At 46.2% G+C, this 57,671-nt stretch carries 51 protein-coding genes, 1 tRNA gene, 1 rRNA gene and 1 other annotated feature (1 of these 54 running past the window's edge); of the genes, 49 read left to right on the top strand and 4 right to left on the bottom strand.

Features of this window, described 5'->3' with window-relative positions; translation table 11 throughout:
* Positions 1 to 721: the start of a PTS transporter subunit EIIC gene (locus FKV70_RS15065; RefSeq protein ID WP_142613349.1), read on the bottom strand. The gene continues 761 nt to the left of window position 1, outside the view; 721 of the gene's 1,482 nt are visible here — the first part of the coding sequence; it begins with the start codon at positions 719 to 721; its stop codon lies beyond the left edge, outside the window.
* A gap of 316 nt (positions 722 to 1,037) precedes the next feature.
* Between FKV70_RS15065 and FKV70_RS15060 the strand changes: the two genes are divergently transcribed.
* Together FKV70_RS15060 and glpK are read left to right on the top strand one after the other, a co-directional pair.
* Positions 1,038 to 1,862, top strand: a complete 825-nt coding sequence (locus tag FKV70_RS15060; protein ID WP_064797466.1) for an MIP/aquaporin family protein — start codon at positions 1,038 to 1,040, stop codon at positions 1,860 to 1,862.
* Positions 1,863 to 1,893: 31 nt separating this feature from the next.
* Entirely contained in the window at positions 1,894 to 3,387 is a 1,494-nt protein-coding gene (gene glpK, locus FKV70_RS15055; RefSeq protein WP_142613348.1) for a glycerol kinase GlpK, read from the top strand.
* 91 nt (positions 3,388 to 3,478) lie between these two features.
* Here glpK and FKV70_RS15050 read toward each other — a convergent pair whose 3' ends face one another.
* The gene (locus FKV70_RS15050) at positions 3,479 to 4,519 is read right to left on the bottom strand and encodes a LacI family DNA-binding transcriptional regulator (protein WP_063212203.1); all 1,041 of its coding nucleotides are present in this window, start codon (positions 4,517 to 4,519) and stop codon (positions 3,479 to 3,481) included.
* A 495-nt stretch (positions 4,520 to 5,014) separates the two neighbouring features.
* On the opposite strand from FKV70_RS15050, the gene FKV70_RS15040 reads away from it, so the two are divergent.
* Positions 5,015 to 6,361: a GH1 family beta-glucosidase gene (locus FKV70_RS15040; RefSeq protein ID WP_142613347.1), complete on the top strand. Its 1,347-nt coding sequence runs from the start codon at positions 5,015 to 5,017 to the stop codon at positions 6,359 to 6,361.
* A gap of 112 nt (positions 6,362 to 6,473) precedes the next feature.
* On the opposite strand, the gene FKV70_RS15035 is transcribed toward FKV70_RS15040, so the two are convergent.
* Both FKV70_RS15035 and FKV70_RS15030 read right to left on the bottom strand, forming a co-directional pair.
* Positions 6,474 to 7,238 carry an exodeoxyribonuclease III gene (locus FKV70_RS15035; RefSeq protein ID WP_142613346.1) on the bottom strand — a complete coding sequence of 255 codons (765 nt, stop codon included), beginning with the start codon at positions 7,236 to 7,238 and terminating at the stop codon, positions 6,474 to 6,476.
* 214 nt (positions 7,239 to 7,452) lie between these two features.
* Positions 7,453 to 7,526, bottom strand: a tRNA-Arg gene (locus FKV70_RS15030).
* A 258-nt stretch (positions 7,527 to 7,784) separates the two neighbouring features.
* Between FKV70_RS15030 and FKV70_RS15025 the strand changes: the two genes are divergently transcribed.
* The 46 genes from FKV70_RS15025 to FKV70_RS14800 form a co-directional block, all read left to right on the top strand.
* Positions 7,785 to 8,696 carry a hypothetical protein gene (locus tag FKV70_RS15025; RefSeq protein ID WP_208738412.1) on the top strand — a complete coding sequence of 304 codons (912 nt, stop codon included), beginning with the start codon at positions 7,785 to 7,787 and terminating at the stop codon, positions 8,694 to 8,696.
* A 143-nt stretch (positions 8,697 to 8,839) separates the two neighbouring features.
* The gene (tig, locus tag FKV70_RS15020) at positions 8,840 to 10,153 is read left to right on the top strand and encodes a trigger factor (RefSeq protein WP_064797469.1); all 1,314 of its coding nucleotides are present in this window, start codon (positions 8,840 to 8,842) and stop codon (positions 10,151 to 10,153) included.
* A gap of 408 nt (positions 10,154 to 10,561) precedes the next feature.
* The gene (gene clpP, locus FKV70_RS15015; protein WP_063212211.1) at positions 10,562 to 11,152 is read left to right on the top strand and encodes an ATP-dependent Clp endopeptidase proteolytic subunit ClpP; all 591 of its coding nucleotides are present in this window, start codon (positions 10,562 to 10,564) and stop codon (positions 11,150 to 11,152) included.
* A 12-nt stretch (positions 11,153 to 11,164) separates the two neighbouring features.
* The gene (gene clpX, locus FKV70_RS15010; RefSeq protein ID WP_063212212.1) at positions 11,165 to 12,421 is read left to right on the top strand and encodes an ATP-dependent protease ATP-binding subunit ClpX; all 1,257 of its coding nucleotides are present in this window, start codon (positions 11,165 to 11,167) and stop codon (positions 12,419 to 12,421) included.
* A 110-nt stretch (positions 12,422 to 12,531) separates the two neighbouring features.
* Positions 12,532 to 13,650, top strand: coding sequence for a flavodoxin-dependent (E)-4-hydroxy-3-methylbut-2-enyl-diphosphate synthase (ispG, locus tag FKV70_RS15005; protein ID WP_142613344.1), 1,119 nt, complete (start codon positions 12,532 to 12,534; stop codon positions 13,648 to 13,650).
* A 214-nt stretch (positions 13,651 to 13,864) separates the two neighbouring features.
* A complete protein-coding gene (gene lonB, locus FKV70_RS15000; protein ID WP_064797470.1) occupies positions 13,865 to 15,592 on the top strand; it encodes an ATP-dependent protease LonB in 1,728 nt (575 codons plus the stop codon).
* A 110-nt stretch (positions 15,593 to 15,702) separates the two neighbouring features.
* Positions 15,703 to 18,039, top strand: coding sequence for an endopeptidase La (gene lon / locus FKV70_RS14995; RefSeq protein WP_142613343.1), 2,337 nt, complete (start codon positions 15,703 to 15,705; stop codon positions 18,037 to 18,039).
* A gap of 18 nt (positions 18,040 to 18,057) precedes the next feature.
* Entirely contained in the window at positions 18,058 to 18,669 is a 612-nt protein-coding gene (gene yihA / locus FKV70_RS14990) for a ribosome biogenesis GTP-binding protein YihA/YsxC (protein WP_142613342.1), read from the top strand.
* Positions 18,670 to 18,955: 286 nt separating this feature from the next.
* On the top strand, positions 18,956 to 19,543 hold the full coding sequence (locus tag FKV70_RS14985; protein WP_063212221.1) for a hypothetical protein: 588 nt from the start codon (positions 18,956 to 18,958) through the stop codon (positions 19,541 to 19,543).
* 272 nt (positions 19,544 to 19,815) lie between these two features.
* Positions 19,816 to 20,214 (top strand): adenosylmethionine decarboxylase, encoded by a 399-nt coding sequence (gene speD / locus FKV70_RS14980; RefSeq protein WP_063212800.1) that lies wholly within the window; start codon positions 19,816 to 19,818, stop codon positions 20,212 to 20,214.
* Positions 20,215 to 20,464: 250 nt separating this feature from the next.
* Positions 20,465 to 21,859, top strand: a complete 1,395-nt coding sequence (hemA, locus tag FKV70_RS14975; RefSeq protein ID WP_142613341.1) for a glutamyl-tRNA reductase — start codon at positions 20,465 to 20,467, stop codon at positions 21,857 to 21,859.
* Positions 21,860 to 21,874: 15 nt separating this feature from the next.
* Positions 21,875 to 22,702: a cytochrome c biogenesis protein CcsA gene (ccsA, locus tag FKV70_RS14970; protein ID WP_063212772.1), complete on the top strand. Its 828-nt coding sequence runs from the start codon at positions 21,875 to 21,877 to the stop codon at positions 22,700 to 22,702.
* A gap of 8 nt (positions 22,703 to 22,710) precedes the next feature.
* Positions 22,711 to 23,358 carry a precorrin-2 dehydrogenase/sirohydrochlorin ferrochelatase family protein gene (locus tag FKV70_RS14965; protein WP_142613340.1) on the top strand — a complete coding sequence of 216 codons (648 nt, stop codon included), beginning with the start codon at positions 22,711 to 22,713 and terminating at the stop codon, positions 23,356 to 23,358.
* A gap of 1 nt (position 23,359) precedes the next feature.
* Positions 23,360 to 24,286, top strand: coding sequence for a hydroxymethylbilane synthase (gene hemC, locus FKV70_RS14960; RefSeq protein WP_142613339.1), 927 nt, complete (start codon positions 23,360 to 23,362; stop codon positions 24,284 to 24,286).
* A gap of 4 nt (positions 24,287 to 24,290) precedes the next feature.
* Positions 24,291 to 25,847 (top strand): uroporphyrinogen-III C-methyltransferase, encoded by a 1,557-nt coding sequence (cobA, locus tag FKV70_RS14955; protein WP_142613338.1) that lies wholly within the window; start codon positions 24,291 to 24,293, stop codon positions 25,845 to 25,847.
* A gap of 48 nt (positions 25,848 to 25,895) precedes the next feature.
* Positions 25,896 to 26,894: a porphobilinogen synthase gene (gene hemB / locus FKV70_RS14950; RefSeq protein ID WP_142613337.1), complete on the top strand. Its 999-nt coding sequence runs from the start codon at positions 25,896 to 25,898 to the stop codon at positions 26,892 to 26,894.
* Between the two features lie 31 nt (positions 26,895 to 26,925).
* Entirely contained in the window at positions 26,926 to 28,230 is a 1,305-nt protein-coding gene (hemL, locus tag FKV70_RS14945) for a glutamate-1-semialdehyde 2,1-aminomutase (protein ID WP_142613336.1), read from the top strand.
* Complete coding sequence (locus tag FKV70_RS14940) at positions 28,227 to 29,156, top strand: RluA family pseudouridine synthase (protein ID WP_142613335.1); 930 nt, start codon at positions 28,227 to 28,229, stop codon at positions 29,154 to 29,156. Before hemL ends, FKV70_RS14940 begins: the two co-directional genes overlap by 4 nt.
* 125 nt (positions 29,157 to 29,281) lie before the next feature.
* The gene (locus FKV70_RS14935) at positions 29,282 to 30,613 is read left to right on the top strand and encodes a LysM peptidoglycan-binding domain-containing protein (RefSeq protein WP_142613334.1); all 1,332 of its coding nucleotides are present in this window, start codon (positions 29,282 to 29,284) and stop codon (positions 30,611 to 30,613) included.
* Between the two features lie 435 nt (positions 30,614 to 31,048).
* Complete coding sequence (locus FKV70_RS14930; protein ID WP_142613333.1) at positions 31,049 to 33,715, top strand: valine--tRNA ligase; 2,667 nt, start codon at positions 31,049 to 31,051, stop codon at positions 33,713 to 33,715.
* 36 nt (positions 33,716 to 33,751) lie between these two features.
* A complete protein-coding gene (locus tag FKV70_RS14925; RefSeq protein ID WP_142613332.1) occupies positions 33,752 to 35,128 on the top strand; it encodes a bifunctional folylpolyglutamate synthase/dihydrofolate synthase in 1,377 nt (458 codons plus the stop codon).
* A gap of 6 nt (positions 35,129 to 35,134) precedes the next feature.
* Positions 35,135 to 36,514, top strand: a complete 1,380-nt coding sequence (murC, locus tag FKV70_RS14920; RefSeq protein WP_142613509.1) for a UDP-N-acetylmuramate--L-alanine ligase — start codon at positions 35,135 to 35,137, stop codon at positions 36,512 to 36,514.
* 165 nt (positions 36,515 to 36,679) lie between these two features.
* The gene (locus tag FKV70_RS14915) at positions 36,680 to 37,957 is read left to right on the top strand and encodes an SPOR domain-containing protein (protein ID WP_142613331.1); all 1,278 of its coding nucleotides are present in this window, start codon (positions 36,680 to 36,682) and stop codon (positions 37,955 to 37,957) included.
* 121 nt (positions 37,958 to 38,078) lie between these two features.
* A complete protein-coding gene (locus FKV70_RS14910; RefSeq protein ID WP_007431701.1) occupies positions 38,079 to 38,321 on the top strand; it encodes a DUF4321 domain-containing protein in 243 nt (80 codons plus the stop codon).
* Between the two features lie 22 nt (positions 38,322 to 38,343).
* Complete coding sequence (locus FKV70_RS14905) at positions 38,344 to 38,952, top strand: Maf family protein (protein ID WP_142613330.1); 609 nt, start codon at positions 38,344 to 38,346, stop codon at positions 38,950 to 38,952.
* Positions 38,953 to 38,967: 15 nt separating this feature from the next.
* Positions 38,968 to 39,660 carry a RadC family protein gene (radC, locus tag FKV70_RS14900; RefSeq protein WP_142613329.1) on the top strand — a complete coding sequence of 231 codons (693 nt, stop codon included), beginning with the start codon at positions 38,968 to 38,970 and terminating at the stop codon, positions 39,658 to 39,660.
* 106 nt (positions 39,661 to 39,766) lie between these two features.
* Positions 39,767 to 40,801, top strand: a complete 1,035-nt coding sequence (locus FKV70_RS14895) for a rod shape-determining protein (protein WP_063212784.1) — start codon at positions 39,767 to 39,769, stop codon at positions 40,799 to 40,801.
* A 25-nt stretch (positions 40,802 to 40,826) separates the two neighbouring features.
* The gene (gene mreC, locus FKV70_RS14890) at positions 40,827 to 41,678 is read left to right on the top strand and encodes a rod shape-determining protein MreC (RefSeq protein WP_326403391.1); all 852 of its coding nucleotides are present in this window, start codon (positions 40,827 to 40,829) and stop codon (positions 41,676 to 41,678) included.
* On the top strand, positions 41,678 to 42,208 hold the full coding sequence (gene mreD / locus FKV70_RS14885) for a rod shape-determining protein MreD (RefSeq protein WP_142613328.1): 531 nt from the start codon (positions 41,678 to 41,680) through the stop codon (positions 42,206 to 42,208). Before mreC ends, mreD begins: the two co-directional genes overlap by 1 nt.
* Positions 42,209 to 42,290: 82 nt before the next feature.
* On the top strand, positions 42,291 to 42,953 hold the full coding sequence (gene minC / locus FKV70_RS14880; protein WP_063212786.1) for a septum site-determining protein MinC: 663 nt from the start codon (positions 42,291 to 42,293) through the stop codon (positions 42,951 to 42,953).
* Between the two features lie 3 nt (positions 42,954 to 42,956).
* On the top strand, positions 42,957 to 43,754 hold the full coding sequence (minD, locus tag FKV70_RS14875; protein WP_063212787.1) for a septum site-determining protein MinD: 798 nt from the start codon (positions 42,957 to 42,959) through the stop codon (positions 43,752 to 43,754).
* Between the two features lie 344 nt (positions 43,755 to 44,098).
* Positions 44,099 to 44,944 (top strand): peptidoglycan DD-metalloendopeptidase family protein, encoded by an 846-nt coding sequence (locus tag FKV70_RS14870; RefSeq protein ID WP_142613327.1) that lies wholly within the window; start codon positions 44,099 to 44,101, stop codon positions 44,942 to 44,944.
* Positions 44,937 to 45,815, top strand: coding sequence for a M50 family metallopeptidase (locus FKV70_RS14865; protein ID WP_142613326.1), 879 nt, complete (start codon positions 44,937 to 44,939; stop codon positions 45,813 to 45,815). Before FKV70_RS14870 ends, FKV70_RS14865 begins: the two co-directional genes overlap by 8 nt.
* A 48-nt stretch (positions 45,816 to 45,863) precedes the next feature.
* Positions 45,864 to 47,048 carry an Rne/Rng family ribonuclease gene (locus FKV70_RS14860; RefSeq protein ID WP_142613325.1) on the top strand — a complete coding sequence of 395 codons (1,185 nt, stop codon included), beginning with the start codon at positions 45,864 to 45,866 and terminating at the stop codon, positions 47,046 to 47,048.
* A 98-nt stretch (positions 47,049 to 47,146) separates the two neighbouring features.
* Positions 47,147 to 47,233, top strand: a sequence feature (ribosomal protein L21 leader region).
* Positions 47,234 to 47,246: 13 nt separating this feature from the next.
* Positions 47,247 to 47,558 (top strand): 50S ribosomal protein L21, encoded by a 312-nt coding sequence (gene rplU / locus FKV70_RS14855; RefSeq protein WP_013311592.1) that lies wholly within the window; start codon positions 47,247 to 47,249, stop codon positions 47,556 to 47,558.
* 13 nt (positions 47,559 to 47,571) lie between these two features.
* A complete protein-coding gene (locus FKV70_RS14850; protein ID WP_063212791.1) occupies positions 47,572 to 47,910 on the top strand; it encodes a ribosomal-processing cysteine protease Prp in 339 nt (112 codons plus the stop codon).
* A gap of 5 nt (positions 47,911 to 47,915) precedes the next feature.
* The gene (gene rpmA, locus FKV70_RS14845) at positions 47,916 to 48,233 is read left to right on the top strand and encodes a 50S ribosomal protein L27 (RefSeq protein ID WP_013311590.1); all 318 of its coding nucleotides are present in this window, start codon (positions 47,916 to 47,918) and stop codon (positions 48,231 to 48,233) included.
* Positions 48,234 to 48,379: 146 nt separating this feature from the next.
* Positions 48,380 to 49,117, top strand: coding sequence for a Spo0B domain-containing protein (locus FKV70_RS14840; protein ID WP_142613324.1), 738 nt, complete (start codon positions 48,380 to 48,382; stop codon positions 49,115 to 49,117).
* Positions 49,118 to 49,130: 13 nt separating this feature from the next.
* Positions 49,131 to 50,441 (top strand): GTPase ObgE, encoded by a 1,311-nt coding sequence (gene obgE / locus FKV70_RS14835; protein ID WP_063212793.1) that lies wholly within the window; start codon positions 49,131 to 49,133, stop codon positions 50,439 to 50,441.
* Between the two features lie 157 nt (positions 50,442 to 50,598).
* Positions 50,599 to 51,036: an ACT domain-containing protein gene (locus tag FKV70_RS14830; RefSeq protein ID WP_063212794.1), complete on the top strand. Its 438-nt coding sequence runs from the start codon at positions 50,599 to 50,601 to the stop codon at positions 51,034 to 51,036.
* Positions 51,037 to 51,079: 43 nt separating this feature from the next.
* Entirely contained in the window at positions 51,080 to 52,366 is a 1,287-nt protein-coding gene (locus FKV70_RS14825) for a homoserine dehydrogenase (protein WP_063212795.1), read from the top strand.
* A 27-nt stretch (positions 52,367 to 52,393) separates the two neighbouring features.
* Positions 52,394 to 53,362: a homoserine kinase gene (gene thrB / locus FKV70_RS14820; RefSeq protein WP_142613323.1), complete on the top strand. Its 969-nt coding sequence runs from the start codon at positions 52,394 to 52,396 to the stop codon at positions 53,360 to 53,362.
* Positions 53,359 to 54,258, top strand: a complete 900-nt coding sequence (gene pheA / locus FKV70_RS14815) for a prephenate dehydratase (RefSeq protein ID WP_142613322.1) — start codon at positions 53,359 to 53,361, stop codon at positions 54,256 to 54,258. Before thrB ends, pheA begins: the two co-directional genes overlap by 4 nt.
* Positions 54,259 to 54,275: 17 nt before the next feature.
* Complete coding sequence (ilvE, locus tag FKV70_RS14810; protein ID WP_063212798.1) at positions 54,276 to 55,160, top strand: branched-chain-amino-acid transaminase; 885 nt, start codon at positions 54,276 to 54,278, stop codon at positions 55,158 to 55,160.
* Between the two features lie 159 nt (positions 55,161 to 55,319).
* Entirely contained in the window at positions 55,320 to 57,083 is a 1,764-nt protein-coding gene (locus tag FKV70_RS27105) for a LysM peptidoglycan-binding domain-containing protein (protein ID WP_142613321.1), read from the top strand.
* Positions 57,084 to 57,612: 529 nt separating this feature from the next.
* A 16S ribosomal RNA gene (locus tag FKV70_RS14800) occupies positions 57,613 to 57,671 on the top strand; the annotation flags it as partial.

Below are 57,671 nucleotides of genomic sequence, written 5' to 3'. Positions count from 1 at the left end.
AAAAACGCGTCAGGTCACCGTGAACGACTTCACCTGCTGCATTGGTATAGTTGCCAATTTGAAACCATGCGATTGAGTTCAACACGTGGTGCAGACCGAGCGGGATCAGTAGTCGATTGGCAATCATGAACACCATGGATCCGACTCCGCCAAAGCCGACAATCCAGTTGCCGAAGGCTGCAATTCCATCTTGTATCGGACTCCAGATCATGCCGAGCAGAATGGCCAGAATCATGGTCGTAAAGGCTGTAATCATGGGTACAAAACGTTTGCCTGAAAAAAATCCAAGCCAGTCTGGAAGTTGAATATTGTGATATTTTTTGAATAAAAAAGCAGACCATCCGCCGATAAAAATACCGCCCAATACGCCCATATCCAGTTTGACATCGTCGGGAATATACGCGAATATACCCGGTACGGCTGCCAAAATACGGGTTAGCACCATATAGGCGATGACCGCAGATAGTGCGGCAACCGCATCTCCTGCCAAGCCGATCGCAACACCGATGGCAAAAATTAATGCCAGGTTGCCGAAGATGGCCCCCGCGCCTTCGTTCAAAAAAGGAGTGACATAATGATTTAAAAAACGACCTACCGCAGAGCCAAGCGGAATATCCTTCTCATAGTTGATCAGAGCCAGCCCCTGCAAAATTCCCGCCGCGGGTAGCGTGGCTACCGGGAGCATTAACGACTTTCCGATTTTTTGCAGAAATTTCAGCATAACATTCTTCCCTTCTTCATCAAGTATGGGAGTGTCGTATTCATCCTGAAATCTTTACATTCAGCCATTTTTTCACATCATAAATCGGGCAGTCTAACATGGTCAACGATTATTTTAGAATATGAGAAGACGTAAATCCGTAGTTGACATCGCTTACATGCTTATATAATATCAAATTTAAGTTAATAATCGTGACGGAGACAAGAGAGCCACGCAGACATCCCATGGTACAGCACAGGGTTGGTTTGTGATGGCTTTCCTTTTTTGCGCGATGAAAACGATCAGAATCGGATGATCTATTGAGGAGGTTGGTTGTATGTCGCCATACGCAGCCGAATTCATAGGGACAATGATTCTCATTGCCCTAGGTGGCGGAGTGTGCGCAGGGGTGTCCCTGAAAAAGTCATTTGCTCACGCTTCCGGCTGGATTGTAATTGGAATGGGATGGGGGCTTGCGGTAGCTATTGCAGTGTATGCGGTCGGTCAAATCAGCGGAGCGCATTTGAATCCGGCAGTTACACTCGCGTTGGCATTTCAGGGTAGTTTTCCATGGCAGGATGTTCCCGGCTATATTGTGGCCCAGCTTCTTGGAGCCATGGCAGGTGCAGTGATCGTCGTTTTACACTATTGGCCCCACTGGAAAGAGACAGAGGACACGGCAACCAAGCTCGGTGTATTTGCGACAGGACCAGCTATTGATCATCCGTTTGCCAACGTGCTTAGTGAAATGATAGCTACTTTTATCTTTGTTCTTGCTTTACTGTCGTTTGGTGCCAATTCATTTACAGACGGTTTGAAACCGCTGATTGTTGGTTTTTTGGTTGTCAGTATCGGGTTATCCCTTGGAGGCACAACGGGCTATGCCATCAATCCAGCGAGGGATTTTGGACCGCGTCTGATGCATTATTTGCTACCGATTCCCGGGAAGGGAGCTTCCAACTGGGGATATGCATGGGTGCCTATTGTAGGACCGTTATTGGGGGGATCTTTCGCAGGGCCATTTTATCAGGCCGTTTTTAAGGGGAGTGTAACCCCGGCTTTCTGGATTTTATTAGGGGTCATCGTGGTGGTACTTTTGATTACCTTCCGCATCAGTCGTACTTATAAAAATCATAAAATCGATCACAAGCTTACAGCGTAAAAACGATGGATTTACACAGGGAGAGATGAATATGGAAAAATATATTTTGTCACTAGACCAGGGAACGACAAGTTCAAGAGCGATTTTGTTCAATAGCGCAGGAGATGTGGTGTACTCAGCCCAGCGGGAATTTCCGCAATATTTTCCTCACCCCGGCTGGGTAGAGCAGAATGCGAATGAAATCTGGAGTTCTATTCTGGGCGTTATTGCCTCCTGTCTTTCCGAATCCGGTGTAAAAGCAAATCAAATTGCTGCCATCGGCATTACTAATCAGCGGGAATCGGTGGCCGTGTGGGACAAAAATACAGGATTACCCGTGTATAACGTACTCGTATGGCAGTCACGTCAAACCTCGGATATTTGTGATGAATTGAAGCGACAAGGGCATGAGGAGTTGTTTCACAGCAAAACAGGGCTATTGATCGACCCGTATTTTTCAGGCACTAAAGTAAAGTGGATCCTGGATCATGTAGAAGGCGCGCGGGAAAAGGCGGAACGAGGTGACTTGTTATTCGGCACGATTGACTCGTGGCTAATCTGGAAGCTATCCGGCGGAAAGGCTCATGTAACGGACTACTCCAATGCAGCGAGAACGCTGATGTACAACATTTATGAGCTCAAGTGGGATGAAGAGCTGCTGGACATTCTAGGTGTTCCGAAAATCATGCTACCAGAGGTAAGGCCTTCTTCCGAGGTATATGCGCACACCGTGGATTATCACTTTTTTGGTCAGAATGTACCGATCGCGGGTGCAGCAGGCGACCAGCAGGCAGCTTTGTTCGGTCAGGCTTGTTACGAAAAAGGAATGATCAAAAACACTTATGGCACAGGCTGCTTTATGCTCATGAATACAGGGGATCAGCCTGTTGAATCCAAACACGGTCTGATCACGACCATCGCTTGGGGACTGGAAGAAGGCAAAGTACAATACGCGCTCGAGGGGAGTGTGTTTGTTGCGGGGTCCGCGATCCAGTGGCTGCGAGATGGGCTGCGCATGTTCCGTGAGGCGAAGGACAGTGAGCCTTATGCCGCCCGTGTTTCCTCTACAGAAGGGGTGTATCTTGTACCCGCTTTTGTCGGCTTGGGCAGCCCCTACTGGGATAGCGAGGTACGTGGAGCGATGTTCGGTCTGACGCGGGGGACGACGAAGGAGCATTTTATTCGTGCCACCTTGGAGTCACTCGCTTATCAGACCAAAGATGTGCTTACTGCCATGGAGATAGATTCAGGTATTGCGGTGAAGACATTGCGTGTAGATGGAGGAGCCGTGTTGAACAATTTCCTGATGCAATTCCAGAGTGATATTCTGGATGCGACGGTAGAACGACCAGTTATCCATGAGACAACAGCATTGGGTGCTGCATGCCTAGCAGGTTTGGCTGTTGGATATTGGAAGAGTATGGATGAACTTCGTAAGCGGGTGAGGGTGGAAACCTCCTTTACCCCTACGATGGATGAAGCAGCACGTGAAAGCCTGTACGAAGGCTGGAAAAAGGCTGTGAAGGCAACGATGGCCTACAAGTAGCAGCTTAAACGAAAGGGCTTTAGATAGATATTTAAACTGCAGAAAAGGTGACTTCTGAATTCAACAGGAGTCACCCTTTTTAAGGTATGTGCTATCCCTCGACCCTCGTATGGTTCCAATTTTGCTGGGCTCCGCAGGAGGTGCGAATGACTAGTTCGGGCTCTACTTTAATACATTTCGTATTCATTTGTTTGTTCATTAGGTCAAACAGCACCATAGCGGCTAGACGGCCTATTTTTTGCTTGTCTTGTTTTACAGTCGTCAGTGGAGGATCGGTATAACGACAGGCTTCAATATCATCACATCCTATTACGGCGATATCCTCGGGTACCCTTAAGCCGCTTTCCTTGAAAGCACGGATGGCGCCAAAGGCCAGCAGGTCGGTAGCCGCAAAAATAGCTCTTGGTAAATCTCCTTGCTGTATCCACGCCTTTGCGATCTGGTACCCATCCTCTGCCGCATAGTCCTTACCATATACGATCCATTCTGGTCTTACATCAAGACTAAACCGCTTTAGTGAAGCGATAAACGCTTCCTCTCTCTGTTTGATAACCAAGGAGGGGCGTTCAATGCCTATAAAACCCATCTCGCGGTATCCATTCATGTAAAAGTGCTCAACAACCTTCATGGAGATCTTCTGATTGTCGGACATGATGTAGCAGGAACTGGCCCCAGTCAGCTCAATATCGACGCCAATACAAGGGATGGGGCTGGCGTCGAGATCAAAAACACTTTTCTCCACTTCGTCTCCTGCAATAATAATGCAACCGTCCACCGAAAAATATTTCGAGCGAGCTAAATAGTCCTCTCCATTATCGAGAAATTTCTCATTTGAAAAAAACAGCAGATCGTAACCAAGCAAGCCAATCTGCTTTTTAAAAACATTAATGATGTCCACAAAAAAAGGATGACTAAAATCGACATTCAGCTTGCCAGCGAATATAACGCCTACCAGATTGGATTTTTTGGTAGCAAGCGTTTTAGCCGAGGAGGAGGGTCTATAGCCTGTTTCCTCCATGATTTTAAGGACTCGCTGCCTGGTTTCCTCACTGATATCTGTGTAATTGTTTATGATTTTCGAAACTGTTGCTACTGAAACGCCTGCCATACTAGCTATGGTTTTTATGTTCATGGAATCCTCCGCAACTAAACTGATTTAGTTAAATTGGCTTTGCAGTTCAAACTCAATGATTACTCGTATTCTATGCTACCTCATAGAAAAGAGTCAACAAAGCTATTCAAGGATATATTCAAATATTTTCAGGAGTAAGAACGATAATTTAACGTTGTTTTATGTTTTTATAATAATTTATAAAACGCTATTTACAAATACAGGCTATTCGATACATAATAGTAGCTGTAATTAACTAAACCGCTTTCGTAAAAGTAAATGCATTTATTCCAAGATTACAAGGGGGATTTTGCAATGCTGAAAAGTCATGGCTTTCATCACTCATTGTAATCGCTTCAATTTTAGTGTTAACCACCATCGCTTGCTTGCGGTATCCTGATTGATTGTTACACTACCGCTGGTTATTTTGTACATTATTTTCCTCCAGCACTTTATTGTCGGCGGTGCAATGGCTGGAGCTGTGAAGTCTTGATTCCTGAAAGGAAGGCACCGATTATGAGCGAAAATACCTTTGTATTTCCTGCCACATTTATGTGGGGAACTTCAACCTCTTCTTATCAAATTGAAGGGGGCACAAATGAGGGCGGCAGAACGCCCTCTATTTGGGATACTTTCTGCCAAATACCCGGGAAGGTGATCGAAGGGGATTGTGGAGATGTGGCTTGTGACCATTTCCACCGCTTTAAAGAAGACGTGCAATTAATGAAACAGCTTGGCTTTTTACATTATCGTTTTTCTGTAGCTTGGCCACGCATTATCCCCGCGCCCGGCGTGGTTAGCGAAGAAGGGCTGCTCTTCTATGAGCATCTGCTGGATGAGCTTGAGTCGGCCGGGTTAATTCCAATGCTGACGCTGTATCACTGGGATTTACCACAGTGGATTGAGGACGAAGGTGGATGGACGCAGCGAGAGATTATCCAACATTTTAAAATGTATGCCTCTGTAATTATGGACCGATTTGGCGAGCGAATAAAATGGTGGAATACGATAAATGAGCCTTTTTGCGCCTCTATTTTGGGATATGGTACAGGAGAGCACGCCCCTGGTCATGAAAACTGGAGCGAGGCCTTTACTGCCGCCCATCATATTTTGATGTGTCATGGGATTGCGATCAATTTGCATAAGGAAAAAGGATTAACAGGTAAAATTGGTATTACGCTAAACATGGAACATGTGGATGCCGCTTCCGAGCGACCCGAGGACGTAGCTGCTGCCGCCAGAAGGGATGGCTTTATTAATCGTTGGTTTGCTGAGCCATTGTTTAACGGAAAGTATCCTGAAGATATGGTGGAATGGTACGGAACGTATCTGAATGGATTGGATTTTGTACAGCCTGGTGATCTGGAACTGATTCAGCAACCGGGAGATTTTGTAGGCATTAACTATTATACCCGCAGTATCATTCGAGCAACTAACGACGCCTCATTGCTGCAAGTAGAGCAGGTTCACATGGAGGAGCCAGTAACAGACATGGGATGGGAGATTCACCCTGAATCCTTATATAAGCTGCTGACGCGAATTGAGAAGGATTTTAGCAAGGGCCTACCCATTCTGATTACGGAAAATGGAGCAGCGATGAAGGATGAGCTGGTGAATGGACAGATTGAGGATACCGGGCGTCAGCGCTATATTGAAGAGCATTTAAAGGCATGTCACCGCTTTATCCGGGAGGGAGGTCAGCTCAAGGGTTATTTTGTCTGGTCTTTCTTTGATAACTTTGAATGGGCCTGGGGATACAGCAAGCGTTTTGGTATTGTACATATCAATTACGAGACGCAGGAACGGACCCCCAAACAAAGTGCGCTATGGTTCAAGCAAATGATGGCGGAGAACGGGTTTTAAACAGAAAACCAGATGCAAGTTAGCAATAGCTTCAATTTATGTAGGCCGTCATGCTGTAAAGCAGAGCATGGCGGCTTTTTTGTTTTATAAATCTTTGCGTCAGGCAGGGGATCTATGCAGAAAAATCTTGCAGTTCCAATATGACAGGACAGTGGTCACTGCCTGTAATATGGCAATCGATACTTGCATCTATTAATTGCGGACGAAGCCGCTCCGAGACGAGGAAGTAATCAATCCGCCAGCCGATATTCCGTTCCCTTACCTTTGGCATATAGGACCACCAGGAATAAACATCCGTCCGATCAGGATACCAATATCTGAAGGTATCTATAAATCCGGCGGCAAGCAGCTGTGACATACGGTCTCGTTCCTCGGGCGTGAAGCCGGCATTTCCGTAATTGGCTTTGGCATTCTTGAGATCGATCTCTTGATGAGCCACGTTCAGGTCTCCACAAATGATGACAGGCTTCAGAGTGTCTAGTTGTTGCAGATAGTTGCGAAAACGGTCTTCCCATTCCAGCCTGTATGGCAATCGGGATAAGTCCCGTTTCGTATTCGGTGTGTATACATTGACAAGATAAAATTTTTCGAATTCCAGTGTAATCGTTCGACCCTCTGGCTCTTCATTTTCTTCAAGCCCATAATGCACAGAGAGCGGCTTGATTTTGGTGAAAACAGCCGTGCCGGAATATCCTTTTTTCTCAGCGTAATTCCAGTACTGTGAATATTCCTCCATGTTCTCCATGAGAATTTGCCCTTCTTGAAGTTTCGTTTCCTGTACGCAGAAAATATCAGCATTCGTTTCTTTTATATAAGTATAAAATCCTTTGTTTACACACGCTCTTAAACCATTTACATTCCAAGATATTAATTTCATTTGATTAAACTCCTTACTACTCCACGCGATCAAGCGGTGTAATGGTATATCTTCGATTAAAAAGGCTGTCCCAGACAAGCGCTCGAACAGCACGACGGAAACAGCCTTTTCTACATAAAAATAGGTTGTAATACGATGATAGGTTTCAATGTTATAGGGGGATTATGTTGCTAGAAAATAAAAAAAGCTTCCTTAATAGGAAGCTTCGGCTATACGTCCCAGGAGGGATTCGAACCCCCGACCGACGGCTTAGAAGGCCGTTGCTCTATCCAGCTGAGCTACTGGGACATAAAATTCAAGCGAGGATTAATATAACATATGGATGGAAAAGATTCAAGTGTTATTTTGCATAATTCGCTTATTTAGGATCTACACTACATAAATTCAGGCTACACATCGTTTTTTTTGCCTTATATAAGGGTATGTTAGAATACAGGTGAATATGTTGAAGACGAGAAGTTGAACTTCGGCTGCTGTTTCTCATATAATCTACAAATACTTTAGCTTGCGGAGGAGAGGGGGTGCCTTGAAATAAAGGACTCCAAGGTGACGACAAAAGAAAATAATATCGTATTGTTTCCGAAGACCCTGGACTACTATCAAATCCAGCTTACGGTGATGCTTGAAAACGAACGTTATGGAGAGGCGATGGCAATGCTGCGTTTTTTGATGCAGTGTCAAGGGCAGGAGCAGAAACAATACGATGAATGGAATGCTCTATTACAATGGTTGGAAGCTGCATTTCCACAGTACGCTGATAGCGGGGCAGTAACGGACACTGTGGAAGAAGACGAAGTCAGTGAAGTTGAGCTGGCTCGCCGTCATGCGCGCTTTAAGCAGGAACAGGATGCAGGCTACGGTAACAAGCTCTTACAGATGGCTATGGATCAACCGTTATCCGAACAGACGATACTGGCTTTGGAGCAGCTATCCTATTTGGAGCTGCCGGAGATCGACGATGCCTTGCTTCGCTGGATTACGGAACGGGAAATCCATCCTCTTCTCCAATTTCGTGTTCTGCAGACAATGAGACGTCGCGGAATGGAAGGGACGATAGAAATCAGACGGGGTGATGAAAAGGCGGAAATCGATATTGAAACGGTTCCGTTACAGCCGGATGATTTTCCAGAGGCGATTATGCGTATTTTGGAACGGGTAGCCGACCAGACTGAGGTGCATGAGCCTACACTATTCTATTTTGCACAAGAGCTATGGTCACAGTTTGTGATGGCCGTGTACGGTACGAAAGATTACAGATCGATGTTGATCGAAGAGGACGGATTGCCGGATATTTGGGCAGCAGCCCTCCATCAGACTGTTTCGGAAAGCTTGAACGGGAATAATAGTGAAGAGGAAACTCGTGCTATATATGGCATTACAGATGCACTGCGCTTCCGTTTTGAGCAGGCGTATCGATCGATGCGATTATTCGTAGCGTCGGGAATGAACACACCTTAATGACCGGAAACGTTTACCTGTTAAAGCATTCAAGGGCCGCTCTTGAAAAAGACAGTAATGTTAGATATACTATAATGGTTATTTTGTGTGCGTTGATTGTATTGAAAACTAAGTGAAGATTTTGTTGGAGGGGAAAGCATAAAATGAAAGCAACTTGGGAGAAAATAGAGAAGAACCTTGGGGTTCTTGAAGTTGAGGTAGACGCGGATCGTGTAGCCGCTGCACTCGACAAAGCTTTTAATAAAGTGGTTAAACAAGTAAGCGTACCAGGATTCCGTAAAGGTAAAGTGCCACGTCCTATCTTTGAAAAACGTTATGGCATTGAAAGTCTGTACCAGGATGCGATTGACTTCCTGTTGCCTGAAGCTTACAGCCAAGCTGTAGAGCAAACAGACATCTTCCCGGTAGATAGCCCTGATGTTGAAATTGATCAATTTGCTAAAGGCGAATCTTTCAAATTCAAAGCAAAAGTTACGGTTAAACCTGAAGTAACTTTGGGTGACTACAAAGGCGTAGAAGTGCCTGTAAGCAAAATCGAAGTAAGCGACGAAGAACTGGCTCAAGAGCTGGAGCGCCTGCAACAACGTCATGCTGAATTGGTTGTCGTTGATGAAGATGCTGCTCAATCCGGTGATACAGCTATCATTGACTTCGACGGTTCCGTAGACGGCGTACAGTTCGAAGGTGGACAAGCTGAGAAGTATTCTCTGGAGCTGGGTTCCAACACTTTCATTCCTGGCTTTGAAGATCAAGTGATTGGTTTGCACACAGGTGATTCCAAGGATGTTGAAGTAACGTTCCCTGAGAACTACCATTCTGCTGACCTCGCTGGTAAACAAGCTGTATTTAAAGTGAAAGTTCATGAACTGAAACGCAAAGTTCTTCCTGAATTGGACGATGAATTTGCTAAAGATGTAAGTGAATTTGACACGCTTGCTGAATTCAAGGAAGACTTGAAAAAGCAATTGCTGGAGCGCAAAGAAAACGAAGCGAAAGCAGCTCGTGAAGGCGCTGTAGTGGAGAAAGTTGCTGAAAATGCAACAATCGACATTCCTGAAGCAATGGTTAAGAGTGAAGTGCAAAACATGGTTCGCGATTTCGACAACCGTCTGCGCAGCCAAGGCATGAACCTTGAAATGTTCCTCGGCTTCTCCGGTCAAAGCAAAGAAGACCTGGAAGAGCAAATGAAAGCTGATGCTGAGAAGCGCGTACGCAACAACCTCGTGTTGGAGCAAGTGGCTAAAGCAGAAAACATCGAAGTTTCCGAAGCTGAAATCAACGAAGAGCTGCAAAACATGGCTGATACTTACAAACGCTCTGTTGAAGAGATCCGCAGCATTCTGGAAAGTAACGGCTCGTTCGCTAACTTGAAAGAAGAGATCTCACTGCGCAAAACAATCGCTTTGCTGGTGGAAAATAGCAAAGAAGTTGAAGCGCCAGCTGCAGCTGCTGAGTAATTCAAACGATAAAATATACGTGTAGGCTGTAACAGGCTGCAACGTAGTAAATTAGATAAAGATAAGGCACGTAGTGAAAGTTACGTGCCTTATTTTTACCTTAGACAACCCAAATTTTAGTCGTTTATGGAAAGCGCTGAGAATGGTGTTTTTATGTTTTACATAAGTCACTACCGTATATTTGCACATACATACGAAACATGGTTAAATATGAGAAGGTCTCGGCAGGGCGTCTGTAAATAGCCTGCACTTCATATATGAGCAGGCAAATATGACACGAGACTCTGAACATGTTAAAATATTTTGTAAGGTGTTCACGTTTCATGATTGCCGCTTTCGTTTTAATGGGACATAAGGAAGCGGATGAATACAAGTGTTCATTTTAATAAAGAAAAGAGGTTGGTCGTGATGAGTCTCGTCCCTATGGTTGTGGAACAAACGAATCGAGGAGAACGATCTTACGATATTTACTCAAGGTTGCTTAAGGATCGCATCATTTTCCTAAGTGGCCCGATTGATGACGATGTCGCCAATCTCGTCATTGCACAGCTATTGTTCCTTTCTGCGGAAGACCCGGAGAAGGATATTAATTTGTACATTAACTCGCCAGGCGGTTCTGTAACTGCGGGCATGGGTATATATGATACAATGCAATTCATTAAGCCGGACGTATCGACGATTTGTGTAGGCATGGCTGCTAGTATGGGTTCCCTATTGCTCACAGCCGGTGCGCCAGGCAAGAGATACGCGCTTACCAATAGTGAAGTCATGATTCACCAGCCGCTCGGTGGCGTTCAGGGGCAAGCCTCTGACATGCTGATTCATGCGGACTGGATTATCAAAACACGTGCTAAGCTGAATCAAATCTATGTGGAGCGTACAGGTCAGCCCCTCGAAAAAATCGAACGTGATACTGACCGGGATTTCTTCATGGAAGCGGAAGAGGCAAAAGCATACGGTATCATTGACCAGGTGCTGTCTAAACCGATTAATCTGTAAAGGGGTGGCTCTATGTTTAAATTTAATGATGAAAAAGGACAATTAAAATGTTCTTTCTGCGGTAAATCTCAGGATCAGGTTCGCAAGCTTGTTGCCGGACCGGGCGTATATATATGTGACGAATGCATCGAGCTGTGCACGGAAATTGTGGAGGAAGAATTGGGTCATGAGGAAGAAGTAGACCTTAAAGACATTCCAAAACCAATGCAAATCCGTGAAATTCTGGACCAATACGTTATTGGTCAGGATCAAGCGAAAAAATCATTGTCTGTAGCGGTATATAATCACTACAAACGTATTAATACACAAAACAAAATTGATGATGTGGAACTGCAAAAAAGTAACATATTGATGCTTGGACCTACAGGTTCGGGTAAAACGTTGCTTGCGCAAACGATGGCTAAAATTTTGAACGTCCCATTTGCTATCGCAGATGCTACTTCCCTTACGGAAGCAGGTTATGTGGGTGAAGACGTTGAAAACATTTTGCTGAAACTGATTCAAGCTGCCGATTATGATGTGGAAAAAGCAGAACGCGGCATTATTTACATTGACGAAATTGATAAAGTAGCCCGCAAATCCGAAAACCCGTCCATTACCCGTGACGTATCAGGTGAAGGTGTACAGCAGGCGTTGCTTAAAATCTTGGAAGGTACTGTTGCTTCTGTACCTCCGCAAGGCGGTCGCAAGCATCCGCATCAAGAATTCATTCAAATTGATACCACGAATATCCTGTTCATTTGCGGCGGTGCCTTCGATGGTCTGGAGCAAATGATCAAACGTCGTATCGGTAAGAAGGTCATCGGCTTTAACGCTACTAGCGAACAAAAAGATCTGAAACCAGGCGAATATACCTCCATGGTATTGCCTGAGGATCTGTTGAAATTCGGTCTGATTCCGGAATTCGTAGGACGTTTGCCAGTTATTTCTACGCTGGAGCCGCTTGATGAGAAGACGTTGGTTCGTATTCTGTCTGAACCGAAAAATGCGTTGACCAAGCAATACCAGAAGATGCTGGAACTGGACAATGTGAAGCTGGAGTTCAAGCAAGATGCTCTGGAAGCCATTGCTCGTGAGGCGATTAAGCGTAACACGGGTGCTCGTGGCCTTCGTGCAATCATTGAAGGGATTATGCTCGACGTCATGTACGAAGTTCCTTCCCGTGATGATGTGACGACTTGCGTCATCAACGAGCAGGTAGTGAAAGACAAAATCGCACCGGAACTCGGTGGTACAGATAAGGATAAAAAACAAGAAGAGAGCGCCTAAGGATTGATACTTCGCGATCTCTACAATATGAGAAGCCAGATCTCCACTTCACTAAACCTGTATGAGGTTTTATGGGGTGGAGGTTTGGCGTTAATGGGAGAGAAAAGTACATGTTCTTAAGACAAGACACACGTCCCGTTAAAGTCGGGAATCTGACGATTGGCGGCAGCAATGAAGTCATCATCCAGAGCATGTGTACAACCAAGACGGCAGATGTGGAAGCTACGGTAGCTGAGATTCTCCGTCTGGAAGAAGCAGGATGTCAAATAGTGCGGGTTACCGTCAACAATGAGGAAGCTGCCGCTGCCATTAAGGAAATTAAGAAGCGGATTCATATTCCGCTGGTTGCAGATATTCACTTTAATCATAAGCTGGCTCTACTGGCTATTGAAAATGGGATTGACAAGGTTCGCATTAATCCAGGCAACATTGGACGACGTGAAAAAGTGGAGGCTGTCGTTAAGGCGTGTAAGGAAAAGGGAATTCCGATTCGGATTGGTGTGAATGCCGGATCATTGGAACAGCATTTACTGGATAAGTACGGCTACCCTACGCCGGAAGCAATGGTAGAAAGTGCACTGTACCACATCGGGATACTTGAAGAACTTGATTTCCATGATATTATCGTATCCCTGAAGGCTTCTGACGTTCCGATGGCCATTGCTGCTTACACAAAGGCTGCTGAAATTATTAAATATCCACTTCATCTGGGCATCACCGAAGCCGGTACACTCTTTACTGGAACGGTTAAAAGTGCAGCGGGCATGGGAGCCTTGCTATCAGCTGGTATCGGGTCTACAATGCGTATTTCGCTAAGTGCAGATCCGGTAGAAGAAGTGAAGGTAGCACGGGAGCTGCTCAAAACGTTTGGGTTGATCACGAACGCAGCTACATTGATTTCTTGTCCGACCTGCGGGCGTTTGGATATTGATTTGTTCTCTATTGCGAACGAGGTAGAGGATTACATTGCAAAACTCAAGGTGCCGATTAAAGTATCCGTACTGGGGTGCGCAGTTAACGGCCCGGGTGAAGCGAAGGAAGCTGATATCGGAATTGCCGGAGCACGTGGAGAAGGCCTGTTGTTCCGTTACGGAAAGATGATTCGTAAAGTCCCTGAGGCTGAAATGGTTAACGAATTGAAAAAAGAAATTGATATCATCGTCAAGGCTTATGAAGAAACAGGTAAAATACCAGGACGTGAAGAGCGTCACACTGCCGAGAAAGTGTAGGCAAAGTTTTTTTTAAACGGGTATAATCATAGGCTATTGTCATGATGTAAGCACCGTGGAGAGCAGTTCTGCTACAGAACTGTTCTTCGCGGTGTTTTTGTATTTCTCTCTGATCTTTTGAAAGACTGCCGTTTAGCTCTCGTGGAAAAGGAAATACTGTCTTTCATAGAACAGCTTTTTTCAAATTGCTGAGATGAGAAACGGAGGAAATACGATGGACTTGACTATGATATTGTTATTGGTGCAAATGTTTTTCGGGATTGTCATTGGTCTGTATTTCTGGAACCTCCTGCGGAGCCAGAAAACGAACCGTAGTGCGGTGGATCGGGAATCCCGGAAGGAATTGGATAAGTTGCGCAAATTGCGTTCTATTTCACTTACCAAACCGCTGGCTGAACGCACACGACCTGCTACGTTACAGGATATCGTTGGCCAGAAGGACGGGCTGCGTGCACTCAAGGCGGCTTTATGCAGTGCGAATCCGCAGCACGTCATTATTTATGGCCCCCCTGGTGTAGGGAAAACGGCTGCTGCACGTGTGGTGCTGGAAGAGGCTAAGAAAAATCAGTCCTCCCCGTTCAAGGGAGATGCTAAATTTACGGAAATTGATGCTACGACCGCCCGTTTTGACGAGCGTGGTATCGCGGACCCATTAATTGGTTCCGTGCATGATCCAATCTATCAAGGGGCAGGAGCGATGGGTGTAGCCGGTATTCCCCAACCTAAACCAGGAGCTGTAACGAAGGCGCATGGAGGAATGTTGTTCATTGATGAGATTGGCGAGCTGCATCCAACACAGATGAACAAGCTGCTGAAAGTGCTGGAGGATCGAAAGGTATTTTTGGAAAGTGCGTATTACAATTCGGAAGATTCACATACTCCTGCTTATATTCACGATATTTTCCAAAATGGTTTGCCGGCAGATTTCCGGTTGGTAGGTGCGACGACTCGTTCGCCGCATGAGCTGCCACCAGCTATTCGTTCCCGGTGTATGGAAATTTATTTCCGCGCCCTGCAACCGCAGGAGATTGCTCGTATTGCTGAAGATGCTGTTCACAAGCTGGGTTTTGGTCCTTGTCCAGAGGCAGTGGAGGTTGTACAGCGATACGCAACTAACGGCCGCGAGGCAGTCAATATGATTCAGCTTGCTGCTGGTTTGGCACTTACCGAGAAAAGGGAACGACTTGATGCTTCGGACGTAGAATGGGTAGCGGGTAGCAGCCAGATTCAGCCCCGTCCTGATCGAAAAATACCAGGCTTGCCGCAAATCGGATTCGTTAATGGATTAGCTGTATACGGTCCGAATATGGGCATGCTGCTGGAAATTGAGGTTACCGCGGTTCCCGTTTCCGAAGGAAAGGGAAGCTATAATATTACGGGTGTTGTGGATGAGGAAGAGATTGGAGGCAACTCCCGAACACTGCGTCGTAAGAGCATGGCTAAAGGCTCTGTGGAAAATGTGCTGACTGTTTTGCGTACGCTCGGTTTATCTCCGTCCAATTACGATCTGCATATCAACTTTCCCGGGGGGACGCCGGTAGATGGTCCGTCGGCAGGGATTGCGATGGCAACAGCTATTGCCTCGGCCATGCGGGGAATTCCGGTGGATCATGAAATCGCCATGACTGGCGAGGTCAGCATCCATGGTCGTGTCAAGCCAATTGGCGGCGTATTAGCCAAGGTGGAAGCTGCTTTTCAAGCCGGGGCCAAAAAAGTGATCATTCCACAGGACAACTGGCAAGCTCTTTTTGACAGCATTGAGGGGCTAAAAGTCATCCCGGTTCAGTCGGTGACGGAAGTGTTCCGTCATGTGTTTGGGGAAGAGATGACGACAGATGCGCCTGTACATGCGCCAATTGAGACTTTTCGTCCATCCCAATCCTCCTTGTTACAGGCGGATGGTACGCATAATGGGACGATTTCAGAAACAGGATCTTGCTAATGAACTAGTCTTTCATTGGTTTTTTTATAAAACATTTGATAAAATATGAAAGATAGCAACGTGAGGATTGTAAAATCCGGAACCTGAGAATCACTGGAGGTGCGAAAGCGATGGGACCCACCAAGACAAAAGGTCGTCGTTTTCCTTTGCTGCCTTTAAGAGGACTTCTGGTTTACCCGAGTATGGTTCTGCATCTCGATGTGGGCCGGGAAAAATCGGTCAAGGCTTTGGAAAAAGCGATGGTTGAAGACAATTTGATTCTCCTGTGTTCTCAATCAGAAGTTAATATTGAAGAACCCACACAAGAGGATATTTTTCGAGTCGGCACGGTAGCTAAAGTGCGCCAAATGCTCAAGCTTCCTAACGGAACCATTCGAGTATTGGTGGAAGGGCTGGAACGCGCTGAGATTATTCAATATACGGACAATGAAGAATATTACGAGGTAATGGCAAAGGAACTGCACGAGGCAGAAATTGTCCAGCCTGAAACGGATGCGCTTATGCGCACTGTATTAACTCAGTTCGAGCATTATATCAATTTATCCAAAAAGGTAACGCCGGAGACTCTCGCTGCGGTATCTGATATCGAGGAGCCAGGACGGCTGGCAGATGTGATCACAAGTCATTTGACGCTCAAAATTAAGGAAAAGCAGGATATATTGGAGACAATCGACGTTACTCAGCGTCTGGAGAAGCTTCTAGATATTTTGAACAATGAGCGTGAAGTGCTGGAGCTGGAACGTAAAATCAACCAGCGTGTGAAGAAGCAGATGGAAAAGACGCAGAAGGAGTATTATCTGCGTGAACAAATGAAGGCCATTCAGAAGGAACTTGGCGAGAAGGAAGGGCGCGCAGGAGAAGTTGAAGAACTACGCAACCAGCTAAGTGAACGGGAGCTGCCTGTTCCGGTGAAGGAGAAGGTCGAAAAGGAAATTGACCGTCTGGAAAAGATGCCAGCAAGTTCTGCCGAGGGTGGTGTCATCCGCAATTACGTCGATTGGCTGTTAAGCTTGCCGTGGAATAAGTTTACCGATGATGATCTCGATATCGCCAAAGCGGAGGAGATACTCAATCATGACCACTATGGGCTGGATAAGCCTAAGGAGCGGGTGTTGGAGTATTTGGCTGTACGCAAACTGGTGAAGACCATCAAGGGACCTATTCTGTGCCTCGTAGGTCCGCCAGGAGTCGGCAAGACCTCGCTGGCTCGCTCAATCGCCAAATCCATGGGCCGGGAATTTGTCCGCATCTCTCTCGGAGGTGTACGGGATGAAGCGGAAATCCGTGGTCACCGCCGGACTTATGTTGGCGCGATGCCGGGCCGGATCATTCAAGGAATGAAGACAGCTGGAACCTCTAATCCAGTCTTTTTGTTGGATGAGATTGATAAAATGGCCTCCGATTTCCGCGGCGATCCATCGGCGGCATTGCTCGAAGTGCTTGATCCTGAACAAAACAACACGTTCAGCGATCATTTTGTTGAGTTGCCGTTTGATCTATCCAACGTGATGTTTGTAACGACAGCCAATGCTGCACATAATATCCCGCGTCCGCTGATGGATCGCATGGAGACGCTATATATTCCCGGCTACACCGAACTGGAGAAGCTGGAAATCGCTAACCGGTACTTATTACCCAAGCAGAAGAGAGAGCATGGCTTGGGAGAGGATCAGTTGGTCATTGGGGAGGATACGCTGCTGCGTGTCATTCGTGAATATACTCGTGAATCCGGTGTGCGGAATCTTGAGCAGCAAATGGCTTCTCTATGCCGCAAGGCCGCGAAGTCAGTTGTATCCGGTGGTGAAGGACCGATTGAAATCACACCGGATAATTTGAAAGATTATTTGGGTATTGCCAAATTCCGCTACGGTGTAGCAGAACTGGAAGATCAGATCGGTACGGTTACAGGCTTGGCATGGACAGAGGTTGGTGGTGAAACACTGATGATTGAAGTGACGGTCGTGCCCGGCAGCGGCAAACTGATTCTTACAGGTAAACTTGGAGATGTTATGAAGGAATCCGCACAGGCGGCATTTAGCTACACTCGTTCCAAAGCTGCCGAGCTGGGCATTGAATTGGACTTCTATGAGAAAAATGATATCCACATTCATATTCCTGAGGGAGCAATTCCAAAGGATGGCCCATCGGCCGGGATTACGATTGCTACCGCATTAATTTCGGCTCTGACCAACCGTCATGTATCCAAGGATGTGGCTATGACGGGCGAAATAACGCTGCGCGGTCGCGTACTGCCAATCGGTGGTTTGAAAGAGAAATCGCTGGCTGCCCATCGGGCAGGCTACAAAAAAATTCTGCTTCCCAAAGATAATGAGCGGGATTTGAAGGATATTCCCGACAGTATCCGGCAGGATGTTGAATTTGTTCCCGTTGCCCATATGGATCAGGTGTTAAAGCATGCTTTGGTTGAGCAGGCAAGGGTACATTAGAGAGGAATTAAGGACATAATGAAAGTAACAAAAGCAGATTTTATAATAAGTGCGGTTGGCCCGAGTCAGTTTCCTGTGGACGCTTTGCCAGAGATTGCTCTGGCAGGGCGCTCCAATGTTGGGAAATCATCACTGATTAATCGGATGATTAACCGTAAAAATTTGGCGAGAACCAGTTCTACGCCAGGTAAAACCCAGCAACTTAATTATTACCGGATTAATGATGAACTCTATTTTGTCGATTTTCCCGGTTATGGTTATGCTAAGGTATCCAAAACGTCCCGCAAGGCTTGGGGGCAGATGATTGAGTCTTATTTGCTGGAACGTGAGCCGCTTAAGCTGGTGCTGCAAATGGTAGATTTGCGCCACCCGCCGTCCAAGGATGATATCATGATGTACGACTGGCTGCGCCATAACGGGCTTCCGGTCTGTGTTGTAGGCACAAAAGCAGATAAAATCCCTAAAACTCGGCGAGAAAAGCACTATAAAGTAATCAAGCAGGAACTCGGCATACTTCCCGGGGGGTTGTTTATCCCCTTTTCATCCGAAGAAGGTATGGGCAAGGAAGAGCTGTGGTCGGTCATCTCCAGTTATATAGAGAATGATGACGAAGAGCAGACAGAATTTTAAGGTTAGGGACGTCCTTGAGGGCGTCCTTTTATCGTGAAGTTGGATTCAAAAACATTAAACTTACTAAATCGGTAGGATTAATATATAATACTAAAGGAAATCGCGGAATTTAAGTGTAAAAGTGAGCAAATGGAGGATAATACAGCCACGGCTCTGTTATTTTCTGTTTATTTCCTAGGAACGGCGATATTTATGATTTGGTGCGCAAGAAAAGCGCTTCAGGTCTGATGTATAATAAAGCACAAAGCTTACACTAAAGGTACAGGATAGAATTGAGGAGATTGCTATGGCGCAGCGATTAGCCACAGAGTATGTAAAAACCACTTTGACCTTGTCAGAAAACCAAATGGACGAATTTTTGCAGGCAGTGGATGATCCCCAAGTGCATTATCATATTAAAGTTCTGGATCACGGGAGACAGGAAATCGTTCTGGAGCATATTGCAGGTGAGGAAGTTCATTTGTTTTTTGAAGCCAAAGAGGGAGCGTTTGTCTGTGAATTGACTTGCCGCTTAGTTCATCCCCAGCTGACCCTGTTTATACGCCAACTATTTGTTCGCTTTAAGGGTGAAGGTATTGTTTATCGAATGTATCAAGGATTCACTATGGTGTATTTTTATAATGAAGGTGCAGTTCGCAAAATTATAGAAAAGAATGCGGAAGGCTCCAGACTGGTGTTTGAATATAGAAATACAGTGCAAGAACTGCAACATCTTTTTCAACATCAGGACGTCGAAAATGAAATATCAGATGTATACAATCTCATTAATTCGTTACTTGACGAGCGGAATTTGGCGCGTACTTTCTCTGAACTAGAACAGATTGATCACAAGCTTCGGGAGAGTTGCTCCAAATTATTTGCACTGGAAGCTTAAAAAGGCTTGAATATATGGAGTGAATTGTTATGCAGTGTAGTTCCTTTCCTTACCGAAAGGGGCTTTTTTATTCCAAAAAAATGATTGCATTTGCTGCATATAGATGTTATTTTTAATCTCGTTGAAATTGAATATGAATATAGGAACCAGGATTCACTCAGGACATTGAATGTTGCGAGAGGTTATCCCTCGGGAAGTGAATGACGTAGGTCCTAGCGGATGAAATTTTATCAAACATTTTATTCCTAGGAAGGGGGAACCGAAAGATGGAATTGGAATACTCTACTTTCGGAAGACACGTTGCCGTAGATACTTGGGGTGTAGAGTTTGAATTACTGAATGATGCACAGTTTCTGGAGGCTCAATTAGTAGAAGCTGCTGAAGCTTGCGGAGCAACGGTGATGTCCGTTCAATCTAAGCAATTCGAACCACAGGGAGCTACCGTGCTTGTACTGTTGTCGGAGAGTCACCTCTCTATTCATACGTATCCTGAGAAAGGGTTTGCCGCTATTGATTGCTATACTTGTGGTGAAACTGTTGATCCGCAGCTGGCGATTAATTACCTGGTATCCGTTCTAAAACCGAAAAAAACATATGCGAAGAAGCTGATTCGCGGCTTGGGAGAACTTCAAGTGGAATCTCCGGAGTGCAAGCTGGCTGAGTTAGTGTGAAATTTCTTTCTTTATGGAGTCGTATGTGCATCCTATATCATAACCATGGAACATTTCCATGGTTATTTGTTTTAAAAGTGGTCTACACTAAACCAAGTCATACAGAATGGGCTAACGTTCATGAAAGTCATTCAATTTTCATAAACAATTCATAAAACAGCCGAAGGGGATTCGGACTTCTGTGATATAATTAACATAGTTTATGAGAACAGTGATTATTCTTATTATAGTTTAGGCAGGTGAATTTACAATGCACATCGTCGTTGTTGGGTTGAATTATCGTACGGCGCCTGTGGAAGTCAGAGAACGTTTTACATTTGCAGAACAGGATTTGCCCAAAGCGCTGGAACAACTCAAACTTACCAAAAGTGTGTTGGAGGGCGTAGTTGTCGCAACCTGCAATCGGACTGAAATATATGTTGTGGTGGACCGCCTTCACATGTGCGGTTATTTTATACGCAGTTTTATGGAGCAATGGTTTGGCATTCCTCGTGATGAGTTTACACAACATTTATATATATATGAGGACGAACAGGCAATTCGGCATTTGTTCCGTGTGACTTGTGGTCTGGATTCTATGGTCATCGGAGAAACACAAATTTTGGGACAAGTAAAGAATGCTTTTCTTCAGGCTCAATCCCAGAAAATTACGGCAACGTGGTTTAATATGTTGTTTAAGCAGGCCGTCACATTGGGCAAGCGTGCCCATTCGGAGACGTCTATTGGAGAAAGCGCCGTGTCCGTTAGCTATGCAGCCGTTGAATTGGGCAAACGGATTTTCGGGATGTTTACGGATAAAAAAGTACTGATCCTCGGTGCTGGTAAAATGAGCGAGCTCACCGTTAAGCATTTGTACAGCGGCGGAGCTGCTGAGGTGATTGTAGCAAATCGGACTTTGTCCCGCGCGGAAGACCTAGCCTCCAAGTTTAACGGAACGCCGGTTACGATGGAGGAAGGCATAAATCGGTTGGCGGATGTGGATATTGTGATTAGCTCGACTGGTGCTCAGGGGTATATTCTGGATCGCAGTCGCGTTGAAGCTAGTATGAAACGTCGTCAGTCCCGTCCTTTGTTTATGATTGATATCGCGGTTCCGCGCAATCTGGACCCGGCTATTGGCGAATTACAGAATGTTTTCCTATATGATATTGATGATCTGGAAGGGATCGTGGAGAGCAATCTGGAAATGCGTCGTACTGAAGCTGCTAAAATCGAGCATATGATTGAAGAGGAGCTTAGCGAGTTTTATCAATGGTTGAAAACGATGGGAGTGCGTCCGGTGATTCGTGCATTACAAGAAAAATCGGAGTCTATACATCAGGATACGCTGGAAAGCTTGTTCAACAAGCTTCCCGAGCTGGATGAACGGCAGCGCAAGGTCATAAGCCGCTTGACGAAAAGTATGCTGAATCAGATGATGCATGATCCGATCAATCGTGTCAAAGAAATGGCTGTCCAAAAGCAGGGGAATGAGGCGCTGGATATGTTTAGCCACATTTTTGCTCTGGAGGATCGTTTGGAGGACGCTGCTCAGAAAGTAGATAAAAGCGATGCATCTGCATTAATAAAGTCGGAGGCTGGGGTTCATGGAAAAACCGGTCAGGCGCAGTCTTTGCCAGCGTCGTTTGCGCCGGCCAGCCTGTAAGGTGGGTGAACAGACGTGTCCTCAGGCATGCTTATATATGATTCAATGATTTATGTTTTTGCCCTGAGCCTTCTGTTTGTATTTTCGGATGGAATTCGTCGCAATGCGAATGCAAAACGGACAGGTACAGGGCTTCTTGTTGTCGTTGTAGTGCTCCAGCTTGTTTATATGGGAATGAGAACCTGGAATGAAGGTCATCTTCCTATTTTTGTACCCTACGACTTTCTGTTTCTGTTCTCATTTATTTTGGTACTGATTTCTTTAATTCTGTCACGTTATCAACGATCCGAATTTGCAGTATTGTTGCTTAATATCATTAGCTTTGCTGTTCTTGTGCTCAACAATATATGGATGGTGCCGATCGACAACCCGCTTGGCAATTGGCATACCGTACATGGGCTACTTCTGATTCATATTGCACTGGCTAATCTTGGCTTTGTCGCAATGACGGTAGCGGCTGTGTTTTCGGGGTTATATCTGTTTTTGCATCGTAAATTGAAAGTAAAGAAATGGAATGACACGATTAGGCGCCTGCCAAGCCTGGAAATGATGGATCGGTATACGCATATGGCGCTGTTAATTGGTACTCCTCTGCTAGGAGTTTCTATTGTCGTCGCTGTTATTTCTATTATTGCCGAGGAACGCTGGCGTCTTTTGCTAGATACCAAAGTGCTGATGACCGCAATTGCTTTGTGTGTGTATATTGTATTTTTAGTGAGCAAAAGATTGAATCAGCGTTCAGGTCTTATTATGGCAAAGTGGTCTTTGGTTGGCTACACGCTATTGATTCTTAATTTTTTGCTGAATTCCTGGTCTGTATTTCATCAATGGACGGGAGAGTGAAAAGCCAGTTGCAGCATTTTGTCCCGATTTCGTTGAATTGTAAGAATAAGGTCTGTTGTGTTGTAGGCGGCGGCAGGATTGCGGAACGAAAGGTTAAGAGGATGATGGAAAGTGGGGCGTTCATCACCGTTATTAGCCCGAATATAACGCCGGATTTAAAGATCCTGGCCGATCACAAGCAGCTCCACTGGGTAAATCGCGTATATCGCGAGGGTGACCTCCAGGGAGCCTTTCTTGTATTTGCGGCGACGGACCAGAGAGAAGTGAATAATGAGGTTGCGCATGAGGCCCGGCAAAGGGGTATACTGGTAAATGTGACGGATCGCTCGGAAGAAGGAGATTTTATAACGCCGGGTATTATTCGACGAGGGAGACTGACGATTAGTATTTCCACAGAAGGGGCAGGCCCCGCAGTGACCGCTGATATTACATCAGCCTTGGATACGTTGTTCGGCAGCGAATACGAGCCTTATCTGGATTTTATGCACGATATGCGCCAGATTATCAAACGCAAGGTAAGCTCCCCACAGCAAAGGACCAAACTACTAAGACGCTTGGCGAATAGCGAAATTTTGGATCAAATACGACGTCATGAATTTACGGCTTGGACTGAACAAGAAATAGATCTATGGATTGCGCAAAATCAGGAGGAATAACATGCGAACAATTGTGGTAGGCAGCAGACAGAGTGCCTTGGCGTTAACTCAGACCGGGCATGTCATTGAGGATTTGAATGCACTGTGCGCGGAGCATGGATTGGATTTAAAATTTGTCGTCAAGAAAATCCTGACCAAGGGTGATCGGATATTGGATGTAACCCTGTCCAAAGTGGGTGGCAAAGGACTTTTTGTCAAAGAGATTGAACAGGCCATGCTGGCCGGTGAAATTGATATGGCAGTACATAGTATGAAGGATATGCCGTCCGAATTGCCGGAAGGTCTTGTCAACGGCGCTGTACCGCGCCGTGAGGACCCGCGTGATTGCCTGATCACATTGGGAGCCAAGAGTCTGGAGGATTTGCCTTCAGGAGCCAAGGTGGGCACCAGTAGCTTACGCAGAGCAAGCCAAATCAAGTCCATGCGACCTGATCTACAATTGGAGCCAGTACGCGGTAATATTGATTCCCGTCTGAGAAAGCTAGAGACGGAAGGTTTTGATGCCATCATTCTGGCGGCAGCAGGCTTGCACCGCATGGGCTGGAAAGACCGAATTACGTCCTATATACCAGTGGAAGCATGTTTGCCGGCAGTGGGGCAGGGAGCGCTTGGCATTGAATGTCGCGCGAGCGATGAAGAGCTATTGGCATTGCTGAACCTCTACAGCGACCGAGATACCTCGGCCACGGTTGCAGCAGAACGAACCTTTTTGGGTGTGTTAAATGGGGGATGCCAAGTGCCGATCGGGGCTCATGCGGTCTGGGCTGGTCAAGAAATCAGTCTTACAGGGATGGTAGGCTCGCCAGATGGCGAGGTTATTTTGAAGGAAACGCTCCAGGGGAAAGATCCGCAGAAGTTGGGAGAAGCGGTGGCGGCCAGTTTGATTGCCAAAGGAGCGGAACAGATTCTGGCGCAGGTGAGGGGATAATGGAATGGTGGGAAAGGTATATTTAGTAGGTGCAGGACCCGGAGATGCGAGATTAATTACGGTCAAAGGTTGGGAATGCATTCAACTGGGCGATGTCATTGTATATGACAGACTGGCAAGCCCTCGTCTCTTGGGACTGATGAAGCCAGGGGCCCAAAAAATATATGTCGGCAAGCTGCCAGATCGTCACACCATGAAGCAAGAGGATATTAATCAGCTGCTGGTGGATTTAGCCTTGGAAGGAAAAACAGTCGTCCGGCTCAAAGGGGGAGACCCTACGATTTTTGGACGAGTCGGCGAGGAAGCTGGGCTGCTGCGTAAACACGGTATTTCCTATGAAATCATACCTGGCATTACATCAGCTATCAGCGTGCCTGCCTATGCAGGCATTCCTGTTACACATCGGGATATGGCCTCGTCGCTGTCGATCATTACAGGTCATGAAAGTCCAGATAAACTCGATAAAAGCATTCAGTGGGATAAAGTAACGAACGCAACGGGTACACTGATCTTTATGATGGGAGTAGCGAAGATTGGCTATATCAGTGATCAGCTGATAAAGCACGGTAAGCCGTCTGATACTCCGGTTGCTTTGATTCGTTGGGGGACCCGCGCCGAGCAAGATACGCTAGTAGGTACGCTGGCGGATATTGAAGCCAAGGTGAAGGCAGCGAATTTTCAACCGCCCGCCGTTATCGTTGTCGGAGAAGTGGTCAATCAGCGTGAACAGTTAAAATGGGCAGAGGATATGCCTTTGTTTGGAAAGCGGATTTTGGTTACCCGCGCACGCGCACAGGCCAGCAGCCTGGTCCGCCGGATTGAGGAGCTTGGCGGTGAACCTTATGAATTCCCAGTTATCCAGACGGTTGTCCCTTCGGACGAGCCAACAAAACAGAAAATTAAAGAGGCATTTACGCGACTTCCTGAATATGACTGGGTGTTTTTTACCAGTGTTAACGGAGTGGAATACTTTTTCACTCACTTAAAGGAACAGGGGAAGGATGTACGTTCCTTATACAAAGCTCGTATTGCCGCTGTTGGGCCAGCTACGGCCGATGCGCTTCGGAAGCATGGAATTGTAGCAGAACAGATCGAAGGACCTTTTCAGGCAGAGGGTTTGCTGGAGGCGTTTGAGCAGGATTTGCAGACAGGGCAAAGCGTATTTCTTCCAAGAGGTGATCTTGCTCGCTCCTGGTTGCCAGATCAGCTAAGGGAGATGGGACTTCATGTGACCGAGGCTGATTTGTATCAAACGGTGCTGGCGGCCAATACACAGGATGACGAACTCCTCAAACTGCTTGAGGAACGTGCCATTCATGCGATTACGTTTACCAGTTCCTCAACCGTAACCTTTTTCATGGAAGCCCTCAAACAAATGGGGATCAGTGATCCAGTGTCGCTACTGGAGGGAGTTACCATCGCTGTGATCGGCCCCTTGACGGGTGAGACAGCAACCCAAGCCGGTCTGACTGTCAGTTTGATGTCAGAGAAGGCAACCATTGAAAGCCTCATTCAATCGTTATGTGACTGGAAGCAATCAAGTACGGTTATGACATTATAAATTTTTAATTTTTACAAATGAATGTATAAAAAATGGAGGTTTATAAATATGAGCGTTCCTTTTACCAGACATCGTCGTTTGCGCCAGTCGGCTGCAATTCGCAGCATGGTGCGTGAGACGGTATTGAATCCGGCTGATTTTATCCAACCGATCTACGTAACATTTGGTACTGGAGTGAAACAGGAGATTAGTTCCATGCCAGGGGTATACCGTTTTTCATTGGATCAGCTGGAGGAAGAGCTGAAAGAAATTAGTGAGCTTGGCATTCCTGCTGTGCTCCTGTTTGGCATACCAGAAACCAAGGATAGTGTAGGGACTTCAGCTTTTGTGGACAATGGTATTGTGCAGGAGGCTACTCGTTTGATTAAGTCCCGTTATCCCGAATTGCTGGTTGTGGCAGACACTTGCTTGTGTGAGTTTACGGACCATGGACACTGCGGTATGGTGCACATGCATGAGCATGATGGTGAGATATGTGGTGAAGTATTGAATGATGAATCGCTGGAGGTGCTGGTACGTACAGCCGTTTCTCAGGCCAGAGCTGGTGCAGATATTATCGCTCCCTCTAATATGATGGACGGTTTTGTACAGGCGATTCGCCAGGGACTCGATCTGGAAGGATTTTCACATATTCCGATTATGTCGTATTCCGTCAAATATGCGTCTGCTTTTTATGGCCCTTTCCGGGAAGCGGCTGATTCTGCACCGCAGTTTGGTGACCGCAAATCCTATCAAATGGACCCTGCCAATGCTCGTGAGGCGTTGCGGGAAGCGGAGTCCGATGTGCTGGAGGGTGCGGACATGTTGATGGTGAAGCCTTCCCTTTCTTATCTGGATGTAATGCGTACTATCAAAGATCAATTTGATCTGCCTTTGGTGGCTTACAACGTCAGCGGTGAGTATGCGATGGTCAAGGCCGCAGCTCTTCAAGGCTGGATTGATGAAAAAGCAATGGTGATGGAGATTCTGACAAGCATGAAGCGTGCGGGTGCGGATATGATTATTACCTATTCTGCCAAGGATGCGGCCAGATGGTTGAAGCAATAAGTGTATTTTTCAGAAGACAGGAGTGATTATAATGATCGACGAACAACGAACGGTACGCAAGGATACGCGTTCCAAAGCAGCCTTTGATGAGGCAAAACAATATATTCCGGGTGGCGTAAATAGTCCGGTTCGAGCTTTTAAATCCGTGGGTATAACACCGGTATATATTGATCGTGGGGAAGGATCGCGTGTATATGATATCGACGGTCAATCCTATATCGACTACGTATGTTCATGGGGACCGCTTATTATGGGCCATGCGCACCCCGAAGTGGTTAAAGCCTTACAGGCTGCTGTTGTAAAAGGAACCAGCTTCGGAGCCCCAACGCTGGCAGAAACTGAAATGGCTAAGCTCGTATGTGAGCGTGTTCCTTCCATGGACATTGTTCGAATGGTCAACTCGGGAACCGAGGCAACCATGAGTGCGATACGACTTGCACGTGGATTTACAAAACGCAGCAAAATCCTTAAGTTTGAAGGCTCTTATCACGGTCATGCGGACAGCTTGCTAATTAAAGCAGGCTCTGGTGTTGCGACATTAGGTCTGCCCGATAGTCCGGGTGTACCTGAAGTGGTGGCCACCCATACCATCACCGTTCCCTATAATGATTTGGCGTCGGTAAAGCTGGCTTTTGAAAAATTTGGCGAAGAGATTGCTGCAATTATTGTCGAGCCGGTAGCTGGCAATATGGGGGTTGTACCGCCACAGCCTGGATTTTTGGAGGGTTTGCGTGAGGTAACCCAGCAGTACGGAAGTCTGTTGATTTTTGATGAAGTGATGACCGGATTCCGAGTGGGGCTTCATTCCGCTCAGGGACGCTTTGGTGTGACACCGGATCTTACGTGTCTGGGCAAAGTCATTGGTGGTGGCCTGCCCGTAGGTGCTTATGGCGGACGTCGCGACATTCTAGAGCAAATTGCGCCAGCTGGACCCATCTATCAGGCGGGTACGCTGAGCGGAAATCCGCTGGCGATGGCAGCAGGCTATTCGACGCTTAAATTGCTGACACCGGAAGTATATGATCGTCTGGAAGAGCGGGCAGCACGGCTTCAAACCGGATTCGAACGTAACGCGCGTGAACTGGGTATTCCTGTCACGATCAACCGTGTCGGTTCCATGGTATGTCCGTTTTTCACAGACGAGAAGGTTGTCAATTTTGATACCGCTAAAACGAGTAATCAGGACCACTTCCGCCGTTACTTTACTGAATTGGTGAATGAGGGCATTAGTGTGGCTCCATCTCAATTTGAGGGCATGTTCGTATCAGGTGTGCATACGGTTGAGGATATTGATGCGACCATTGAAGCGAATTATCGCGCACTCAAACGTCTATGAGCTGGAAAGGCAGCTGGAAAAGAAGAGGACCGTGGCTGGAAATCACACCAGGGCGAGAAATTGCAGCCGATGAAAATCGCATTGAGCTTGTAGATCGCGCTGAAGCTGTGGATCGCTGGTTGCTGAACCGTCTCGGTTTACCGGACAAGCTGTGGCGCAGGCTACGGCATGAAAAAGGGATTGAACTTACAGGGGACCGGCTGCGGCTGGCCCTTTTTCCTGTGTTGGACTTTGGCATTACTCCTCGTTGGTATGATTTGAAGGTTTTGTATGAAGATGATTTCTGCTTGGTCGTACACAAACCAGCGGGTATGGCGGTCCATCCAGACGGTGGTGTAAAGGATGGCCCGCTGACGCTGGATCATGCTGTCGCGTCCTACTATGAGATGAATGGCATCCATACAGCGGTACGACATGTGCATCGTCTGGATGTGGATACGACAGGCCCGGTGTTATATGCCAAAAATGAATTTGCGTTGCTCAAGCTGGACGAACAAATGAGAGCTAAGAACATCGATCGTCGCTATGTAGCTTTGGTACGAGGGAAAGTGCCTCGATCGCTGCGCACGTTGGATTGGCCGATTGGCAAGGATAGGCATCATAAACAGCGCCGCCGCGTATCTCCAACTGGGCAGAAGGCGGTTACCCATGTAGAAGTTGGCGAAGTATGGGGAAGTGGGCCGAGTACGGTCAGTCTAGTGTATCTGACACTGGAGACAGGTCGGACGCACCAGATCCGCGTACATCTTAGTCATGCTGGCTATCCTTTGCTTGGGGACGTATTGTATGGCGGCCGTGCTGCTGATTTTGGCAGGCAGGCTCTTCACGGAGAGCGCCTCACCTTCTGTCATCCGCTGAGCGGCGAAATGATAAACGTGGATGATGCTTGGCCCGATGATTTTCAAAAGCTGTATAAACAGCTATAAAAGATGGCATGCCTTCTATTTTGGCGCATATACTTGAACCTAGAAACGGTTTGCAATATGGAGTTTCCGTGCGCCTGACACGAGTCAGAGGATGTGCGGAGGCTGCCCAAAGGAGGATGCCATCCTTGAATAAACAACAGAATGATCAGCCGCAAGGCTTGCGTTTTGATATTTATGAACGCATTCATTTGACGGAGGAAGCTGCCGGGATTGCCGAGTTGGAGGAAATTGAGCTTCTGCCACGCATTCAGGTTGTAACCCACGGCGACCATGCCGCTTTGCGAGGGCATTTGCTGCTGGAGGGCGTGTACCGCACACCTGAACAGATTACGAGTGAGCTTCATCATTTGATCCCTGTGGAAATTACCATTCCACTGAACCGGGTAGGGAGATTGGAAGATATATCCGTAGAGATTGAAAATTTCGATGTGGACCTGCTCTCTTTACGCAGTCTAAACATTACAGGCGTTCTTTCTTTGCATGGGGTGGAAAGTTCACATGCAGAGGAGACGGCGGTTTGGCTGGATGATGAATTTACTGTAGTGCATGCGCCTGAGCATCCGGCTCCATCTCTTTCCGGCGATGGAGAGTATCGTCATGAAGAGACCTATTCTACCCAAGACTCGGTATTCAACAACATTACAGACCCGGAAACTTCATACACAGTAGCAGCGCAACAGGAGACAGCCTACTGGGGACATTCACCAGAAGTCCAAGAGGAACAAAAGTCATCATTGGAGCAGCAAGCTTATGATCCGATAGTAGACCCGAACCGATTTTATGAGCCGTGGACTGGAAAAGAAGTGGAAGACAGTTCCTCTGAAGTTAAGCATCAGCAGGAGACGCCGGAAGTGTGGGCATTTCAGCAAGAGGAAGCAGGGTCGGAAGGGAACAAGCCCAAAGTATCCTCTGCATCTCCCAATGTAGCAGACGATCCTTTACTGTCTGAGACACATTCTGCCACAGAGTCGGAGATTTATCTGGAGCCGCAGTTGGAAGTAAGTCAGGGAAATGACTCTGATTTCAGGCCTGAAGCGTCAGAACAGGTGAACCATGGAGTTCAGGATACCTTTACTGAGGAAAAGCCAGAGATGCGTGTAGCGCTTAACAGTAAAAAGCATGAAGGAGCAGACGAGCCAGACCCGGTTGTCTTTTCATCATTGCTTCAATCCAGCCGTTCGGTGAAGGAAGCGGAACACCAGCAGCAGCTGGAACATGAAACGCAAGAACAGGATCAGAAAGCCGACGAAGAGCGTGAGGATGCCAAGTGGAAAAACCTTTTTTTCCATACAAAGGATGAAACGCCTTTCTGCAAGGTACGGTTATGCATTGTACAGCGCGAGGATACACTGGAAACGATAGCAGACCGTTATCAGCTTAGCCCCCGGGAGCTACAATTGTATAACAGATTGGCAGAGCATCATGTGGAAGAAGGGCAGGTATTGTACATCCCTTGATCCGGCTGCTGAAAACATGCAGCGAAGTGTTGACATCGTCAATGAGAAATGGGTGTTGACTATAGTCAATGGGAAATGTATGATGTGGTATAGTTATTGAAAGACTGAGATCGGGAAGAGTAGGCAGCAAGCCCTTCAGAGAGTGGAATTGCAGCGCTGTGAGGTTCCGCAGGAAGCTACTGGCCGAAGTCACCCGGGAGTCGCCTGTTTGAACGGTTCCTCATTTCATTCCTTCGGAAGGTAGGAGGTTCACGGTAGAATAAGGCCGGTCCGCAACCGTTATCTGCATAAAGTGTCACACCATGTGTAATGGATCCGTGGATACATACACTAGGGGTGAAACAAAGGTGGTACCGCGAGAGAACAGCCTTTCGTCCTTTGAGGATGAAGGGCTTTTTTTATTTGCCAATTGAAAAATCATGGAGGTATCCTGATATGTCAGAACAAGACAACAAGACAACCTTGGAAATGCCAACAACTTACGATCCCAAATCAGCAGAACAAAAATGGTACAAAACCTGGATGGAGAAGGGCTATTTCCGTGCCGGACAACATCCAGAGGCAGAGCCTTTTACAATCGTTATTCCACCACCAAATGTTACAGGTATGCTGCATATTGGGCATGCGCTTGACTTTACTTTGCAGGATATTATTATCCGCGCCAAACGGATGCAGGGTTATGATGCCTTGTGGCTGCCGGGCGCAGACCATGCAGGTATTGCGACTCAAACAAAAGTAGAGCAGAAGCTGCGTGAAGAAGGTCTGACTCGCTATGATTTGGGCCGTGAGAAGTTTTTGGAGAAAGTGTGGGAATGGAAGGATCTTTATCTGGACAACATCCACAATCAATGGGAGAAAATGGGTTTTTCCCTCGATTATTCTCGTGAACGTTTTACATTGGATGAGGGACTGTCCAAAGCGGTACGCGAAGTATTCGTGAAACTGTACAAAAAAGGCCTGATTTATCGCGGTAAACGCATCATTAACTGGGACCCTGCTGCACGTACTGCACTGTCGGATATTGAAGTGGAATACAAAGAGGTGAACGGAAATCTGTATCACCTGCAATATCCTTTGAAAGACGGTAGCGGATTTATTACGGTGGCTACTACACGCCCTGAAACGATGTTGGGCGATACAGCTGTTGCTGTACATCCGGAAGATGGCCGCTACAAGCACATGATCGGTAAAATGCTTGTGCTTCCAATCATCGGACGGGAAATTCCGATCATTGCAGATGACTACGTGGATAAAGATTTTGGTAGTGGCGCGGTTAAGATCACACCGGCTCACGATCCAAATGACTTTGAAATGGGACAACGTCACCAATTGCCGCAAATTACGGTGATGGACGAGACGGGAACGATGAATGCCGAAGCAGGCAAATATCAGGGACTGGACCGCAGCGATTGCCGTAAGCAAATTGTCGCTGATTTGAAGGAACAGGGCGTACTGATTCGCATTGAAGAGCATGTGCACCAGGTAGGTCACAGTGAGCGAACAGGGGTAGTTGTAGAACCTTATCTGTCCACGCAATGGTTCGTGGAAATGAAGCCTCTGGCAGCTAAGGCGATTGAAGCGCAGAAGGCGGGCAAGGGTGTAAACTTTGTGCCGGATCGCTTTGAGCGTACTTATCTGCATTGGATTGAAAATGTACGTGATTGGTGTATTTCCCGACAATTATGGTGGGGACACCGGATTCCGGCTTGGTACGACGAGGAAACCGGAGAAGTGATTGTATCGGCGGAGGACCCTACAACTTTGCCGGAATATGCCGGCAGAAAGCTCATACAGGATGAAGATGTGCTCGATACTTGGTTCAGCTCTGCTTTATGGCCGTTTTCGACCCTGGGTTGGCCTGAGCAAACAGAGGATCTCAAACGTTATTATCCGACGAGTGTCCTAGTTACAGGCTACGACATTATTTATTTCTGGGTATCGCGTATGATCTTTACCGCGCTGGAGTTTACGGAAGAGATTCCATTTAAGGACGTACTTATGCACGGCTTGGTTCGTGATGCAGACGGAAGAAAAATGTCCAAATCTCTGGGTAATGGTGTTGATCCGCTCGACGTCATCGACCAATATGGTACTGATGCAATGCGTTATATGATCTCCACCAGCAGCACGCCTGGACAAGACCTTCGTTTCCGCTGGGAACGTGTGGAGCAGGCGCGTAACTTTGCCAATAAAATCTGGAATGCATCACGTTTTGCACTAATGAATTTGGAAGGTGTCACTGCGGCAGATATAGACATTACTGGTGACTTGAGCACCGTTGATCGTTGGATTCTGCACCGTCTAAACGAAACTTCACGTGACATCACGCGTCTAATAGATGCTTATGAATTTGGCGAGACAGGCCGCCTTCTGTATAACTTTATTTGGGATGATTTGTGCGACTGGTACATTGAGTTTGCGAAGCTTTCCCTGTATGGCGAAAATGCAGAGGCGAAAAAGAAAACACAATCCGTACTTGCATATGTATTGGATCGGACACTGCGCATGATTCATCCGTTCATGCCGTTTATCTCCGAAGAAATATGGCAGCATCTTCCGCATGAGGGAGAAACGATCACACTGGCCGCTTGGCCTGTTTATGATCCTGCTTTCGAGGATAAAGATGCGGTCGCTGAAATGAATTTGCTGATCGACGTTATTCGTGCTGTACGCAATATCCGCGCTGAAGTCAACGTGCCGATGAGTAAAAAAGTTGAATTGCTCATAAAACCCGGCGATCAAGCCGTTCTTGATATCATTAACCGCAATGGGGAGTATGTGCGCCGATTCTGTAATACGTCTGAATTCGACGCGGGATTAGAGTTCACCGCTCCAGATAAAGCCATGACATCTATCGTTAGCGGCGCAGAGCTATACCTGCCGTTAGCCGGACTGCTAGATATTGCCCAGGAAATTAGCAGACTGGAAAAAGAACTTCAGCATTTGAACAGTGAAGTGGAGCGCGTGGAGAAAAAGCTCTCTAACCAAGGCTTCGTGGCGAAGGCACCAGCCAAAGTCATCGAGGAAGAAAAGGCCAAGCAAGCCGATTACTCAGATAAGCGCGCTAAAGTTATCGCACGTATTGAAGAACTCAAAGCATAATTTCACTCACAATAAAATGACCTGAAGGTGAAGAGGATGTCAGATACGACCAGGGGCGGCGACATAGCTCCTTTACAAAGTTATGATGAAGCAGTGGAATGGATTAACGGGTTAATCCCGTTTGGCATTAGACCCGGACTGGAACGAATCGAACAGCTGATGAGTAAGCTGGGTGATCCGCAACGGCATCTGAAATTTATTCATATTGCGGGAACCAACGGCAAGGGCTCGACATGTGCCTTTCTAACCTCTGTGCTAATGAAGTGTGGATACGGTGTAGGAACCTTTACTTCTCCATACATCACCCGATTTACAAACCGTTTTCAATTCAACGGGACCGATATTCCAGATGAAACGCTGGTTTCGCTGGCCAATCGCTTATATCCGTTGGTGAAAGAAATCGCAGATAGTGAGTTGGGCTCACCTACGATGTTTGAGGTATCCACAGCGTTAGCTATTTTGTACTATGCTACGGTATCTTTTCCAGATGTTGTGGTATGGGAAACGGGTCTCGGGGGAAGGATGGATGTAACTAATATCGTGAACCCTATCGTCTCGGTTATTACGAATGTCGGCTATGACCATACGGATATTTTGGGAGATACACTGGAACAGATTGCAAGGGAAAAGGCTGGGATCATCAAGCCAGGTGTCCCTGTCGTCAGTTGTGTTTCCCAGCCCGAGGCTATTCAAGTCATACGTGAAACGGCGTCCAAACAAGGAGCTACCTTGTACCTGGCAGGAGAACAATTTACGTATGAACGGCTAAATGGGGATGAAACAGGTCAGACCTTTTCATTCGCGGGCCCCTTCCGGCATATGGAAATTGACATCACGTTGTTAGGCGAGCATCAGTGTTCTAATGCGGCAGGAGCCATGATGGCACTTGAAGTCTTACGTCAGTATATGGCTTTTGTATTGGATGATGAGGAATTGCTAGAGGGCTTTAGGCAAGCTGCGTGGGCAGGGCGTCTCGAACAAGTCAGTACCTCGCCGAGGATTGTGCTTGATGGGGCTCATAATCCAGAAGGGGCACAGACGCTGGCCAAAAGTCTTCCTCAAGTGTACTCGTACAAAAAATTGGTTTTAATGATGGGAATGCTGTCAAACAAGCATCATGAAGCATACTTGCAGCATATACTGCCACTAGTAGATACGCTTATCCTGACCGAGCCCAATTTTCGCCGCAAAATGAATGCCGCTGATTTGGCTCATCTCGTGGAGAAGCTGCGGCCGTCTTATGCCAAAACACATTTAAAAATTATTGTAGAAGGTGACTGGAAAAAGGCTCTGGGTCTGCTTCAGTCACATACGGAAGCGGAAGATCTGGGGGTGGTGTCCGGCACGCTGTACCTTATTGCGGATGTACGGGCTACCCTTATGTATCAAACCGATTCGGAAAAAGGTTGGTGAAATTTGTTGATTACTTCGGAACATGTTCATTTTATCGGTATCGGCGGCTACGGGATGAGCGCGATTGCTCGGGTCATGCTGGAGATGGGGTATACCGTGACTGGCTCAGATGTGGCAGCACAAGAGCTGACAGAAAAATTAGCGGCAAAAGGCGCAAAAATATACATTGGACACACGCCTGAACATATTGCGGGCGCGGATATCGTTGTCTATTCAACAGCATTGTCACGTGACAATGTGGAGCGGGTGGCAGCGGAAGAATTGAATATTCCAACACTGCACCGTTCGCAGATGTTGGCTCGCTTGCTTAACGAACGTAAGGGAATTGCGGTTGCAGGTGCGCACGGTAAAACGACGACCTCCTCTATGATCGCTCTGGTTATGGAGAGATGTAACGTTGATCCAACGTATATTATTGGCGGCGAAATCACGAATTTGGGGACGAACGCCAAAGCGGGTAAAAGCGAGTTTGTCGTAGCCGAGGCGGATGAGAGTGATGGCTCTTTTCTGCAATATCATCCTTGGCAGGGCATCGTAACCAATATTGAAGCAGACCATTTGGAAAATTATGATGGGGACTTCAATCGCCTGAAAAGTGCCTACGTGCAATTTTTGAGCCAAATTCGACCGGATGGAGCAGCTATTGTATGCGCCGATGATCAGAACATCCGGGAGATGCTGCCTAAGCTTCAAACTCGGGTCATTACTTATGGGGTAGAGCATGAAGCGGATTACATGGCGACAGATATCCAATTAGGTGATCGTCGATTAAGCTTTACAATGAACCGTAAGGGAATAGCCCTCGGAACGATTGAATTATCTGTACCGGGTAAACATAACATGTATAATGCTATGGCTACTGTGATTTCATGTTTGGAAGCAGGGATTCCATTTGAGCAAATTGCTGCAACTATTGTGGAATTTCACGGAGCGAAACGCCGGTTCCAGGTGCTAGGTGAAGGCAATGACATCTTGATAATTGATGACTATGCACATCATCCAACGGAGATTGAAGCTACGATCAGTGCAGCCAGAGCAACTGGCAAGCGTATAATTGCCGTGTTCCAGCCACAACGCTACAGTCGTACCTTCTTCCTGCTGGATGCGTTCAGCCGTGCGTTTAGCGAGGCTAGTGAAGTGATCATTACCGATATTTATTCACCAGCGGGAGAAAAACAGATTGAAGGTGTGCATTCTTCCAAGCTCGTGGATTTAATCGTCCAAAACAGCAATGCGAATGCAATCTATTTACCGACCAAAGAAGCCGTGATCGAAGAACTGAAAGATCGGTTACAGCCGGGTGATCTCGTGTTGACGATGGGAGCAGGAGACATTTGGAAAGCTGGCGATGCGTTAGCACGCCATCTTCGCGGACAACAAGTGTAATACGTATTAACAGTGGCTATTACACAATGAATTTTAGATATTTTGAGGGTATTCCGAACACGAAAGTGGCGGGATACCCTTTTTTTGTAATGTAGGGACATAATTCCTTGCTTTAACTCATACAACAAACTATGAGGAAGTATGGGACAAGGAGGGAGTGCATCCATGAACAAGGCCAAGATGACATTCCGGTTCGATCAACAGTTGCCAGAGACAAGCCAGGAGGATAAGCAACAGGTGCTTCCGTACAAAAGTGAGATGTTTACGAAGGGACAGCGTGACACGATTAAAGATACGAAGTTATACCACGATGATGAGCTTTCTCAAACGGATAACCAGCGTGAAGGAATGGAGCGGACTAGCAGGATAGAGAAACATAATCGAACAACACCACATTCAGAGCCCAGTAAGCCTATGGAGACGAATAAAAAGAGTGCAAGTAGGCGCTTTACTCCAGCATTGAGGGTACAGGAGGGGTGGGACGACCCTTTTGGTCGTTCGGCCGCTTCCTGGTCAGATGCGGACGTTCTACCGGAAAGTCTGGAAGAGGCTGAGGCTGAGGCTGAGGAGGCTTATTATTCCGGTCAAAAGTATAGAAAGCGTCCACCTCACCCTTCTCGATGGAGATTAATCGGTTCTGTGGCCAGTGCGTTGGTGACTGGAGGGATGTTTGGATATATTATGTTGTTACTGTTTAACGGAGGGGGTATGGTTCCGGGGGCTAATACTTCTGCTGATGAAGCTGTACCCGTTTTTAAAGAATCTCTGGGTGTCGATACAATGTCTGTGAAAGATAATTCTACCCCTGTCACCGTTGTAGCGGCTCAAGTGCCGCCACAAACCTATTACTTGCTGCAATATGGGGTTTTCAGCACCCCGGAGCGGGCTTTACAGGCAAAGGAAGAACTGTCGAAGGCAGGCATCGCAGCAGGAGGGGATAGCGAGGATCAAAACCGGGTATATGCAGGAATATCGCCGGATAGGGAGCAAGCCAAGTTGCTCAGCAATCAATTGAAGACACAAGGGGTGGAGTTATATGTCCGCGAACTCGAATTACCTGGATTCGAAAAAGCGGCTTATGGAGGCAATGCTGATAAACTCACTACCTTTTTTCAGTTAAGCAACTCATTAGTAGGGAAACTGAGCGGACTTTCCTCAACTTTGCTCAGAGAAGCAGGTTCAAATGCGGTGCCAGTCTCCGACATGAACGAGTTAAACAACCTGCATCAGCAGTGGACACAAAATATCGCTGCACTTCCCACCGGTCTGCCCAAGGAAGCGGCTGCCTCCGCCAGCTCACTTGAAAAGGCGATGAACAGCGCAGTCGCTGCACTTGGGGAATATAACAAGAATACAGCCAAGGAACACATTTGGGAGATTCAGTCCTCCATGATGGAATATGTTTTGCGTGAGAAGGAATTTATCCAGTTCATAAAACAATAGATTAGCCATACTTTCCGGCAAGGAACTGGAAATAGTTCCCCATGCCGGATTTCTGTTTGTATTGCAGTACAAATCACCGTATAATAATGAAGGTGTCAAAAAATGGCGAGGGAAGATCAGGATGAAAAAAAATGTAGGAATGCTTATACTGTTTTTGTTGCTCGGTTGGCTTTTGGGTGCCTGGATTGCTAAGGCCCTTCAATCGTTCAAAGTCCTTTCCTTTCTGACCCACCCCACTACGATATCTTGGTCGCCGAGAGCGGATCTGGATATTATCAGCTACAACATAACGATAAATTTTGAATTGAGCCTGCTTAGTCTGATCGGCATCATCGCCGCATTCTGGCTGTACCGCAGGCTCTAACTGATGAAAAGGAGCTTCCCTTATGGACGGGAAAATTACGCCCCGCATTATTCTGGCATCGACTTCACCAAGAAGGAAGGAATTACTCTCATACTTGAGACTCCCCTTTGAGGTGGTGCCGAGTCATGCGGATGAAAGCACGCCTGAGAGCTGGACGCCTCAGCAAATCGTGGAGACCCTTGCGGCTCGTAAAGCCGAAGTGGTCGTGCGCACCGCCGCACCGTCCGAGGAAGCTGGATTGGTGATTGGTAGTGACACGATTGTTGTGCTGGAGGATTCGGTATTGGGCAAGCCTGTTGATCATGCGGATGCGGTTCGCATGTTGACTGCACTGCAGGGAAGAACACACCGTGTGTACACCGGGGTAGCCTGCATACATACCGGAACCGGCAAGATGCTTGTTAGACATCGCCAAACGGAGGTCACAATGAAGCCTTTGAGCCAAAAGCAAATTGTGGCATACGTAAATACTGGTGAACCGTCTGACAAAGCAGGATCGTATGGCATTCAAGGCATGGGTGCTACGTTGGTGGAATCTATTCAGGGTTGTTATTTTAACGTCGTAGGATTGCCGCTTTCCTTGCTGTCGGACATGCTGTCCGACTTTGGAGTGAATGTGTTGCGTCCATAAAAAGGGGATAAACATATGCTGGAGTCGCAAATACTGATGCTTCGCGACCTCCCCCATGAAGAACGACCAAGAGAGCGCATGATGACATATGGGGCGGAAGCCTTGAGCAACGCGGAGTTGCTAGCGATACTACTGCGTACAGGAACACAAAATGAATCATCTGTGCATTTAGCGCAGCGTATTTTGCAGCAGGCAGGTAGTTTGCGTCAACTGGTGGATATGAGTCTGAGCGAGTTGACCCGGATTAAGGGCATTGGAAATGCTAAAGCGATACAGCTAAAAGCGGGCATCGAACTGGGGCGTCGATTAGCATTGTCACGCCATTTGGAGACCCCGATAATTAGCTGCCCGCGGGATGTGGCAGATCTATTGTTTGAGCAGCTTCGCTATTTGCAGAAAGAGCATTTTGTATGCCTGTTTCTAAATACCAAAAACCATGTCATTGCTCAGGAAACACTATCTATGGGTAGCCTGAATTCCGCCATCGTGCACCCTCGTGAAGTATTTCGGGCTGCAATTAAATGCAGCAGTGCTTCGATTATTTGCGCTCATAACCATCCGAGCGGTGATCCGAAGCCAAGCCCGGAAGACGTCCAATTGACTCGCCGCCTGATGGAAGCGGGCAACATCGTAGGCATCGACGTGCTTGATCATATTGTGATCGGGGACGGGACCTTTGTGAGTTTGAAGGAACAAGGTCTGATATAATATAATATTTAAATCAAACATTTAAAATACGACCGGTAAACCGGCCTGAATAAACCGTTTATACAGGGATAACAGATTTCAGGGAAGAGAAAAGGAGATTAACATCATGCTGGGTGGCTTTACAAAAGATTTGGGAATTGACTTGGGGACGGCAAACACGCTTGTATACGTAAGAGGGAAGGGAATTGTGGTTCGTGAACCATCTGTAGTCGCTTTGCGTACGGATACAAAAACCATTGAGGCTGTTGGGGAATCTGCGAAAAAAATGATCGGTCGTACACCGGGAAATATCCGTGCGATTCGTCCGATGAAGGATGGAGTCATTGCCGATTTTGATACGACTGCAACGATGATTAAATATTTTATCCGTCAGGCGCAAACACAACGTTCTTTGTTTCCACGTCATCCGAACGTGATGGTTTGCGTGCCTTCGGGCATTACTGCTGTGGAGCAGCGCGCTGTTGAAGATGCGACCAAACAAGCAGGCGCAAGAGAGGCGTACACGATTGAAGAGCCGTTTGCAGCGGCAATTGGTGCTGATTTGCCGGTATGGGAGCCTACAGGTAGTATGGTTGTCGATATCGGTGGAGGTACAACCGAAGTTGCGGTTATTTCCCTGGGGGGGATCGTAACTAGTCGTTCTGTACGTGTAGCTGGCGACGAAATGGACGAGTCCATCATCCAATACGTGAAACGTCAATACAACCTAATGATTGGAGAACGGACTTCGGAGCAGTTGAAAATGGAAGTTGGTTCAGCTATGCCGTTAGAGCAAGTGGAAACATCAGAAATTCGCGGACGCGATCTGGTAACAGGCTTGCCGAAGACCATTACGATTACCTCCGATGAAATTAGCGAAGCATTATCAGATACAGTTAATGCGATCGTGGATGCGGTCAAAGTAACATTGGAAAAATGCCCTCCCGAGCTGGCAGCGGACATCATGGATAGAGGAATTGTCCTGACGGGTGGTGGAGCACTACTGCGCAACCTGGATAAGCTGCTGGCAGGTGAGACTGGAATGCCAGTGATCGTGGCAGAAAATCCTCTGGATTGTGTGGCAATCGGTACAGGTAGAGCGCTGGAAAATATCCATTTGTTCAAATCGCGCAGCAGTTCTGCCGTCCGTTCCAAACGTTGAATCGGGGGTGTAGGAACTGTTTAAGTTGTTTGGCAATAAAAGACTATTTATTCTATTAATTGGGATCGTTCTGTTTATTGCCCTTATGGGGATTACACTTGGACAGAGAAATTCCTTAACCTGGCCCGAGAAGTTCGCCAGAGATTCAATTGGCTTTGTGCAAGGTATCTTTTACAGGCCCGCTTCAGCAATAGCGGGCTTCTTTAAAGATATCGGTAATATGCGTAGTGTTTACGAAGAAAATGAACGGTTAAAAATAGCCGTGGCAAAGCTGACTCGGGACCAGATTCAGACTCATAATTATGTTGAAACCAATGCCAGATTACAGAACGAACTGAAGTTCACCCAAACGCAAAAGGCGAAAAATAATTATGATTATCGTGTTGCTCAAGTAAACAGCGTTAGCAATGATTCCAAAACACTCGTGATTGATATTGGCGAGAAGGACGGAGCCAGAGTTGGTCAGGAAGTCAGTTCACTTGAAGGATTCGTTGGAGTCATTAGCCGTACGGGGAATTTTACGTCCACCGTTACGCTGTTGACTACATTGGATCCTAAAAATCCGAATTCTTATGCCATTGCCGCGACAGTCTTGGGTAAGGAAAATCAATCGTTTGGTATGATTGAAAGCTATGATCCGGGTACGAACAGATTTCAAATGACTCGCATTGAAGAGAAAGATCCAATCGCAAAGGGCGATCAAATTATTACGTCTGGTGCGGGCGGGAAGTTCCGCAAAAACCTAATCATTGGAACAGTGGAGAAAATTCAGGTTGGAGAATTCGGCCAAACACGGACAGCGATTATTAAGCCTGCAGCCAGCTTTGTGGATTGGAAAGAACTGCTCGTCCTTTACACTCCTGAGGTACCGGAATAATGAAGATGCGCGGTCAGGTTCTAATACTGCTGCTGTTTGTATTGTTTATAGCCGAAGGAACGATTCTTCCATGGCTTCTCCCGGATAGCTGGCATCCAAGAATGGTCCCAAATTTTGTGTATATCGTAATTCTGTTTGTATCTGTGTATTACAGTCGTCATACAGCATTGGTACTAGGTATTGTTTTCGGACTTATTCATGACGTAGTGTACTACGGGTTTATTATCGGCCCTTATTCTTTTGCGATGGGATTGTCTGCATATTTATTGGGGCTTGTGTTTACAGCTAGACGTGCACCGATGCCGATTATGATGGCGGCCGTGTTGATTGGTAGTTTTCTGCTGGATTCTATGCTTTTTGCTATTGATCAGCTGTTCCAGCTAAACCATCAGACTTTTAATTGGGCACTTGCCCAGTATATGATTCCTGATTTATTTATCCATTTTCTGTTCGCCCTCATCATCTATGTCCCCGTTCGCAAGCAATTACAGCGGTTGGGTACTCGTGTGAAAAAGGAAGAGGCTGTCTAGGCCTTTTTACACACATTTTGTCCGGGTTAGCAGGGATTTGACGTCCCGGGGACGAAATGATTGAAATAGGAGGGACAGGCTAATGGCGGTGAAATCGAATCATGTCACGATTAAAGGCATCAAAGATGGCCTGGTATTCCTGCTTGACGATCAATGCGAGTTTGAGGATTTGCTGGGTGAACTGCGTTTTAAGCTGGAGCACAGTCATCAAAATATTCTAACAGGCCCGATCATTCATGTGGATATTAAGCTGGGAAGTCGGGAAGTAACTGAGGAACAGAAGGAAAGTATTCTAGAGATTTTAAAGCAGAAGGGAAACCTGCTTATCAGGTCTGTAGAATCACCTGGATTGCCTGCGGTGGTGCAGGGCAAGCCCCCCATTCACACGGTGACAGGAATTATCCGTTCAGGACAAGTGCTTCATCACAATGGAAACTTACTCTTTTTGGGAGATGTCAACCCGGGTGGAATTATAACTTGTACCGGTGATATTTATGTCCTCGGCGCCCTGCGGGGTATGGCGCATGCAGGGATGGAGGGAAATAGTGAAGCGATTATCGCGGCCTCCTATTTTGCACCAACACAGCTGCGAATTTCCGAAATGATCAGCCGTCCACCAGATGAATGGGAGACGCGTGAATTCGGCATGGAATTTGCGTATCTCAAGGATGGCGCTATGCAAATAGATAAAATGAGCAATATTGTGCGTCTGGGCCGCGATTTTAACGTGTTCAAAGGGGTGTAGCACATGGGAGAGGCTATCGTCGTCACTTCAGGAAAAGGCGGCGTCGGCAAAACGACGACGTCAGCCAATATAGGAACAGCGCTTGCACTGCTCGGCAAAAAGGTGTGTTTGGTGGATACGGACATCGGTTTGCGTAATCTAGACGTTGTGATGGGTCTGGAAAACCGGATTATTTATGACCTAGTTGATGTAGCGGAAGGTCGTTGCCGTCTGAATCAGGCACTGGTTAAGGACAAGCGTTTTGAGGAGCTGTATATGCTGCCGGCTGCTCAAACCAAGGACAAGAGTGCGGTTACGCCGGAGCAGGTTAAGGATATTATTTTAGAGCTTAAGAAGGATTTTGAATATATATTGATCGACTGCCCTGCGGGTATTGAGCAAGGCTTTAAAAATGCCGTTGCCGGTGCGGATCAGGCTATTGTGGTGACTACTCCAGAAAATGCTGCTGTACGCGATGCGGATCGTGTAATTGGTCTACTGGAAAGTTCACATGTGATATCACCTAAATTGGTGGTTAACCGCATACGCAATAGTATGGTTAAATCCGGAGATATGCTAGATATTGATGGGATTTTGCAAGTACTCAGCATAGATCTTATTGGGATTGTACCGGATGACGAAATGGTAATTAAAGCAGCTAATACTGGAGAGCCTACGGTTATGAATCCTGATGCACAGGCTGCGATTGCCTACCGGAACATTGCGAGACGCATCTTGGGTGATACGGTGCCTCTTATGCAGCTGGACCAGAAGAAGAGCGTGATGACACGCTTTAAAAAGTTTTTTGGTATGGGCGGATAAGAAAGCAGGAAATTGCTGAGGGTAGTTGCTCGGCCCTTTCTGGTGCGAATTTTTCACAGACTTTCTAGGCAAGTGTTACAGAAGCGTTCATTTGTAATACTAGACACTTAAATAAGTAACAACTTATTTAAGTGTTTTTGGTTTGTTTTTTAAATTTCTATGATTCTGGTTTGCAAAATTTTGGGTCATTACATAAATATCATAAATACAAAACAAAACATATCCGGTGCGCTAGCGCCGGTTTTTTTGGTTTTTAGGGTATGTAATCCCTCACCGGACAACATAAGTTGAAGCCCGTCCTCATAAGATGTAATAAACTTACCTCGCTGAGGGGGCGGAACAGTATGGATAAAAACTCCGGAATCAAGCGGCGCAGAAAAGAACGTATACAGCAGCTAATCGAGGGAAACAAAGCGGAGGCGTATTCCTTAGGCATAGATCAGAATCGGTATGAGTACAGAGAAATGAAATCGATGCCTGTAGTCAGTGCCAACTCACTTAGAGACCCGGAAACCGAGTGGAAAAATGATCGACAACGATGGCAGCAATCTTTTGGGGCAAATCGTGGTCCGTCTTTTTGGAGTTCCTTTTGGCGTAGAACTGTCATAGCATCATTGTTATTCGGAGTGGTATGGGGCTTATTTCGCTGGGATATTCCCTATGCAGTTAATGTGAGAATGTTTATCGCGGATGCCTTGAATAAGGACATGGATTTTGCAGCCGCCGGACAATGGTATAAAACTTATTTTGACGGAGCTCCTTCTTTTTTGCCGATATTTGGCGAGCTGCATGAAACGAATCAGGTAAACGCAAGTCGAAAGGGTTCCCCACCGATTGAAGGCAATATAACACAGCCATTTGTACTAAGCCTTAAAGGGGTAGAGATTACGCCGAATGTTACCGATAACGGGGCAATCGCTGTTAAAAGTATAGATGCAGGACGTGTATTAGACGTAATAAATCATCCCAAAAGTGGGATTTCAGTTACCATTCGTCACACTGGTGGTATCACAGCAACTTACGGAAGACTTTCACGCTCTACCTTAAAAGTGAACGATTGGGTTCAGGAGGGAGAAGAGATCGGTGTATTGCCAGCAAGCCACGGTGGTAGTGAGGCGGCAACTTTATTTTTGGCAATTCAAAGAGGGGATCAATACATTGACCCGTCGGAAGTGGTAGCCCTTGATTAATGTCCGAGGGGTAACCTTATCACTGCATCCACTGTTTGTACTAGTTATGCTGACCTCTGTATTAACTGGACATTTTATCGAGATCATGACCTTATTTACACTGGTGTTTATACATGAGCTAGGTCATGCGACTGCCGCATCATTATTAGGGGCGCGGCTGCTTTCCATACAGATGTTACCCTTTGGAGGAGTGGCTGTCATTGAGGATCAGGGGAAGCTTAATGCGTGGAAGGAGATTATCATTGCCTTGGCGGGCCCCCTGCAAAACGGAATCATGATCATTATCCTGTTGTGGCTTAGGAATGTGAACGGGGTGGAGCATACTTATGTAAATTACATTATTCAGGGAAATGCTGTTATTGCATTGTTTAATTTGTTGCCCATTTTACCACTTGATGGTGGTAAAATATTGCAATCATTGATTAGCATATTCTTTTCCTATCATCGCACATTAATATGGACTTTTAGAGCCAGTATCGTAACAAGTCTGCTATTTTGCCTGTGTGGTATTTCGCCATTATTAAGGCAAGGTGAACCTTTACATTTAAATCTGCTGGCGGTAGGGATTTTTTTGCTTTATTCTAATATTGTGGATTATCGAAATATCCCTTACCGTTTTATACGTTTTTTGTTGGGGAGGGACGAGCTTTTTTACCGCGAAGCGGCTAAGGGAAGCATTGCTATACCTATAGTATCCCTACCCATGAAACATTTGGAGCCTGTTTTGCGTCTTTTCAGAAGAGATCGATATCATATGGTTTACGTTATGAATGAACAGGGACGGATTGTAGCTGTATTGCCGGAGCAACGACTTATACGCTCTTATTTTGCGGCACGCCCGCCAAATGGTGGAGAACCCAAGCCAAAATGATGTTTTATGAATTGAGGAAGAGGCTGTATTTAGAGAGGTTGAAAAACCATGAAGCAAATGATTGTACAATGCCAACCGCAGATGACCCAAATGGCACTGTTGGAAGAGGGACGATTGGTTGAATATGCGGCTGAACTACCGCGAAAACGTGGAATCCTAGGTTCTTTTTTTAAAGCGAAAGTGGTCAATGTGCTACCTGGTATGCAAGCCGCCTTTGTTGACATTGGACAGCGAAAGAATGCCTTTTTGTATGTAGATGATGTACTTCATGCCCATTTGGACAAGCAGCCAGATGTAAAGCCGTCCATTTCTGAACTGTTAAAGGTGGGGCAGGAAATTGTAGTACAGGTATTAAAAGAGGCAGTTGGCAGCAAAGGAGCCAGAGTGACCACTCATTTTTCACTTCCGGGCCGCTGGATTGTATACATGCCCCGTGCTGATTATGTGGCTGTATCCAAGAAAATTGAGCGTGAAGGAGAACGTGCCCGTTTGAAAGCAATGGGAGAACAGCTACGCACGGGTGAGGAAGGGCTCATAATTCGTACGGTTTCAGAGGAAATGAGTATAGAGGCGATTGAAAATGATCTGAATCAACTACGCAAGCAATGGGCGGCTATTCAGCGTAAAGCGGGTGAACACTCTGCACCCTGTGAATTGCACCGGGATTTGAGTATCGTTCAACGTTTAATTCGCGATGTGTTTACACCGGAGCAGGATGAACTGGTCATTGACAGTGAGGAGCAGGCAAAAGATGCAGAAGTAATGCTGCACCAGATCGGTTCTGCGAAAGCGCATGTCAAGATATTTCGTAATGCAGAAGAAACCATTTTCAAAGCTTATGGCATTCATGAACAGTTGGAACGCGATTTTGCGCGAAAGGTATGGCTACAGGGTGGCGGATACATTGTCATTGATCATACGGAGGCATTGACTGTCATTGATGTGAATACTGGGAAGTTTACTGGAGGCAGTAATCTGGAAGAGACGGTGACCCAGACGAATATTGAAGCGGCAGAAGAGATTGCCCGCCTCGTACGTGTGCGTGATATTGGAGGTATTATCATCATTGATTTTATCGATATGGAACAAGAGGAGAATCGTAGGGAAGTATCATCTGTGCTGGAGGCAAGATTGAAAAAGGACCGGACCAAATCATATGTTGTCGGTTGGACGCGGCTGGGTTTACTAGAAATGACCCGTAAAAAAGTGCGTGAAGAAAAGACGCTCGTATAAAATGATGCTTAATCAAATATTATTTCAAAACTAAAGGTTGAATGTGTACGAACCTTGTGCTACAATCATTTAGTATGTGTGATGCGTAAGATTGGCTGCACATGCTGTAACCGCTCCAATCAGGTACTGAAGCGCAGTATCCTATGGAAACTGCCACCTGCTATTAGGCGAGTCTGAGACATAAGGAGGTGCAAGCAAATGTACGCAATTATTGAGACAGGTGGTAAGCAATACAAAGTTCAAGAGGGCGATGTATTGTTCATCGAGAAGTTGGAAGCTAATGATGGTGAAACTGTAACGTTCGATCGTGTTCTGGCAGTGTCCGGCGACAATGGCTTGACAGCAGGTACACCGCTTCTTTCCGGAGCTTCTGTAACAGCTAAAGTTGAGAAGCATGGTCAAGGTCAAAAGGTCATCGTATACAAATACAAACCTAAAAAGAACTACCATGTGAAGCAAGGTCATCGTCAACCGTACACGAAAGTGACGATTGAAAAAATCCAAGCGTAAGAGGGTGCGATAAGTGATTATCGTGCGTATTACACGACTGGAGGATGGCAGCATACAGGGGTTTTCTGTTAAAGGCCATGCGAATTTTGCTAAATCTGGCGAAGATATCGTATGTGCTGGTGTTTCAGCGGTAACAGTAGGAACTGTCAATTCGATTGGAGCTCTTACAGACGTTGAAATGGAAACAGAAATGGAAAACGGCTTTTTAAGCGCGTATCTTTCTCCTGAAAGTTATCATGATGCGAACGCACAGGTTCAACTGTTGTTGGAGTCCATGGTGATTATGCTGACAAGCATTGCTGAATCATACGGTAAGTATATTCAAATAGAAAATAAACAAAGAAGGAGGTAGACATCATGTTGAAATTGACATTGGATCTTCAGTTATTCGCATCGAAAAAAGGTGTAGGTTCCACGAAAAACGGACGTGACAGCAGATCGAAACGTCTTGGAGTGAAACGTGCTGACGGTCAAGCAGTTACCGGCGGTAGCATCTTGGTTCGTCAACGCGGAACGAAAATTCACCCAGGCACGAACGTGGGCATCGGTAAGGACGACACTCTGTTCGCGAAAGTGGACGGCGTTGTGAAGTTCGAACGTTGGGGCCGTGATCGCAAAAAGGTGAGCATCTACCCGATCGACGTTGCTCCAGTAGCAGCTACTGTAGAAGCTTAATAGCGGCTTAGACACGCTGAAAAGCCTCCGGCACTTTTGTCGGAGGCTTTTTTGCATGATGGTAATGAACTGGAAAGTTAGTCTGTGCTATACTGGGTTAAGGTTGTTGATTAATCCATTTAATTATCGCAGAACGGAGAGAAGCTATGTTCCAGCGGATAAGAGCGCCTTATCTGGCGTTGGGTTCCATTCTGATTCCTTTGGTTTTTTCACTGCTCTATCCCAAAGCATTAACGATTATCATACTAGCTGTGTGGGCTGTAGCTGCTGCTTGTTTTGGTATGAGGTATACACAAAAACAGGTTGAACATGAGCGAAAAGCTGCTTTGCGTTCTTTAGAGCGTACAGCGATAGCGACGCTTAACCATCATCGGCATGATTGGATGAATGATTTGCAGGTGCTTTATGGCTATATTCGTATGAATAAGCATGATAAATCAGCTGCTTATGTGGAAACAATAAAAGGGCGGGTGTCGGAAGACAGTAAAATATCTAAGCTAGGGATTCCCACGCTGGTGTTTTACTTGCAGTCTTTTCGCGTGAACGCCGGGAATTTACAGTTGTCGGTACAGGTTGAGGAGGAGTTAAAGTTAGACGCTGTCATGTCTCCCGAAGACGGCGAGTCGCTTGCCTCGGCCGTCATACAAACGGTGCGTGCGTATCAATATGGCGGGGGCCGGTCGTCCTGGGGAGAAGTGCGCAGATTGACACTTTATTTTGGTATGGATCAGAATGATGTTATCGTCCGTTTTGAAGGAAGTGATATACCTGCTGATTTAAATACACTAAAGCAGGTCAAATCCGTACTCGGAAGTGAACGCCTTCGAACAGAGAAGCTTCCTACAGGGAATATGCTTCAAATTCGAATGCAGTGCCAGACATAAGGAAGGTGTAACCATGTTTGTAGATAAAGCGAAGATTTTTGTTAAAGGCGGTGACGGTGGAGACGGATTAATTGCGTTTCGCCGTGAGAAGTACGTTCCTAATGGCGGCCCAGCTGGTGGTGACGGAGGGAACGGTGGAGATGTGATTTTCCGTGTAGATGAGGGTTTGCGTACCTTGATGGATTTTCGGTATCAGCGGCATTTTAAAGCCCAGCGCGGGGTAAAAGGTCGTAACAAAAGCCAACACGGAGCTAACGCAGAGCACATGATCGTCCGTATACCACCGGGAACAGTTATCATTGATGATGATACTGGTGAAGTATTGGCTGATATGACGCGTCATGGTCAACAGGTTGTGGTAGCTAAAGGAGGACGCGGAGGACGTGGTAATATTCGTTTTGCTACGCCGAGCAATCCAGCGCCTGAACTGGCTGAAAACGGTGCGGAGGGACAAGAACGTTACATTACGCTTGAGTTAAAAGTGATGGCTGACGTAGGTCTCGTCGGATTCCCTAGTGTAGGAAAGTCTACCTTGTTGTCAGTTGTATCTTCGGCAAAACCCAAAATTGGCGCATACCACTTTACAACGATTACCCCAAATCTGGGAGTTGTGGATGTGGGCGATCAGCGGAACTTTGTAATGGCCGATTTGCCTGGTTTGATTGAAGGGGCCCATGAAGGCACTGGACTGGGGCATGAATTTCTGCGTCACATTGAGCGGACGCGTATTATTATCCATGTCGTGGATATGGCTGGCTCCGAAGGGCGTGACCCGTTTGAGGACTGGACAAAAATCAACGACGAATTAAAGCTATATAATGCAGGACTAGCTGAGCGTCCACAAATTGTGGCGGCCAATAAAATGGATATGCCGGAAGCTGAAGAAAACCTTGTTCATTTCAAAGAACAGGTTGCTGCGATACGTCCTGACCTTGAAATTATGCCTATTTCCTCTCTGACACGTCAAGGTGTAAAGGAACTGCTCTATCGGGCTGCTGATCTCTTGGATCAAATACCGGACGAGCCAGTTGTTGAGGAAGTAGCAGAAGTCAGTGAACGTAAGGTGTTCAAATTGGATACAGCTGAAGACGAGGGCTTTACGATTGTACGTGAAAACGACACATTCGTGGTGCACAGTCCCAAAATTGAGCGCATGATGAAGCGCATGCAGATGAATTCGCATGATGCCATTTTAAAATTAGCAAGAACGTTGCGTCACATGGGTGTGGATGCTGAGCTGCGTAAGCGTGGGGCCACAGATGGTACATCTGTCCGTATTGCTGATTTCGAGTTCGAATTCGTAGAAGGCAGCAGCTACTACTAAAATTTTAATAAAGCTTTAAAACCTGAACGGTTACTGCACTATAGAAAATTCTATAGAAGACAGTAGCCGTTTTTTGTATTGTTAGCTTGCTGATTTTCATGAGTTTCGATATAATGTCCTCTATACAAAAACATAAGTCTTTGAGGAGAGGACGTTCTTGAAAGAGCGCTATTACTTGGTACGGGAAGATATTTTGCCTGAAGCTATTGTTAAGACCATACAGGTAAAACAGCTGCTGGCTTCGGGAGATGTTAAAACCGTACATGATGCCGTGGAGCAAGTTGGGCTAAGCCGAAGCGCCTTTTACAAATATAAAGATGGCATACATCTGGTTAACCAGTTGGAGCGTGAGCGAATTGTCAATATCTCTATTGATTTGGACCATCAATCAGGAATGCTGTCCAGAGTACTCGGCAGAGTGGCGGATTATGGAGGTAATGTGCTGACGATCCAGCAAAGTATTCCACTGCAAGGCAGAGCCAACGTAGTCATCTCAGTCGAAATGTCCAGACTTAGTGATGAGTTGGGTGTTTTGCTGGAGGGCTTGGAAAGCATTCCTGGGGTCAAGCGGGTCCGCCTGATTGGGCAAGGCTGAACGATACAGTTCACTAGATAAAAAGTTTGCAGGAGGGGAATGGATGAAACCGGTCAAAGTAGGATTGTTAGGCTTGGGGACGGTAGGTACGGGAGTTGTTCGAATCGTAGAGGGCAATCAGGAAGACTTGAGCAGACAAGTGGGTTCACCGATCATCATTGAAAAAATAGCTGTAAAAAACGTAGATAAGTATCGTTCCATAGAAGTGGACAACGCCAAACTTACTGAGGATCCATGGGAAGTCATTCGAGACCCTGAAATTGATGTGATTATCGAAGTCATGGGTGGGATTGATCAGACGAAGGAGTACATTCTCGAAGCGCTGGAGAGAGGCAAACACATTGTAACGGCCAATAAGGACTTAATGGCATTGCACGGTTCTGAAGTGTTGGCAAAAGCACAGGAAAAACAATGTGATATCTTTTATGAGGCTAGTGTGGCAGGCGGTATCCCGATCATTCGTACACTCATTGAAGGGTTCTCCTCTGACCGTATTACCCGCATTATGGGGATTGTGAACGGTACAACAAACTTTATTTTAACTAAAATGAGTCAGGAAGGAGCCTCGTACGAGGAGGTTCTTAAGGAAGCGCAAGAGCTTGGATATGCAGAATCTGATCCGACCTCAGATGTCGAAGGATTGGATGCGGCTCGTAAGATGGCAATACTGGGAACCCTCGGTTTCCGCTCTAATGTAGAGCTCAAGGATGTAAGCGTGAGCGGCATTTCAAAGGTAACCAGTGAAGATATTGCGTTTGCTAAAAAACTAGGATATGAAATGAAATTGCTAGGTATTGCAGAGCGCCAAGGTGATGAGTTTACGATTAATGTTCAGCCGACGATGGTGCGCAAGCAGCATCCATTGGCTTCGGTGAACGGGGTATTCAACGCTGTTTATGTACATGGTGAAGCAGTGGGAGAAACCATGTTTTATGGTGCAGGTGCAGGCGAAATGCCGACAGCTACATCTGTTGTGGCTGATCTGGTAGCTGTGGTGAAGAATCTCAAACTCGGCGTAAATGGGCTTAAAGCAATCGTACCCTACAATCCTAAAAAAATTTGCAATGACGAAGACGTATATTTCAAAAATTTCGTGCTTTTACACGTAGATGATAAAGCAGGGGTGTTGGCACAAATTACGCAGGTATTTGCTGAATTCAATGTTAGTTTGGCATCTGTCGTGCAGCAACCGAATGAGACTAATCCCGATGCTGAGATTATTATCGTGACTCATTTAGCTAGTAAAGCAAGTATGAAAAAGGTCTTGGAACATTTTGAAACTTTGGACGTGATTCGCCGCATCAAGAGTGTATACCGAGTAGAGGGATAGTCAATAAAAGCAGGAGGAATCATCTGTATGACCGTTTTGAAAACAGCAAGAGTGCGCGTGCCTGCAAGTACGGCCAACCTAGGCCCCGGCTTTGATACATTAGGCATGGCATTGTCTCTATACGCATGGATTGAATTGAAAGAGGCCGAGCAGACAGTTTTCCATCTATACGGAGATCAAATGAATGGCGTTCCCCAAGATAAAACCAATTTGATTTACAAGGTAGCACAAACGGTTTTTCGTGAAGCAGGTGTATCTGTTCCTGAGCTGGAAATTTCGATGTATTCGGACATTCCGCTTACCCGTGGTTTGGGCAGCAGCGCTTCCGCCATTATAGGTGCGCTGGTGGCAGCTAATACGCTGATTGGCTCGCCTTTGTCGGATTCCAAGCTATTTGACATGGCAAGCGCTATTGAAAAACATCCGGACAATGTAGGGGCCTCTTTGTTTGGCGGTATTATTACTGCTGTATGGGATGGCAAGCATGCCAAGCACTTACGGATTGAACCAGACGCTAATCTGGAAGTTATGGTAGTTATTCCAGATTTTCAACTGTCCACGTCGAAGGCCAGAGAGGTCCTGCCCGCCCATGTATCCTTGAAGGATGCTGTATATAATATAAGCCATGCTTCAATGCTGGTAGCGGCACTGGCTTCGGGTCGAACAGATCTAATCGCCGAAGCGATGCGTGATCAGCTTCACCAGCCTTATCGTGCGGCACTTGTGCCGGGTATGATAGAGATCTTACAGGATGCGCACCAATATGGCGCATTGGGAGTGGCTCTTAGCGGTGCTGGACCGACGTTGTTGGCATTGACGGATCAACGGGAAAATCGTAAAGCAGAGCTTGAGCAGTATTTAACGGAGACAATGAAAAAAGAAGGGATCACTGCATCTGTTTTAAAATTGCGCCCGGAGAGTGAAGGGGTTAAAGTATATACGGAAGGGAATACACACCCTTTTATGGATATGATTAAAGGGGAACTTACGATATGATACGAATTGCACTTCTTCCTGAGGGAACTGTCTCTCATGAAGCGATTAAATATTTGTTAGGGGATACACCCTGTGAACTACTGTTTTACAAGCATATAGCAGACGTATTTCAGGCAATAGACAAGGGACAGGCGGACTATAGTGTAATTCCTATAGAAAATACGATTGATGGATCTGTAAGTTTGCATATGGACTGGCTTGTACATGAGGTAGACATTCCAATGCAGGCGGAATGGGTATATCCTTCAATTCAAAATCTTATTGGACATCGTAGTGAATTTCTCGGGGATCAGGACAAGCTTGATTTGAGCAAAGTGGTCAAAATTATGTCCCATCCTGTAGCACTTCCCCAATGTAAAGAATTCATACAAACTTTCGCACCTCAAGCCGAGTTGGAGAGTGCAGGAAGTACGGCAGAAGCCGTCGAAATTGTTAAGCATAACCCAGGTAAAGGTTGGACTGCTCTTGGGACCAAGCTTGCGGCTGCCAAACACGGATTGGACATTTTGGCCAGTAAAGTGACGGATCACGATAACAACTTTACCCGCTTTGTTTTGATCGGACATCAACCTGTAAAGTTCTCACGAACGCCAGAAGGCCAGCGAACCAGTATTCTGGTCACGCCACCACAGGATTTCCCGGGAGCGCTGCATCAGGTTTTATCTGCCTTTGCATGGCGCAGGTTAAATCTGTCTCGTATTGAATCGCGTCCGACCAAAAAGCAATTGGGGAATTATTATTTTTACATTGAAGTTCTGGAATCTCTGCAATCCGTTTTGCTTCCGGCAGCCTTTGCAGAGATCGAAGCTTTGGGGTGTCATGTACGCATTCTGGGCTCTTATCCAAGCTACAAGTATGTTGAGGAAGCGATCAAACCTATTTTGAAGGAACATTAATCGGAGGTGTGGTTGTAATGGCAGAACAATGGATCTATCTGGATGGACAGCATGTGACTAAGGAGAACGCAAAGGTTTCCGTATATGATCATGGATTCTTGTATGGAGACGGTATATTTGAGGGTATTCGTATTTATAACGGCAATATTTTTAAATGTAAGGAGCACTTAGAGCGTCTGTATGATTCTGCGAAATCTATTCAGTTGAACATTCCATTGTCTCCTGACGAAATGCTGGAAGCAATGGCTGAAACGATTCGTCTTAACGACATGCGTAATGGATATATCCGGCTGGTTGTATCCCGTGGTGCCGGAAATCTAGGTTTAGATCCTCTTCGTTGTGCGAAGGCAAGTGTCATCATTATCGTCGAGCAGCTTGCTATTTATCCAGAAGAAGCTTACTTGACTGGCTTAAAGACAATTTCTGTCTCTCAGCGTCGCAACATCCCGGATGCTTTGAATCCGAAGATTAAATCATTGAACTACCTCAACAATATCCTGGTGAAAATCCAGTCTAACTATGCTGGTGTAGGCGAGGCTATTATGCTCAATTCTCAAGGATATGTGACGGAAGGTTCTGCTGACAACATTTTTATTGTCAAAAATGGAGTGTTGTATACACCACCTTGCTATTTGGGAGCGCTTGAGGGGATTACTCGTAATGCTATCATTGATTTATGCGCCAAACTTGGATATTCGCTTAAGGAGCAACCATTTACATTGCATGATGTATATGTTGCGGACGAGGTGTTTTTTACGGGAACCGCGGCAGAAGTGATTGCAGCTTATGAAGTGGATGGTCGTACGATCGGCTCCGGCGTTGCTGGCCCAGTGACTTTGCAGCTGCTGGCTGAGTTCCGAAAGATTGTAGATCAGGATGGCTATAAAGTGTGGCAGGACTAAAATAATACAAGATCCTTTTGACTGAATGCTTGTAAGAGTATTCGGTTGAGAGGATTTTTTTGTTTGTATGGGGTCATTCGCCCGGGAGGTGCATAGGATGTAATAACAGAAGCCGGGCGTTTATCCCGCCCGAACGAAAGTCTAGGAGGTTTGTGGCCTGTGAAAATACACATCGTCAAAAAAGGTGACACTCTGTACTTACTGGCACAGAAGTATAATGTGACACTGGAGAAAGTTATTGCCGCCAATCCCCAATTGGCAGATCCTAATCAGTTGAGCATCGGCGAGAAAATTAAAATTCCGACAGAACCTGTTACGATGGAAACACAGCCGTCAACGGTCTATCAACACAAAGTTAAACAAGGAGATACGTTGTGGAAGTTATCTAAGGCGTGGAATGTACCGCTGAAGATAATCATTGATGCCAATTCCCAGCTTAAAAACCCCAATGCACTTCTGGTTGGAGAAATAGTTAATATTCCACACTACACAGAAAACGCATCTGATCCTTCTGTGAACAAAAAAAATACTGAAGTCAAGGAAGAAATGACACAGCCTAAACCAGAGAATATACCTAACCCTAAAGAAGAGATGACACAGCCTAAACCTGAATCCCCAACCAAAGAGGAACTTACCCAGCCCAAGGCGGAATTAACGCAGCCTAAACCGGAGAATATGCCTATCCCTAAAGAAGAGATGACGCAACCGAAAGAAACGGCGAATCCCCCTAAACTTCCTGAATTAAAACTGCCTGAAGTTCCTATGGCACCTGTGAATATGGCACCTGTGAATATGGCACCTGTGAATATGGCACCCGTGAATATGGCACCCGTGAATATGGCGCCTGTGAATATGGCGCCTGTGAATATAGCGCCCGCAAATCCTGCTCCACCTCAATTTCAGCCTATAATTACTCAACCTGCCCCACCTCAACAAATGCAACCGATAGTTACCCAACCGATTGCGCCTAAACCGCAGCTTCCAGTTCATATCGAGAAGCAACCCGTAGCTGAAAAATTCTGTGGCTGCACAAGCTCGAAGCCGATGGAAAATTCCTCATGGCCATTACAGCAACCAGCATTTGATTACAGTCTGCCAACAAATGCAATGCCAAACACGTGGTATCCGGGTATTGGGTCTCCTCAGAATTGGGGGAATGCTCCTGTAAATACTTCCTTTGCAGAGCATGCTTCTCCCACTGCAGTTGCTGATCAGGGCTATCATCATGACTGTGAGCATCCATGGTGCTGGGGACCAATGCAAACAGCACCCATACATGCTCATCCTACACCTTATCCCGCATATTCAGATTGCTGCTGCACCCCGGGGGTTTATTCAGGTCATGAAGCGTCTGAAAATACATCCTATCCTGTCTATCCTCCATTTATCCATCAAGGGGGCCCGCAGCAGCAACCAGAGAGTGCAGTCCAGGGTACCCAGTGGGGCCACGCGTGGGGAGGATCACAATATAGTTTGCCTACAAATGGGTACGTGTCGGACTATAGCCAACCAGTAGGTCAGCACACCGCAAATCACCCGTACCATCCGTTCGCACATGGAAATGCACCTATGTATCCATTAGAGGGATATACAACGCCCTATATGTTTATGCCAGACTGTGGGTGCCGGGAAGGGGATGCCGAATCGGTACCAGCCTCTACAGGAACGCAAGAGGTAGGTAACAATTTGACTGTTTCATCTCAAAATGAAGTAACTTCTTCTACAAAAAAAGACGATAGCGCTTCTAAAGGTAAATCAAAAGACACCTCTAGTAATACTTCCAAAGAGGAAACAGCTAAAGCCAAAGTAGCAAGCGAACATGTTGCGGTTAAGAAGCATAAATCCCGCAAATCGACGGGAGGAAGATCTCGTTCTTCATCCTATAGTGTTCGTGCCCGTCAAAATCCATGGATTAATGACTGACGTAAATAAATAAAAGGAGATAAACATTAGGAGTGTCCTGATTTGTTAGTCGTAAGGCGAAGGGATGAATCTAAAAGAGGCTGTTATTCTGCTAGTTGGGAATGATAGTCTCTTTGTTTAAAGGAAGTAATTGTAAAAGAATGGAACTAAAAAGATGTTGCTAATTAGCATGGTAATGTGATATATTATTATAGTTGTCTTTTACAAGATAGTTAGTGACACGAAAACAAAGTAGAATTGATCAAAAAATTCTCTTGAAAAAAAGTGTTGCAAAGATGATGGAATTATGATATATTATTTAAGTCGCCGCTGAGATGCGGTGAAGAAACAAAACGAAATGAAAGATTATGCAGGTTTGATCTTTGAAAACTGAACAACGAGTGAGTACGGATTTTGTTTACAAAATCCAACGCTGAAATTTTGGTACAAGCCATCTGGTTGTATGAAATGGAAGCGAATAAGAGATATTTTATCTCGTCAGTTTCAAATGAGCTAATCGCTCTTTCAATAAACCAGCTTCGGTTGGTCTTTAATGGAGAGTTTGATCCTGGCTCAGGACGAACGCTGGCGGCGTGCCTAATACATGCA

This window comes from Paenibacillus ottowii (assembly GCF_006874425.1).
Lineage (GTDB): Bacteria > Bacillota > Bacilli > Paenibacillales > Paenibacillaceae > Paenibacillus > Paenibacillus ottowii.
Note: the sequence above shows the minus strand (reverse complement) of the source record. Positions and strands in the feature narration are given on the sequence as shown.

Excerpts from the sequence above, each read along its gene's own strand:
- minC (WP_063212786.1), top strand. The coding sequence starts at position 42,291 with ATGGCGGTGAAATCGAATCATGTCACGATTAAAGGCATCAAAGATGGC.
- hemC (WP_142613339.1), top strand. The coding sequence starts at position 23,360 with ATGCGAACAATTGTGGTAGGCAGCAGACAGAGTGCCTTGGCGTTAACT.
- FKV70_RS14985 (WP_063212221.1), top strand. The coding sequence starts at position 18,956 with ATGGCGCAGCGATTAGCCACAGAGTATGTAAAAACCACTTTGACCTTG.
- FKV70_RS15035 (WP_142613346.1), bottom strand. The coding sequence starts at position 7,238 with ATGAAATTAATATCTTGGAATGTAAATGGTTTAAGAGCGTGTGTAAAC.
- mreD (WP_142613328.1), top strand. The coding sequence starts at position 41,678 with ATGAAGATGCGCGGTCAGGTTCTAATACTGCTGCTGTTTGTATTGTTT.
- FKV70_RS14840 (WP_142613324.1), top strand. The coding sequence starts at position 48,380 with ATGTTCCAGCGGATAAGAGCGCCTTATCTGGCGTTGGGTTCCATTCTG.
- tig (WP_064797469.1), top strand. The coding sequence starts at position 8,840 with ATGAAAGCAACTTGGGAGAAAATAGAGAAGAACCTTGGGGTTCTTGAA.
- FKV70_RS14915 (WP_142613331.1), top strand. The coding sequence starts at position 36,680 with ATGAACAAGGCCAAGATGACATTCCGGTTCGATCAACAGTTGCCAGAG.
- FKV70_RS14905 (WP_142613330.1), top strand. The coding sequence starts at position 38,344 with ATGGACGGGAAAATTACGCCCCGCATTATTCTGGCATCGACTTCACCA.
- obgE (WP_063212793.1), top strand. The coding sequence starts at position 49,131 with ATGTTTGTAGATAAAGCGAAGATTTTTGTTAAAGGCGGTGACGGTGGA.
- hemL (WP_142613336.1), top strand. The coding sequence starts at position 26,926 with ATGATCGACGAACAACGAACGGTACGCAAGGATACGCGTTCCAAAGCA.
- ispG (WP_142613344.1), top strand. The coding sequence starts at position 12,532 with ATGTTCTTAAGACAAGACACACGTCCCGTTAAAGTCGGGAATCTGACG.
- hemA (WP_142613341.1), top strand. The coding sequence starts at position 20,465 with ATGCACATCGTCGTTGTTGGGTTGAATTATCGTACGGCGCCTGTGGAA.
- FKV70_RS15040 (WP_142613347.1), top strand. The coding sequence starts at position 5,015 with ATGAGCGAAAATACCTTTGTATTTCCTGCCACATTTATGTGGGGAACT.
- rplU (WP_013311592.1), top strand. The coding sequence starts at position 47,247 with ATGTACGCAATTATTGAGACAGGTGGTAAGCAATACAAAGTTCAAGAG.
- clpP (WP_063212211.1), top strand. The coding sequence starts at position 10,562 with ATGAGTCTCGTCCCTATGGTTGTGGAACAAACGAATCGAGGAGAACGA.
- FKV70_RS14940 (WP_142613335.1), top strand. The coding sequence starts at position 28,227 with ATGAGCTGGAAAGGCAGCTGGAAAAGAAGAGGACCGTGGCTGGAAATC.
- FKV70_RS14925 (WP_142613332.1), top strand. The coding sequence starts at position 33,752 with ATGTCAGATACGACCAGGGGCGGCGACATAGCTCCTTTACAAAGTTAT.
- FKV70_RS14910 (WP_007431701.1), top strand. The coding sequence starts at position 38,079 with ATGAAAAAAAATGTAGGAATGCTTATACTGTTTTTGTTGCTCGGTTGG.
- pheA (WP_142613322.1), top strand. The coding sequence starts at position 53,359 with ATGATACGAATTGCACTTCTTCCTGAGGGAACTGTCTCTCATGAAGCG.
- minD (WP_063212787.1), top strand. The coding sequence starts at position 42,957 with ATGGGAGAGGCTATCGTCGTCACTTCAGGAAAAGGCGGCGTCGGCAAA.
- lon (WP_142613343.1), top strand. The coding sequence starts at position 15,703 with ATGGGACCCACCAAGACAAAAGGTCGTCGTTTTCCTTTGCTGCCTTTA.
- glpK (WP_142613348.1), top strand. The coding sequence starts at position 1,894 with ATGGAAAAATATATTTTGTCACTAGACCAGGGAACGACAAGTTCAAGA.
- FKV70_RS15060 (WP_064797466.1), top strand. The coding sequence starts at position 1,038 with ATGTCGCCATACGCAGCCGAATTCATAGGGACAATGATTCTCATTGCC.
- ilvE (WP_063212798.1), top strand. The coding sequence starts at position 54,276 with ATGGCAGAACAATGGATCTATCTGGATGGACAGCATGTGACTAAGGAG.
- FKV70_RS14870 (WP_142613327.1), top strand. The coding sequence starts at position 44,099 with ATGGATAAAAACTCCGGAATCAAGCGGCGCAGAAAAGAACGTATACAG.
- cobA (WP_142613338.1), top strand. The coding sequence starts at position 24,291 with ATGGTGGGAAAGGTATATTTAGTAGGTGCAGGACCCGGAGATGCGAGA.
- FKV70_RS14860 (WP_142613325.1), top strand. The coding sequence starts at position 45,864 with ATGAAGCAAATGATTGTACAATGCCAACCGCAGATGACCCAAATGGCA.
- FKV70_RS15050 (WP_063212203.1), bottom strand. The coding sequence starts at position 4,519 with ATGAACATAAAAACCATAGCTAGTATGGCAGGCGTTTCAGTAGCAACA.
- FKV70_RS14895 (WP_063212784.1), top strand. The coding sequence starts at position 39,767 with ATGCTGGGTGGCTTTACAAAAGATTTGGGAATTGACTTGGGGACGGCA.
- FKV70_RS14825 (WP_063212795.1), top strand. The coding sequence starts at position 51,080 with ATGAAACCGGTCAAAGTAGGATTGTTAGGCTTGGGGACGGTAGGTACG.
- radC (WP_142613329.1), top strand. The coding sequence starts at position 38,968 with ATGCTGGAGTCGCAAATACTGATGCTTCGCGACCTCCCCCATGAAGAA.
- hemB (WP_142613337.1), top strand. The coding sequence starts at position 25,896 with ATGAGCGTTCCTTTTACCAGACATCGTCGTTTGCGCCAGTCGGCTGCA.
- lonB (WP_064797470.1), top strand. The coding sequence starts at position 13,865 with ATGGACTTGACTATGATATTGTTATTGGTGCAAATGTTTTTCGGGATT.
- yihA (WP_142613342.1), top strand. The coding sequence starts at position 18,058 with ATGAAAGTAACAAAAGCAGATTTTATAATAAGTGCGGTTGGCCCGAGT.
- FKV70_RS14930 (WP_142613333.1), top strand. The coding sequence starts at position 31,049 with ATGTCAGAACAAGACAACAAGACAACCTTGGAAATGCCAACAACTTAC.
- clpX (WP_063212212.1), top strand. The coding sequence starts at position 11,165 with ATGTTTAAATTTAATGATGAAAAAGGACAATTAAAATGTTCTTTCTGC.
- rpmA (WP_013311590.1), top strand. The coding sequence starts at position 47,916 with ATGTTGAAATTGACATTGGATCTTCAGTTATTCGCATCGAAAAAAGGT.
- thrB (WP_142613323.1), top strand. The coding sequence starts at position 52,394 with ATGACCGTTTTGAAAACAGCAAGAGTGCGCGTGCCTGCAAGTACGGCC.